The 55,059-nt window shown below is 67.8% G+C and carries 53 protein-coding genes (1 of these 53 cut by a window edge); 28 read left to right on the top strand and 25 right to left on the bottom strand.

Translation table 11 applies throughout. The features are described 5' to 3' along the window. The 3 genes in view from crtY to ACP7AB_RS07560 are tightly spaced (each overlapping or abutting the next) and all read left to right on the top strand, a layout consistent with a single transcriptional unit that may run on beyond the window. On the top strand, window positions 1-700 hold the 3' portion of the coding sequence (gene crtY / locus ACP7AB_RS07570) for a lycopene beta-cyclase CrtY (RefSeq protein ID WP_425989610.1). 467 nt of this gene lie to the left of the window's left edge; 700 of the gene's 1,167 nt are visible here — the last part of the coding sequence; the start codon falls outside the window, past its left edge; it ends in the stop codon at window positions 698-700. Continuing rightward, entirely contained in the window at window positions 697-2,199 is a 1,503-nt protein-coding gene (locus ACP7AB_RS07565) for a phytoene desaturase (RefSeq protein WP_425989612.1), read from the top strand. The genes crtY and ACP7AB_RS07565 overlap by 4 nt, the downstream gene beginning before the upstream one ends. Beyond that, window positions 2,196-3,134 carry a phytoene/squalene synthase family protein gene (locus ACP7AB_RS07560; protein WP_425989614.1) on the top strand — a complete coding sequence of 313 codons (939 nt, stop codon included), beginning with the start codon at window positions 2,196-2,198 and terminating at the stop codon, window positions 3,132-3,134. The genes ACP7AB_RS07565 and ACP7AB_RS07560 overlap by 4 nt, the downstream gene beginning before the upstream one ends. Here the strand turns inward: ACP7AB_RS07560 and ACP7AB_RS07555 are convergent. Together ACP7AB_RS07555 and ACP7AB_RS07550 are read right to left on the bottom strand one after the other, a co-directional pair. After that, complete coding sequence (locus ACP7AB_RS07555; RefSeq protein WP_425989616.1) at window positions 3,106-3,852, bottom strand: fatty acid desaturase; 747 nt, start codon at window positions 3,850-3,852, stop codon at window positions 3,106-3,108. The genes ACP7AB_RS07560 and ACP7AB_RS07555 overlap by 29 nt on opposite strands. Then, window positions 3,849-4,394 carry a sterol desaturase family protein gene (locus ACP7AB_RS07550; protein WP_426046126.1) on the bottom strand — a complete coding sequence of 182 codons (546 nt, stop codon included), beginning with the start codon at window positions 4,392-4,394 and terminating at the stop codon, window positions 3,849-3,851. The genes ACP7AB_RS07555 and ACP7AB_RS07550 overlap by 4 nt, the downstream gene beginning before the upstream one ends. A gap of 18 nt (window positions 4,395-4,412) precedes the next feature. Between ACP7AB_RS07550 and fni the strand changes: the two genes are divergently transcribed. Together fni and ACP7AB_RS07540 are read left to right on the top strand one after the other, a co-directional pair. After that, window positions 4,413-5,432: a type 2 isopentenyl-diphosphate Delta-isomerase gene (fni, locus tag ACP7AB_RS07545; protein ID WP_425989619.1), complete on the top strand. Its 1,020-nt coding sequence runs from the start codon at window positions 4,413-4,415 to the stop codon at window positions 5,430-5,432. A gap of 103 nt (window positions 5,433-5,535) precedes the next feature. Continuing rightward, a complete protein-coding gene (locus tag ACP7AB_RS07540; protein WP_425989621.1) occupies window positions 5,536-5,694 on the top strand; it encodes a hypothetical protein in 159 nt (52 codons plus the stop codon). Here ACP7AB_RS07540 and ACP7AB_RS07535 read toward each other — a convergent pair whose 3' ends face one another. After that, window positions 5,695-6,564 carry an oxygenase MpaB family protein gene (locus tag ACP7AB_RS07535; RefSeq protein ID WP_425989623.1) on the bottom strand — a complete coding sequence of 290 codons (870 nt, stop codon included), beginning with the start codon at window positions 6,562-6,564 and terminating at the stop codon, window positions 5,695-5,697. Between the two features lie 3 nt (window positions 6,565-6,567). Further along, on the bottom strand, window positions 6,568-7,953 hold the full coding sequence (trmFO, locus tag ACP7AB_RS07530; RefSeq protein ID WP_425989625.1) for a methylenetetrahydrofolate--tRNA-(uracil(54)-C(5))-methyltransferase (FADH(2)-oxidizing) TrmFO: 1,386 nt from the start codon (window positions 7,951-7,953) through the stop codon (window positions 6,568-6,570). Window positions 7,954-8,052: 99 nt separating this feature from the next. Here trmFO and ACP7AB_RS07525 point away from each other — a divergent pair, with 99 nt between their 5' ends. From ACP7AB_RS07525 to ACP7AB_RS07505, 5 genes are all read left to right on the top strand, one after another. Further along, the gene (locus ACP7AB_RS07525) at window positions 8,053-8,859 is read left to right on the top strand and encodes a hypothetical protein (RefSeq protein ID WP_425989627.1); all 807 of its coding nucleotides are present in this window, start codon (window positions 8,053-8,055) and stop codon (window positions 8,857-8,859) included. 13 nt (window positions 8,860-8,872) lie between these two features. Then, the gene (locus tag ACP7AB_RS07520) at window positions 8,873-9,823 is read left to right on the top strand and encodes a hypothetical protein (RefSeq protein ID WP_425989628.1); all 951 of its coding nucleotides are present in this window, start codon (window positions 8,873-8,875) and stop codon (window positions 9,821-9,823) included. Between the two features lie 19 nt (window positions 9,824-9,842). After that, window positions 9,843-10,730, top strand: a complete 888-nt coding sequence (locus ACP7AB_RS07515) for a hypothetical protein (protein ID WP_425989630.1) — start codon at window positions 9,843-9,845, stop codon at window positions 10,728-10,730. A gap of 132 nt (window positions 10,731-10,862) precedes the next feature. Next, window positions 10,863-11,798 carry a CPBP family intramembrane glutamic endopeptidase gene (locus ACP7AB_RS07510; RefSeq protein WP_425989632.1) on the top strand — a complete coding sequence of 312 codons (936 nt, stop codon included), beginning with the start codon at window positions 10,863-10,865 and terminating at the stop codon, window positions 11,796-11,798. A gap of 123 nt (window positions 11,799-11,921) precedes the next feature. After that, a complete protein-coding gene (locus ACP7AB_RS07505; protein ID WP_425989634.1) occupies window positions 11,922-13,337 on the top strand; it encodes a nitrilase-related carbon-nitrogen hydrolase in 1,416 nt (471 codons plus the stop codon). Here ACP7AB_RS07505 and uvrA read toward each other — a convergent pair. The 5 genes from uvrA to ACP7AB_RS07480 all read right to left on the bottom strand — a co-directional run bounded on the left by uvrA (window position 13,334) and on the right by ACP7AB_RS07480 (window position 20,014). Beyond that, a complete protein-coding gene (gene uvrA, locus ACP7AB_RS07500; protein WP_425989636.1) occupies window positions 13,334-16,279 on the bottom strand; it encodes an excinuclease ABC subunit UvrA in 2,946 nt (981 codons plus the stop codon). The genes ACP7AB_RS07505 and uvrA overlap by 4 nt on opposite strands. Window positions 16,280-16,522: 243 nt before the next feature. After that, entirely contained in the window at window positions 16,523-18,124 is a 1,602-nt protein-coding gene (locus ACP7AB_RS07495) for an EAL domain-containing protein (RefSeq protein ID WP_425989638.1), read from the bottom strand. Window positions 18,125-18,198: 74 nt separating this feature from the next. After that, entirely contained in the window at window positions 18,199-18,639 is a 441-nt protein-coding gene (locus tag ACP7AB_RS07490; protein ID WP_425989640.1) for a flagellar basal-body protein FlbY, read from the bottom strand. Beyond that, window positions 18,636-18,959 carry a rod-binding protein gene (locus ACP7AB_RS07485; RefSeq protein ID WP_425989642.1) on the bottom strand — a complete coding sequence of 108 codons (324 nt, stop codon included), beginning with the start codon at window positions 18,957-18,959 and terminating at the stop codon, window positions 18,636-18,638. The genes ACP7AB_RS07490 and ACP7AB_RS07485 overlap by 4 nt, the downstream gene beginning before the upstream one ends. Next, entirely contained in the window at window positions 18,959-20,014 is a 1,056-nt protein-coding gene (locus ACP7AB_RS07480) for a flagellar basal body P-ring protein FlgI (protein WP_425989777.1), read from the bottom strand. Before ACP7AB_RS07480 ends, ACP7AB_RS07485 begins: the two co-directional genes overlap by 1 nt. Window positions 20,015-20,247: 233 nt before the next feature. Here ACP7AB_RS07480 and ACP7AB_RS07475 point away from each other — a divergent pair, with 233 nt between their 5' ends. Then, on the top strand, window positions 20,248-20,673 hold the full coding sequence (locus tag ACP7AB_RS07475; RefSeq protein WP_425989644.1) for a flagellar assembly protein FliX: 426 nt from the start codon (window positions 20,248-20,250) through the stop codon (window positions 20,671-20,673). 184 nt (window positions 20,674-20,857) lie between these two features. Then, complete coding sequence (gene dksA, locus ACP7AB_RS07470; protein WP_303696140.1) at window positions 20,858-21,292, top strand: RNA polymerase-binding protein DksA; 435 nt, start codon at window positions 20,858-20,860, stop codon at window positions 21,290-21,292. Window positions 21,293-21,476: 184 nt separating this feature from the next. Here dksA and ACP7AB_RS07465 read toward each other — a convergent pair whose 3' ends face one another. The 7 genes from ACP7AB_RS07465 to ACP7AB_RS07435 all read right to left on the bottom strand — a co-directional run bounded on the left by ACP7AB_RS07465 (window position 21,477) and on the right by ACP7AB_RS07435 (window position 29,896). Then, window positions 21,477-22,973 (bottom strand): replicative DNA helicase, encoded by a 1,497-nt coding sequence (locus ACP7AB_RS07465; RefSeq protein ID WP_303696096.1) that lies wholly within the window; start codon window positions 22,971-22,973, stop codon window positions 21,477-21,479. A gap of 122 nt (window positions 22,974-23,095) precedes the next feature. Beyond that, window positions 23,096-23,476 carry a hypothetical protein gene (locus ACP7AB_RS07460; protein WP_425989646.1) on the bottom strand — a complete coding sequence of 127 codons (381 nt, stop codon included), beginning with the start codon at window positions 23,474-23,476 and terminating at the stop codon, window positions 23,096-23,098. Between the two features lie 125 nt (window positions 23,477-23,601). Continuing rightward, window positions 23,602-26,064, bottom strand: a complete 2,463-nt coding sequence (locus tag ACP7AB_RS07455) for a TonB-dependent receptor plug domain-containing protein (protein ID WP_425989648.1) — start codon at window positions 26,062-26,064, stop codon at window positions 23,602-23,604. A 303-nt stretch (window positions 26,065-26,367) separates the two neighbouring features. Further along, entirely contained in the window at window positions 26,368-26,952 is a 585-nt protein-coding gene (gene rplI, locus ACP7AB_RS07450) for a 50S ribosomal protein L9 (protein ID WP_425989650.1), read from the bottom strand. Between the two features lies 1 nt (window position 26,953). After that, window positions 26,954-27,241 (bottom strand): 30S ribosomal protein S18, encoded by a 288-nt coding sequence (rpsR, locus tag ACP7AB_RS07445; protein WP_425989652.1) that lies wholly within the window; start codon window positions 27,239-27,241, stop codon window positions 26,954-26,956. A gap of 14 nt (window positions 27,242-27,255) precedes the next feature. Beyond that, window positions 27,256-27,639: a 30S ribosomal protein S6 gene (gene rpsF, locus ACP7AB_RS07440; protein WP_303696101.1), complete on the bottom strand. Its 384-nt coding sequence runs from the start codon at window positions 27,637-27,639 to the stop codon at window positions 27,256-27,258. 187 nt (window positions 27,640-27,826) lie between these two features. Continuing rightward, the gene (locus ACP7AB_RS07435; protein ID WP_425989655.1) at window positions 27,827-29,896 is read right to left on the bottom strand and encodes a TonB-dependent receptor plug domain-containing protein; all 2,070 of its coding nucleotides are present in this window, start codon (window positions 29,894-29,896) and stop codon (window positions 27,827-27,829) included. 150 nt (window positions 29,897-30,046) lie between these two features. On the opposite strand from ACP7AB_RS07435, the gene fabD reads away from it, so the two are divergent. From fabD to gmk, 8 genes are all read left to right on the top strand, one after another. Next, window positions 30,047-31,003, top strand: coding sequence for an ACP S-malonyltransferase (gene fabD / locus ACP7AB_RS07430; protein ID WP_425989656.1), 957 nt, complete (start codon window positions 30,047-30,049; stop codon window positions 31,001-31,003). A gap of 77 nt (window positions 31,004-31,080) precedes the next feature. Further along, the gene (fabG, locus tag ACP7AB_RS07425; RefSeq protein ID WP_425989658.1) at window positions 31,081-31,821 is read left to right on the top strand and encodes a 3-oxoacyl-[acyl-carrier-protein] reductase; all 741 of its coding nucleotides are present in this window, start codon (window positions 31,081-31,083) and stop codon (window positions 31,819-31,821) included. After that, window positions 31,821-32,012: a hypothetical protein gene (locus ACP7AB_RS07420; protein WP_425989660.1), complete on the top strand. Its 192-nt coding sequence runs from the start codon at window positions 31,821-31,823 to the stop codon at window positions 32,010-32,012. The genes fabG and ACP7AB_RS07420 overlap by 1 nt, the downstream gene beginning before the upstream one ends. A 202-nt stretch (window positions 32,013-32,214) precedes the next feature. Further along, window positions 32,215-32,454 carry an acyl carrier protein gene (locus ACP7AB_RS07415; RefSeq protein ID WP_013270001.1) on the top strand — a complete coding sequence of 80 codons (240 nt, stop codon included), beginning with the start codon at window positions 32,215-32,217 and terminating at the stop codon, window positions 32,452-32,454. A 110-nt stretch (window positions 32,455-32,564) separates the two neighbouring features. Then, complete coding sequence (gene fabF, locus ACP7AB_RS07410; RefSeq protein WP_425989661.1) at window positions 32,565-33,845, top strand: beta-ketoacyl-ACP synthase II; 1,281 nt, start codon at window positions 32,565-32,567, stop codon at window positions 33,843-33,845. A gap of 2 nt (window positions 33,846-33,847) precedes the next feature. Continuing rightward, the gene (gene mltG / locus ACP7AB_RS07405; RefSeq protein ID WP_425989662.1) at window positions 33,848-35,071 is read left to right on the top strand and encodes an endolytic transglycosylase MltG; all 1,224 of its coding nucleotides are present in this window, start codon (window positions 33,848-33,850) and stop codon (window positions 35,069-35,071) included. A 29-nt stretch (window positions 35,072-35,100) separates the two neighbouring features. Then, window positions 35,101-35,967 (top strand): YicC/YloC family endoribonuclease, encoded by an 867-nt coding sequence (locus ACP7AB_RS07400; protein ID WP_425989778.1) that lies wholly within the window; start codon window positions 35,101-35,103, stop codon window positions 35,965-35,967. Continuing rightward, window positions 35,957-36,598, top strand: coding sequence for a guanylate kinase (gene gmk / locus ACP7AB_RS07395; RefSeq protein ID WP_425989664.1), 642 nt, complete (start codon window positions 35,957-35,959; stop codon window positions 36,596-36,598). The genes ACP7AB_RS07400 and gmk overlap by 11 nt, the downstream gene beginning before the upstream one ends. Before the next feature lie 339 nt (window positions 36,599-36,937). Here gmk and ACP7AB_RS07390 read toward each other — a convergent pair whose 3' ends face one another. The 7 genes from ACP7AB_RS07390 to ACP7AB_RS07360 form a co-directional block, all read right to left on the bottom strand. Further along, on the bottom strand, window positions 36,938-38,068 hold the full coding sequence (locus tag ACP7AB_RS07390) for a pyridoxal phosphate-dependent aminotransferase (RefSeq protein ID WP_425989666.1): 1,131 nt from the start codon (window positions 38,066-38,068) through the stop codon (window positions 36,938-36,940). Further along, entirely contained in the window at window positions 38,065-38,898 is an 834-nt protein-coding gene (gene rsmA, locus ACP7AB_RS07385; protein ID WP_425989668.1) for a 16S rRNA (adenine(1518)-N(6)/adenine(1519)-N(6))-dimethyltransferase RsmA, read from the bottom strand. Before rsmA ends, ACP7AB_RS07390 begins: the two co-directional genes overlap by 4 nt. A gap of 125 nt (window positions 38,899-39,023) precedes the next feature. Further along, a complete protein-coding gene (pdxA, locus tag ACP7AB_RS07380; RefSeq protein WP_425989670.1) occupies window positions 39,024-40,034 on the bottom strand; it encodes a 4-hydroxythreonine-4-phosphate dehydrogenase PdxA in 1,011 nt (336 codons plus the stop codon). A gap of 5 nt (window positions 40,035-40,039) precedes the next feature. Continuing rightward, window positions 40,040-41,365, bottom strand: a complete 1,326-nt coding sequence (locus tag ACP7AB_RS07375) for a peptidylprolyl isomerase (protein WP_426046125.1) — start codon at window positions 41,363-41,365, stop codon at window positions 40,040-40,042. 82 nt (window positions 41,366-41,447) lie between these two features. Beyond that, the gene (locus ACP7AB_RS07370; protein WP_425989674.1) at window positions 41,448-43,886 is read right to left on the bottom strand and encodes an LPS-assembly protein LptD; all 2,439 of its coding nucleotides are present in this window, start codon (window positions 43,884-43,886) and stop codon (window positions 41,448-41,450) included. 38 nt (window positions 43,887-43,924) lie between these two features. After that, a complete protein-coding gene (gene lptG / locus ACP7AB_RS07365; RefSeq protein ID WP_425989676.1) occupies window positions 43,925-45,073 on the bottom strand; it encodes an LPS export ABC transporter permease LptG in 1,149 nt (382 codons plus the stop codon). Then, complete coding sequence (locus tag ACP7AB_RS07360; protein ID WP_425989678.1) at window positions 45,070-46,203, bottom strand: LptF/LptG family permease; 1,134 nt, start codon at window positions 46,201-46,203, stop codon at window positions 45,070-45,072. Before ACP7AB_RS07360 ends, lptG begins: the two co-directional genes overlap by 4 nt. 141 nt (window positions 46,204-46,344) lie before the next feature. Between ACP7AB_RS07360 and ACP7AB_RS07355 the strand changes: the two genes are divergently transcribed. From ACP7AB_RS07355 to ACP7AB_RS07340, 4 genes are all read left to right on the top strand, one after another. Continuing rightward, window positions 46,345-47,817, top strand: a complete 1,473-nt coding sequence (locus ACP7AB_RS07355; protein ID WP_425989680.1) for a leucyl aminopeptidase — start codon at window positions 46,345-46,347, stop codon at window positions 47,815-47,817. Window positions 47,818-47,821: 4 nt separating this feature from the next. After that, window positions 47,822-48,280 carry a DNA polymerase III subunit chi gene (locus tag ACP7AB_RS07350; RefSeq protein WP_425989682.1) on the top strand — a complete coding sequence of 153 codons (459 nt, stop codon included), beginning with the start codon at window positions 47,822-47,824 and terminating at the stop codon, window positions 48,278-48,280. 68 nt (window positions 48,281-48,348) lie between these two features. Next, entirely contained in the window at window positions 48,349-48,600 is a 252-nt protein-coding gene (locus ACP7AB_RS07345; RefSeq protein ID WP_303696119.1) for a hypothetical protein, read from the top strand. A gap of 11 nt (window positions 48,601-48,611) precedes the next feature. After that, a complete protein-coding gene (locus ACP7AB_RS07340) occupies window positions 48,612-48,875 on the top strand; it encodes a hemolysin (RefSeq protein WP_425989684.1) in 264 nt (87 codons plus the stop codon). Between the two features lie 18 nt (window positions 48,876-48,893). On the opposite strand, the gene ACP7AB_RS07335 is transcribed toward ACP7AB_RS07340, so the two are convergent. Continuing rightward, window positions 48,894-50,204: an RcnB family protein gene (locus ACP7AB_RS07335; protein WP_425989686.1), complete on the bottom strand. Its 1,311-nt coding sequence runs from the start codon at window positions 50,202-50,204 to the stop codon at window positions 48,894-48,896. Between the two features lie 174 nt (window positions 50,205-50,378). Between ACP7AB_RS07335 and ACP7AB_RS07330 the strand changes: the two genes are divergently transcribed. Together ACP7AB_RS07330 and ACP7AB_RS07325 are read left to right on the top strand one after the other, a co-directional pair. Further along, on the top strand, window positions 50,379-51,098 hold the full coding sequence (locus ACP7AB_RS07330) for a glutathione S-transferase N-terminal domain-containing protein (RefSeq protein WP_425989687.1): 720 nt from the start codon (window positions 50,379-50,381) through the stop codon (window positions 51,096-51,098). Window positions 51,099-51,297: 199 nt separating this feature from the next. Then, window positions 51,298-51,609, top strand: a complete 312-nt coding sequence (locus ACP7AB_RS07325; RefSeq protein ID WP_298163465.1) for a sel1 repeat family protein — start codon at window positions 51,298-51,300, stop codon at window positions 51,607-51,609. Window positions 51,610-52,002: 393 nt separating this feature from the next. Here ACP7AB_RS07325 and ACP7AB_RS07320 read toward each other — a convergent pair whose 3' ends face one another. After that, complete coding sequence (locus ACP7AB_RS07320; RefSeq protein WP_425989689.1) at window positions 52,003-52,728, bottom strand: polysaccharide biosynthesis/export family protein; 726 nt, start codon at window positions 52,726-52,728, stop codon at window positions 52,003-52,005. A 94-nt stretch (window positions 52,729-52,822) separates the two neighbouring features. Between ACP7AB_RS07320 and ACP7AB_RS07315 the strand changes: the two genes are divergently transcribed. After that, complete coding sequence (locus ACP7AB_RS07315) at window positions 52,823-54,286, top strand: GumC family protein (RefSeq protein WP_425989691.1); 1,464 nt, start codon at window positions 52,823-52,825, stop codon at window positions 54,284-54,286. Window positions 54,287-54,335: 49 nt separating this feature from the next. Next, entirely contained in the window at window positions 54,336-55,037 is a 702-nt protein-coding gene (locus tag ACP7AB_RS07310; RefSeq protein WP_425989693.1) for a hfsB, read from the top strand. The last annotated feature ends 22 nt before the right edge of the window (window positions 55,038-55,059 follow it).

Here is a 55,059-nt window from a genome sequence, read left to right as displayed (position 1 = left end):
CGGCCGGACGGTAAGGCTGACCCAGCCGCACGGCCTGACGCGTCCGACGATCATGGACGCCACGGTGGGGCAGGGCGACGCCTACCGGTTCGTCTATCTACTGCCGTTCGATGAGCGGACGGTGCTGGTAGAGGACACCTATTATGTCGATGGGCCGATGCTGGACCGGGCCCTGCTGAACCGGCGAATCGACGCCTACATCCGCTCGCGTGGCTGGACCGTCGAGGCCGTGGTCGGCGAGGAGGAGGGCGTCCTGCCCATCGCGCTGGACGGCGACATCGACGCCTTCTGGGCCGAGGGGCCGCCGGTGGCGCGCGCGGGCCTGGCCGGAGCGCTGTTCCACCCGACGACGGGATACTCCCTGCCGGATGCGGTCGCCGTGGCGCGACTGGTGGCGGAGGCCGACGACCTGTCATCGGCCGCTCTGCGGGCCCTGATTGAGGGATATTCGAAATCGCTCTGGGCCAGGCGCGCCTATTATCGGCTGCTCGACCGGATGCTGTTCCGGGCGGCGGAGCCGAGGGAACGGTGGAAGGTGCTGCGACGCTTCTACGGTTTGCCGGAACCCCTGGTGAGGCGTTTCTACGCAGGCGCCAGTACGGCGCTGGACAAGGTCCGCATCCTGGCGGGAAAACCCCCCGTGCCCGTCGGTCGGGCGCTGAGGCAACTCCGGGAATCCGGGCGAGGAAAAGCGGAATGAGAGACGTGACGGCCAGGCGCGCGGTAGTGATCGGCGCCGGCTTCGGAGGCATCGCCCTGGCCATCCGCCTCCAGCGCGCGGGCGTGCAGACAACCCTGATCGAGAAGCGCGACAAGCCCGGCGGCCGCGCCTACGTCTGGAAGGAACAGGGCTTCACCTTCGACGCCGGCCCCACGGTCATCACCGACCCCGACTGTCTGACCGACCTGTTCGAAGGCACGGGCCGGTCACTGTCCGACTATGCCGAACTTCTGCCGGTCGATCCCTTCTATCGGCTGTGCTGGGAGGACGGGGCGTCGTTCGATTACAACGACGACCAGGCCGCGATGGAGCGCCAGATCGCGGCCTTCAACCCGGCCGACGTCGAGGGCTACAACAAGTTCCACGCCTATTCCGAGGCGCTGTACCAGGAGGGATACCTCAAACTGGGCGCCGTGCCGTTCCAGTCCTTCTGGTCGATGATCAAGGCGGCGCCGGAGCTGGCCCGGCTGGAAAGCTGGAACAGCGTCCATGCCATGGTCGCCCGCTACATCGAGGACCCGCATCTGCAGCAGGCCTTCAGCTTCCATACGCTGCTGGTCGGCGGCGATCCGTTCAAGACCAGTTCCGTCTATGCTCTGATCCACGCGCTGGAGCGGCGCGGCGGCGTCTGGTTCGCGCGCGGCGGCACCGGGGCCCTGATCGCCGGGCTGGTGAAGGGGTTCGAGGATCTGGGCGGGACCGTCCGCCTGAACACCTCCGTTGAGCGCATCGAGACTGAAGGCGACCGGGCGACCGGCGTGACCCTCGACACCGGCGAGACGATTCCAGCCGACATGGTCGCGTCGAACGCCGATGTGGTCCACACCTACGACAAGCTTCTGGGCCGGACCCCGCGCGGAAAGGCGAAGGCGAAATCGCTGAAATCCAAGCGGTTCTCGATGTCGCTGTTCGTGCTGCACTTCGGCACGTCAAAGCCCCAGCCGCAGCTGGCGCATCACACGATCTGTTTCGGTCCGCGCTATCGCGAACTGATCTCTGAGATCTTCTCGGGTCCGACCCTGCCCGAGGACTTTTCCCTCTATCTGCACGCGCCCTGCGCCACCGACCCGTCGATGGCGCCCGAGGGGATGAGCAGCCACTACGTCCTGTCGCCCGTCCCGCACCTCGGCGCCGCCGACATCGATTGGGAGACCAGGGGGCCTGAGTATCGCGAGAAGATTATCGACTACCTCGAGGAACGGTACATCCCGAACCTGCGGCGTGATCTGGTGACGACGCGCATCTGGACCCCTGCCGATTTCAAGGAAGACCTCAACGCCCACCTGGGCTCGGCCTTCTCGCTGGAGCCCATCTTGACGCAGAGCGCCTGGTTCCGGCCGCACAATCGCGACGATGTCATCCCGAACCTGTATGTTGTCGGGGCCGGCACCCATCCGGGGGCGGGCATCCCCGGCGTGGTCGGTTCGGCCAAGGCGACGGCGGGGCTGATGCTGGAACAGGCCGCGCAGAGCCAATGACCGACGCCGTCCTCGCCGCCTCCAAGGCCTCGATCACCAAGGGGTCAAAGAGCTTCCGCTCCGCCTCGCGGCTGTTCGAACCGGCGGTGCGCGAGGACGCCTGGCTGCTCTACGCCTGGTGCCGGGCCTGCGACGACGAGATCGACGGACAGGACCACGGCTTCGGCCACGAGGAATTGTCGGTCGAGGAGCAGCAGCGACGTCTGGCCCGCCTCTACGACATGACCCGGCGCGCCATGACCGGCGAACCCATGCCTGACCCGACCTTTGCCGCCTTCCAGCGCGTCGCCATCCGCCATCGCCTGCCGGAGCGCTGGGCGATGGATCTGATCGACGGCTTCGCCATGGACGTGGAGCATCGGGAGTATCGGACGCTCGACGACGTCATGGCCTATTGCTGGCATGTCGCCGGGGTCGTCGGGGTCATGATGGCCCGCGTGATGGGGGTGACCGACCCCGAGGTCCTGCGCCGGGCCCAGGATCTGGGTCTGGCCTTCCAGCTGACCAATATCTCGCGCGACGTGATCGAGGACGCCGAGGACGGCCGCGTCTATCTGCCGTCGGACTGGTTGGTCGCGGCGGGGCTGGAACCGACGGCCCAGGCCGTGGCGGATCCGGCGAACCGGGCGGTGGTGCATGCCGTGACCCAACGTCTTCTGGCCGCGGCCGAGCCCTATTACGATAGCGCGCGGGACGGATTGCGGGGCCTGCCGTTCCGATCCTCGATGGCGATCGCGGCGGCGCGCGGCATCTATCGCGAGATCGGCCGCAAGGTCCGCCGGCGCGGGCCGGGCGTGTGGGTCAAGCGGGTGTCGGTCGGCCGGCCGATGAAGCTGTGGCTGTTCGGGCGGGGGGCGATGATCGCGATCTGGACCCAGGTCCTCGATCGCGGGAAGGCGCCGCCGCCTAGACCGGGGTTGTGGACCCGGGTCTGACGATGTCGCGCCGGACGTCCGGCAACCGCCACCACGGCGTCCCCGGCGAAAGATGGTGCTCGTGGTGCATGCCGAAGTGGAAACAGGTCAGCAGTGATGCGATCCACGGCATCGGAATCGTCCGCGCATTGTGACGGTCGGCGAAGGCCTCGGCGCCCTGGTCGTGTCGATGCGGCAGCCAGGTGCCGAAGACGAACAGCTGCAGCGCGCTCAGGATCGCCGGTAGCGCCCAGAACAGGATCACGTTGGCGACATGGGCGCCGATCAGCAGATAGGCGATCAGCACAGCCGTCACGATGGCGAACTCCCGCCCGCCGAAATAGCGCATGAAGAAGCTGTAGAACCAGGGCGCGAAAGCCTCGGGTCGGGCGGCGTGGAAGTCCGGGTCCTCGGCCTGGCCGGGCGTCTGGTGATGCTGATGGTGGCTGCCGCTGAGCTTGCGGTAGGAGAAGGCGGCATAGGCCCCGACGCAGATCTGACCCACCACGGCGTTCACGCGCGGACGGCCGGGCGCCAGCGAGCCGTGCATGGCGTCGTGGGCGACGATGAACATGCCGGCGCCGAGCCAGCTCTGGGTCAGGATGATCAGCGGCACGACCGCAACTGCGGGCCAGGTCAAAGGCTGGAAGAAGACGCCCCAGACATGCAGCGTCGCCCAGCCGCCGACGATCAGGGCGGCGAGGCCCAGCCCGATCGCGCTCTGGCGGCCGGCTGTCACTCCGGGGCCTGGGCGGCGCGTTCGGTGCGGCGGGCCTTCAGGACGGCGCTGAGACGGTGCGGGTCAGGGGCGAAGACGAAGCCGAACGACACGGCGCCTTCCCGCGTCTGGACCGCGTGATGCAGTTTGTGCGCCTGAACCAGACGGCGGGCGTAGCCGTTCTTCGGCATCCAGTGAAACGGCCAGCGCTGATGCACCAGTCCGTCGTGCACGAAGGCGTAGACGGCGCCGTAGAGGGTCACCCCCAAGGCGATGGCTCGCACCCACCAGAGACCCGTCAGCCAGGCGATGACGAACAGGCCGGTCCCCACGATCGCGCCGACGACGCCATAGAGGTCGTTGGTCTCGAACATCTTGTCGTGGGGCTCGTGGTGATCGCGGTGCCACCCCCATCCCAGGGGCCCGTGCATGATATAGCGATGGGTCCACCAGGCGACGCCCTCCATGAGGAAGAAGACGGCCAGGGTCAGCAGGGTGAACCACACGGGAAGCATGGACGGCAGGATACGCCTGCGCGGCCGCTGTTCCAACCGTGGCGTCATGCCGCTAAGCAGTCTTGCATGGCCGACGACGTGATCCGCGACCGCAAGGACCAGCATCTGGACGTCGTTCTGGCGGGCGGCGGACGGCATGCGCACGACGCCGGGTTCGATGCGATCCGCTTCGTGCACGAGGCCCTGCCGGATCTGGATCACGCCAAGATCGACCTCGGTGCTGACTTCCTCGGCCGACGACTGAAGGCGCCGCTGCTGATCAGTTCGATGACCGGCGGACCCGCCCGGGCCGAGACGATCAACGCCCATCTGGCCGAGGCGGCGCAGGCGCTGGGCATCGCCCTGGCGGTGGGATCCCAGCGGGCGGCGCTTGAGGGCGGGGCGAGCGGTCTGGACCAGTCTCTGCGTCGGCGGGCGCCGGACATGCCGATCCTGGCCAATATCGGCGCGGCCCAGCTGACGCGGGGCTTCGGCCTCGAGGAGGCGCGGCGGGTCGTCGACATGATCGGGGCCGACGCCCTGATCGTCCATCTGAACCCTCTGCAGGAAGCCTGTCAGCCCGAGGGCGATCGTGATTGGTGGGGCGTCGGCGCGGCGCTTGAGGCGCTGGTGCGGCGGTTGGACGCGCCAGTGGTGGTCAAGGAGACGGGCGCCGGTCTGTCGGCGGCGACGGCGCGACGTCTGGCGGAGATGGGTGTGGCCGGGCTCGATGTGGCCGGAGCGGGCGGGGCGAACTGGGGGCTGATCGAGGGTGAGCGGGCGGCCCATCCGGCCGACAGGGCGCATGCGCTGGCCTTCGCCGACTGGGGCATTCCAACCGCCGTGGCGATCGCCCAGGCGCGGGCGGCCTGTCCGGACATGGTCCTGATCGGATCGGGCGGGGTCCGCGACGGCGTCGATGCGGCCAGGGCCATCCGGCTGGGCGCCGACATCGTCGGTCAGGCGGCCGGCGTGCTCAAGGCCGCGACCGTCTCGACCGAGGCGGTGGTCGACCATTTCCAGATCGTCATCCGCCAGCTGCGCACCGCGTGTTTTTGCACCGGCTCGGCCAATCTCCAGGACCTGAGACGGGCGCGACTGCAGTAGAAACGGACGCCAGGCACGCAGAGGTAGAGATCGACGTCTGCCCCGGCCCGCTCAAGTGGTGATGCGAATCGTGTACTCTTGGCCGGTCGCCGGAGTCGATTTGTTGAGCGTTCACCCCTTTCCCGCCGTGTCCAAAGCCCTGTCTCCCTCGAAGAGTGCGCCCCCTCGGCGGCCGGATCGGGTCGAGCTGATGCTGGTCTCGGGCGTGGTGCTGGCGACCGCGGCGCAGTTCGCCCTGTGCGCCTGGTTCTGGCTGGCCTAGCTACTCTGGCCAGACGCGGACCTGATCGGGCCAGACCTTGCGGTTGGGCGAGCCCTGATAGACCCAGTCCAGGGTGCGGGCCAGGGAGCGCGCGCCGAACCGCTGGGCGGGCCGCGCCGCCGGGAGTCCGTGCATGGCGCGGGCCCAGTCCGGCAACAGGTCCGCGCCGGCGGCCATGACCAGACCGGCAGCGACGCCCTCGGCCGGGCCGCCGATCCTCTGACCCATGACGAGGGCGGCGACCTCGCGCGTGCGGGCGTCGGCCTTGAGCTGAGGCCGCATCGACTGGATCAGGGCCTCGGCCGAGGCGCGGTCGCGAGGCACGGGGTCGGCGCCGAGGGCCAGACCGATGCGCGCCATCTCGTCGAAATAGGCATCCTGGTCCGCTGCCGACATGTCCGGATCGCCATAGCGGACCCAGGCGTCGAGGAAGCTCGAGATCTCCGTCACATGGACCCAGGCCAGCAGGGCCGGGTCATCGACGCGATAGGGCGTTCCGTCCGGCAGGGTCCCGCCGAGCTTGCGATGGATGCCCTTGACCCGGTCGATGGCCGCCTGTCCGTTCGAGGCATGGTCGAAGGTGGTGACCGCGATGAACTTGGCCGTCCGCCTCAGCCGCCCGTGCATGTCGGCCCGGAAGTCGGAGTGATCCCAGACGCCCGCCAGCACCGCCGGATGCAGCATCTGCAGCAGCAGGCCCGAGACCCCGCCGATCATCATGGTGACGATGTCGCCGTTGACCCGCCAGGCCACGGCGTCGGTCGGGAACAGGGCGTCGGCGCGGCGCAGGGCCGGCCGCTCGCCCCGCTCATAGTCGTTGAACAGCTGGTTGATCCTGCGGCGGATCGCGATCTTGACCGGATCCAGCATCGATCAGGCCGCGTCCCGCCAGGCTTCCAGCGCGCGCAGGGCCCGGATGCTCATCAGCCGCTTCTTGGCCCGGCCGCGTTCCTTCATCGGGATCTTTACCCCGGCCTCGTCGACCTTCGGCGTCTCGAGCGGGGGCAGAAGTCCATAGTTGATATTCATCGGCTGGAACTTCGAGCCCGCCAGATGGCCGCCGGTGATGTGTTCGACCAGGGCGCCGATGGCCGTATCCGCCTCGGGCGCATCCAGCGACTTGCCCAACCGTTCGGCGGCGGCGAGACGACCGGCCAGCAGGCCCGTCGCGGCGCTCTCGACATAGCCTTCCACGCCCGTGACCTGACCGGCGAAGCGCAGGCGCGGCATCGACTTCATCCGCAATTGGCGGTCCAGCAACTGCGGGCTGTTCAGATAGGTGTTGCGGTGCAGGCCGCCGAGCCGCGCGAACTGGGCGTTCTGCAGGCCCGGGATCATGCGGAAGGTCTCGGCCTGGGCGCCGTGCTTCAGCTTGGTCTGGAAGCCGACGATGTTGAACAGGGTGCCCAGCGCATTGTCCTGACGCAGCTGGACGATGGCGTGGGCCTTGACCAGCGGATCGCGCGGGTTGGTCAGGCCGACGGGCTTCATCGGGCCGTGGCGCAGGGTCTCGCGGCCGCGCTCGGCCATGACCTCGATGGGCAGGCAGCCGTCGAAATAGGGGACGTTCTCCCACTCCTTGAACTCGGCCTTGGGGCCGTCGATCAGGGCGTCGACGAAGGCCTCGTACTGCGCCTTGTTCATCGGGCAGTTGACATAGGCGGCGGCGTCTCCGCCCGGGCCTTCCTTGTCATAGCGCGACTGACGCCAGGCGATGTCGAAGTCGATCGACTCGGCGTGGACGATGGGGGCGATGGCGTCGAAGAAGCTCAGGCTCTCCTCGCCGGTCAGTTTCAGAATGGCCTCGGCCAGGGCCGGGGAGGTCAGGGGGCCGGTGGCGACGATGACGCTGTCCCACTCTTCCGGCGGCAGGCCGGCGATCTCCTCGCGCTGGATCGTGACCAGCGGATGGGCCTCCAGTTTGGCGGTCACGGCCTGGGAAAATCCGTCGCGGTCGACGGCCAGGGCGCCGCCGGCGGGCACCTGATGCGCATCGCCGCAGGACATGATGATCGACCCGAGGGCCCGCATCTCGGCGTGCAACAGGCCCACGGCATTGTGCTCCCAGTCGTCGGAGCGGAAGGAGTTGGAGCACACCAGTTCGGCCAGACCGTCGGTATGGTGGGCGTCGGTCATGATGCCCGGCACGCCGCGCATCTCGTGCAGGACGACGGGGACGCCCGCCGAGGCGATCTGCCAGGCGGCTTCGGATCCGGCGAGGCCGCCGCCGATCACGTGGATAGGGGAGAGGTCAGTCATGCGGCTTCTTAGACACGGGAATGGTGTTCGTCAGCAGGCGTCTGGTCGGCTTGTGGTATCGCCCGCTATGATCGGCCGAACGCTCGGCGAGGGGGCTTGATGAGCAACAAGGATGTCGGAGGCCGGCGCCTGAACCTTCAGGCCGCGCTGGGGACGACGGTTCGCGCTCTGCCTCGGCTGTGGTCGGGTGCGGCCGGGGCGCTGATTCTGTGTGCGTTGCTCTGGTTGCTGCCTGTGGTCTGGCCCATCGAGGGGTGGATGCGGTGGGCATGGGCGCTGGCGGCCGCGGCCTCCGCCCTGGTCGCGGTCGGAGCGTTGGCTCGGCTGTCGATCCGTGACGACCTGACCGAGGCCCGCGCTCTGGGTCTGGGGCCGCTGGGTCTGCAGGCGAAGCCGCCCGAGGCGCGTCTGGTCGGCGCCCTGCTGCTGTGTCTGCTGTTCCTGTCCATGATCGTGTCGATCCTGGCCCTGGTCGTGCTGGCGATCTTCGGCATGGCGGAGTTGAACGTTCAGGCCATCCAGGCGCGCGACTGGGCCGCCGTGGGCGCGCCGTGGAAGCTCGGCGTCCTGACGGTGCTCGCCGCCGGGGCGGTGGCCATCCCGTTGCTGCTCCTCGTGCGACTGTCGCTGTTCGTGCCCGCCACCCTGGGACGACGCCAGATGGTGTCGCTGAACTCGATGGGCATCGCCTACGGCAGCTTCTGGCCGCTGCTGGCGGGGCTGATCGCGACGGCCCTGCCCAAGATCGTGCTGCTGACGCTGATCGGGACCGGGATGCTGGCGGGGCGGACCGGAGAGGTCGTCTGGGTTCTGGGACTGGTCGGGCTGCAACTGCCGCTGACGATCGGCTTCCTCGGCGCCGCCTATCGACAGCTGGAATACTGGTCGCCCGACAAACCGAAGTGATGGAGACGACGCGATGAAGCCGGGTTTTTCCTTCAACGACGCCCTCGGGGCGCCGTTCGTGCTGCTGCGCCGGCGGCCGCTGAGCCTGTTCGTCTGGGGCCTGATAATGACGGCGCTGGTCGCGGTCTTGTACAGCCTGATGATCCCCGCCCTGGGCTCGATGATCGGCGCACCGGACAGAGAGGCGGCGTTCGACACCTATCTGACGGAGTCGATCCGGCTGCAGGCGACGGTCAACGGCATGAACATCGTCATGTACCTGGTCATGCTGCTGACCTGGACGGCGGCGGCCCGCGCGACCCTCTCGCCGGGCCGTGGCGATCCGTTCCTGTTCCTGCGTCTGGGCATGGACGAGGTCCGGGTCGCCGTGACGCTGATAGCGGTCTTCTTCATCTGGTATATCGTCCTGATCGTCATGGTTCTGATCGGGGTCGGCATCGGCCTGGCGCTGTGGAGCCAGGGCCATGCCACGGCTATCGGCGTGCTCATCGCCTATGGCCTGCTGGTCTTCGCACTGTCGGTCTGGGGGTGGTTGAGGGTGTCGCTGATCGCGCCGGCCAGCCTGATCCTGAAGCGGTTCGCCTTCACCGAAGGCTGGGCGATCGCGCGGGGCCAGATGTGGAAGCTGCTGGGCCTGAACCTGGTGATCTGGATCATCTACATGATCAGCGCGATCCTGATGTACGCTGCGGTCGGCGCGATCCTGGCGGCCGGCTTCTTCGGTCAGGGCCTGGTCTGGCCGCACGATATCGACAGCGTCGCGGACCTGGAGCCTTTGCTGCGGCCGATGCTGCTACCGGCGCTGGGGGCCGTGATTCCGATGTCGCTTGGGTTCGGCTGGGTGATGGCCCTGTATGCCGCCCCCGGCGTGGTGGCTGCGCGCCAACTTCTGGACGGCGTTCCCGCGCCGGCCCCGATCGTCGAAGACGCGCCGCCCGTCGATACGCTACAACCATCCCAATAGGGATTCACGGAGGGAACCGATGACCTTTTCAGCGACCGAGGCCGCCTTCGAAGGCTTTCGCGTGGTGCGCCGCCATCCGCTGGCGATTGTGTTCTGGAGTCTGGCCTATCTGATCTTCTTCGCCGCCTTCTTCGGGTTGTTCGGCGGCTCGCTGGCGACCCTGATGGCGACGACCGAGAGCCTGGAGGGCGCGCAGCCCAGCTCGCAGGAGCTCGAAGCCTTGGGCCAGACCTATCTGGGCTTCATGGCCCTCGCCCTGCCGCTTGGGCTCGTGATCGGCGCTGTGCTGAACGCCGCCGTCGCGCGCGCGGTCCTGTTTCCCGCCGAGAAGGGCTTCGGCTACATGCGCCTCGGTGGCGATGAATTGCGGGTGCTCGCCGTCTCGGTGATCCTGGGCATCGTCTTCTTCGCCGTTTCCATCGTCCTGTTCGGGGTCGTGGGAGTGCTGGCCGGACTCGCAGCCCAGGCCAATGCGGGTGTCGGCATCCTCGTCGGAGTCCTGGTCGGCCTCGGCGCTTGCGTTGTGCTCTTCTGGCTGGCGATCCGCCTCAGCATGGCCATCCCTCTGACCGTGGCCGAAAAGCGGATCGCGCCGTTCGCATCCTTCGCCATGACCAAGGGCCACGCCTTGCCGCTGCTGGGCATGGCGGTCATCGCCTTCGTCATGTCGATCCTCGTCACCCTGCTGGGCACGATCATCGCCCTGCCCATCACCCTCGCGACCGGCGGCATCCAGCAGTTGGCGACGATGGACGGCCAGTCGCCGGCGCAGATCCTGCAGGCCGCCGGCCCCGGTCTGATCGGCTGGGGTGTGGTCAACGCCATCTTTTCGGCGCTCCAGATCGCAGTGGTCTATGCGCCGTTTTCGGCCGCCTATCGTGACCTGAAGGGCCTGCCGCACGAGTGACCCGGTCGCGACCCAGGCCCTGTCCCCGGGCTGGATCGAACAAAGTCCGGGGTGTGTGCATCCACCGGGCGGGGCCGGGGCCTCATGACAGGACAAACCCTGATCCGCCGACCCGTCCGACTGGAGACCCCCATGACAGGAATTGAGCTGTACGCGCCGAGGCTGGAGCGTCATCGACGCACCTGGAGCGTGGCCGCGGTGGTTCTCGCCGCGGTCTTCCTGATTGGCGGGCCGCTGATCGCGGTCCTGATCGCCAAGCTCACGGGACTGAATTCCCGGATGGGGTGGTCCAGCGAGCTCTATCAGCTGGTCGTTTTTTTCGGCCTGACGGCGGCGCTGCTGATCGCGTGGGTCGTCCTGTTCGAGCGGCGCCCGCTGTCGACCATCGGCTTCAACGGGCAGGGGCTGAAGCGCTTCCTGCGCGGCTATGCCGTCGGCCTCGGCTTCCTGCTCGCCACGATCGGGATCATCGCGGCCGCCGGCGGCTATCGCGTCGAAGCCGGCGGGGTCTTCGCCTCGGCGGCCGTGCCGGCGGCCCTCCTGCCCATCGGCGCCCTGCTGCTGGGCTTTATCGTCCAGGGCTCGGCCGAGGAGATCGTGTTCCGGGGCTGGCTGATGCAGCTGATCGCCTCGCGCCACGGACTGGTCATCGCCCTGATCGTCAACGCCGTCCTGTTCGGCCTGGCCCACGCCGGCAACACGGACCCGACGCCGGAGCTGGCGCTGGGCGTCGTGAACATCATTCTGTTCGGCACCTTCATCGGCCTCTATGCGGCGCGCGAAGGCTCGCTGTGGGGCGTGTGCGGCTGGCATGCGGCCTGGAACTGGCTTCTGGGCCTGGGCTTCGGGCTGGAGGTGTCGGGTCACGTCCTCGACGTCACCCCCCTGTTCGTCGACTTGACGGCGACCGCGGGCGCGCCCTGGTGGCTGACCGGCGCGACCTTCGGCCCGGAGGCCAGCGTGGTGACGACGGCGGTGCTGCTTGCGGGTGTGATCGTGCTGATGGTGCGCGGCCGGACTAGGGATCATGGTGTGGAAGCGGCGGCAGGCGCGGGGCTGCAGGCTTGAAGATCCAGCCGCCGGACCGGACCTTGGCCGGGCTTTGCTGAGGGGCTGTCCATGATATCCGCGAGGGAGGAGCCAGGGTCCCGAGGCCGGAGAGCGGTCCGGATTGCCGGGCGGATCATCGCCGTGGTGGTCACCGGCCTGTTGCTGCGCAGCGCGGCCGGGCCGGAACCCCTGTGGTGGCTGGCCTGGACGGCGCCGGCGCTGTTGTTGTGGCTGGCGCTGAAGTCCAGCGCCGCCGACGCGCGGTGGATGACGTTTGGCGCGGCCCTGATCGGCGCCGGGGCGAACCTGCACTATTTCACCATCGTCACCCGGTCGCCGCTGCTGGCGATCGTGCTGGTGACCGGGATCGCCCTGTTGTGGACGCTCGCGGCCGGGGCGACCCGTCGCGCCGTCCTGTTGCGCCGCAGCGCCTGGGCGCTTTTTACTTATCCTGCCGCCTGGGCGGCCATCCATACCGTCATGGCGGCTCTGGCTCCGGACGGGGACTGGGGCCTGATCGGTTATTCGCAGGGGGACCACCCCTTGGTCCTGCAGATCGCGGCCATCGGAGGCGTCGCGGCCGTCGCCTTCCTCGTCTCCTTGCCCGCCGCCGCCGTGGCGACGGCCCTCACGCTCGCGGGCTCCGGCGACGGCTTGCGGCGCGGCTGGATGGCCTATGCCGCGGCCGCGCTTCTGGGTCTGGCGGCGACGGGCTATGGCGCGGTTCGGCTGGCGCAACCCGTGACAGGACAGGCCGCCGTCTTCGGGCTGATGGCGGTCGACGCCGACATCGGACCACGGGCCACCGCGACCTATGTCGCACCCATCCGGAAACGGTATCTGACCGGTATTGAAACGCTGGCGAAGGCCGGCGCCGAGGTCATCGTCCTGCCCGAGAAGATCTCGGTCGGGGATCCGGGACAGATCGGCCTGTGGCGCACCGCCCTGGCCGGGGCCGCCCGGGATCAGGGCGTCTGGCTGGAGGCCGGCCTGGCGATCACCCATCCCGACGGTATCCGCAATATGGCCTATCTCTACGCCCCCGACGGACGGGAGGTGGCAGCCTATCGCAAGCAGTTCATGGCTCCTCCAGAGCGGGTTGAAGGATACAGCGCCGGTTCCGACTATGCGGTCACTCCGGTCGGCGGCGCGCCCTTTGGCCTGGCCATCTGCAAGGACATGCATTTCGCCCGTCTGGCGCGGGCCTACGGCCAGCGGGATGCGGCCGTCATGCTCGTGCCGGCTTGGGACTTTGGCCACATCGACCAGTGGATGGGCGCGCGCATGACGGCAATGCGGGGTGTCGAACAGGGCTTTGCCGTAGTGCGGACCAGCAAGGAGGGTCTGTTGTCCGTCAGCGATCCCCACGGGCGTATCGTGGCCGAGGCCGAGAGTGCCGCCGGGGCAGGGCAGAGCCTGCTGGCGACGCTGGCCGTCGAGCCGCGTCGTCCCACCCTCTACGGCCGGATCGGTGACCTGTTCGGATGGTTGTGCCTCGCGTTCGTGGCGGGCATGATTTTGCCGTGGCGGCGACGCACCCGATCCCGGACCGTCTAGGCTCGCGTCTTCACTCGTACCGGCTTTGCTGCCGAAGCCGTGGGCTCGCCCGACAGGGCCGCGACCCGCGCCTTGCGGCGCGTCTCGTGCCGGTCCAGCACCTCCTTGAGGTATTTGCCGGTCCAGCTCGCCTCGTTCGCAGCGACCTGTTCGGGGGTGCCGACCGCGACGATCTCGCCGCCGCCGTCGCCGCCCTCGGGGCCGAAGTCCAGCAGATAGTCGGCGATCTTGATGACATCGAGATTGTGTTCGATCACCACGATCGTGTTGCCGGCCTCGACCAGTTCCTGCAACACCTCCAGCAGTTTGCGGATGTCCTCGAAATGCAGGCCTGTGGTGGGCTCATCGAGGATGTAGAGGGTCTTGCCGGTCGCCCGTTTCGACAGTTCCTTGGACAGCTTGACCCGCTGGGCCTCGCCGCCCGACAGGGTCGTGGCCGACTGTCCGACCTGGACGTAGCCGAGGCCGACGCGTGACAGGGTCAGCATCTTGTCGCGGATCGGCGGCACGGCCTTGAAGAACTGGCCCGCCTCCTCGACCGTCATGTCCAGCACGTCGGAAATGCTCTTGCCCTTGAAGACGATCTCCAGCGTCTCGCGATTATAGCGCTTGCCCTTGCAGACGTCGCAGGTGACGTAGACGTCGGGCAGGAAATGCATCTCGATCTTGATCAGGCCGTCGCCCTGACAGGCCTCGCAGCGCCCGCCCTTGACGTTGAAGCTGAACCGGCCGGGGCCGTAGCCGCGCGCCTTGGATTCGGGCAGGCCGGCGTACCAGTCGCGGATCGGCCCGAAGGCGCCGGTATAGGTGGCCGGGTTCGAGCGCGGCGTGCGGCCGATGGGCGACTGGTCGATGTCGATGACCTTGTCGAAATGCTCCAGCCCCTCGATCCGGTCGAAGGGGGCGGGGGCGTCGGAGGCGTTGTGAAGCCGGCGCGCCGCCGCCTTGTAGAGGGTCTCGATCGTAAAGGTCGACTTGCCGCCGCCCGACACCCCGGTGACGCAGGTGAACAGGCCGACGGGGATTTCGCCCGTGACCGCCTTCAGATTGTTGCCGGTCGCGCCCGAGATCCTGAGCATCTTCTTGCGGTCGATCGGACGGCGGCCTTCCGGCGGCAGTTCGATCTCACGCTCGCCGGTCAGGTATTTGCCGGTCAGGGACTTCGGATTGGCCATGACCTCTTCGGGCGTGCCCTCGGCGCAGATCTCGCCGCCGTGGACGCCGGCGGCCGGACCCATGTCGATGACGTAGTCGGCGGTCATGATCGCCTCCTCGTCGTGTTCGACGACGAGGACGGAGTTGCCGAGGTCGCGCAGGCCGCGAAGGCTCTCCAGCAGACGGCTGTTGTCGCGCTGGTGCAGGCCGATCGACGGCTCGTCCAGTACATAGAGCACGCCGGTCAGGCCCGAGCCGATCTGGGAGGCCAGGCGAATGCGCTGGCTCTCGCCCCCGGACAGGGTGCCGGAGGACCGCGACAGGCTGAGGTAGTCGAGGCCGACATTGTTCAGGAAGCGCAGCCGGTCGCTGATCTCCTTCAGGATGCGTCGGCCGATCTCCATCTGCTTGTCGGTCAGCTGGTCGGGCAGGGCGCTGACCCAGTCGTAGGCCTTCCTGATCGACAGCATGGAGATCTCGGCGATGTCGTTGCCGGCGATCTTCACCGCCAGGGCCTCGGGCTTCAGACGCTTGCCGCCGCAGGCGTCGCACGGGGTCTCGGACTGGAACCGGCCCAGCTCCTCGCGCACCCAGGCGCTGTCGGTCTCGCGCCAGCGGCGGTCGAGGTTGGGCACGACCCCCTCGAACGGCTTGGAGACCTCGTATTTCCGGGCGTTGTCGTCATAGACGAACTTGATCTTCTCCGAGCCCGTGCCGTTCAGGATCACGGACTGGGCCTTCTCGGCCAGTTCGCGCCACGGCTTGTCCATCGAGAAGCCGTAGTGGAGCGCCAGCGCCTGCAGGGTCTGGGTGTAGAGCGGCGAGGGGCCGCGCGACCACGGGGCGACCGCGCCCTTGTGCAGGGTCTTGTCGCGGTCCGGGATGACCAGGTCAGCGTCGAAGGCCAGCTTGACCCCCAGGCCGTCGCAGACCGGGCAGGCGCCGAACGGATTGTTGAACGAGAACAGGCGCGGCTCGATCTCGGCGATGGTGAAGCCGGAGACCGGGCAGGCGAACTTCTCGGAGAAGGTGATCCGGCGCGGTTCCTGGCCTTCCTCGGCGTTGGCCCATTCGGCGACGGCGATGCCGTCGGCCAGGCCCAGGGCGGTCTGTAGACTGTCGGCGTAGCGCGCTTCGAGCCCGGCCTTGGTCACGATCCGGTCCACGACGATGTCGATGTCGTGCTTGAACTTCTTGTCGAGCGTCGGCGCGTCCTCGATGGCGTAGAAGGCCCCGTCGATCTTCAGCCGCTGGAAGCCCGAGCGCTGCCACTCGGCCATCTCCTTCTTGTATTCGCCCTTGCGACCCCTGATGACCGGGGCCAGCAGCAGCAGCCGCTCGCCCTCGGGCAGGGTGCCCAGTTTGTCGACCATCATGGAGATAGTCTGGCTCTCGATCGGCAGGCCGGTGGCGGGCGAGTAGGGCACGCCGACGCGCGCCCACAGCAGACGCATATAGTCGTGGATCTCGGTCACCGTGCCGACGGTGGAACGCGGGTTCTTCGACGTCGTCTTCTGTTCGATCGAGATCGCCGGCGACAGGCCCTCGATCAGGTCGACGTCCGGCTTGCCCATCAGCTCCAGGAACTGGCGGGCGTAGGCGCTCAGGCTCTCGACATAGCGGCGCTGGCCCTCGGCATAGATGGTGTCGAAGGCGAGCGAGGATTTGCCCGACCCCGACAGGCCGGTCATGACGACCAGTTTCTCGCGCGGGATGTCGACATCCACGCCCTTGAGATTGTGCTCGCGGGCGCCGCGCACGCGGATGAAGTTATGCTTTTCGGTCATGCTGCCAGGAAACGGGGGCCGGGAACGCGGGAGCGCCGGACGGGGTCCGGTGCGACAACGCTATATGGGAACTGATCCGGGGATATCAGCAAGAACAATATGGGAACATCAAGGCGCTGCCGCCAGATGCTGTCACTCCAGCAGCGCGGCGCCGGTGTTCTGGGTGCCGACGCATGGGACGTCCTCGACACCGCCGGTCGAGCAGTCGTCTACGCCTGAGCTGTCACGCTTCGCGGCGTTCCGTCAGCCCCAGCCGGAAACGGCGCCCACACGTCGGACAGAGGCGGCCGGCTCGCCATAGGCCAGCACCGTGCGCGGCTCGGCCTCCGCCTTGCCGAACAGCCAGCCCTGGCCCTGATCAACGCGGAGATCGCGCAGGATTTCCGCCACGTCCTCGGTCTCGATCATTTCGGCGATGGTCTCGACCTTCATCGAGCGACAGAGGTCGACCAGGTGGCCGATCATCGTCCGGGCGCGAGGGTCGGTCTGGATCCCCTCCACGAACCGTCCATCGATCTTGACCGTGTCGACCGAGAGGCCGCGCAGGTAGTCATAGGAGGCGGAACCGGCTCCGAAATCGTCAATACAGACCCTGATGCCGGCCGCGCGCAGCGCGCCCAGTCGACGGTTGGCGGACTCGATATCCGCCAAGGCGGCGGACTCGGTCACTTCGACGATCAGGCGGCGTCTCTCGTCGGGCTTGGACGCCGTCATCCGCAGGACGGCCTGCACATAGCGGTCGTCGGCCAGGGAGGCCCCTGAGACATTGACCGCGAACTTCAGAAGACCGGCGCCGGGTCGCCGGAGCCGGCTGAGAGCCTTTTCCGCCACCGCGATGTCGAAGGCGTTGATCAGGGCGAGTTCTTCCGCCATCCGGATCGTATCGGCCGGCCCGGCCGAATCCTTGAAGCGCGCCAGCGCCTCGAAATGATGGACCCCGCCGGTCTTCAGGTCGACGATCGGCTGGTAGTGAAGATCGAAACTGCGATCGCGCGCCATGGTCCTGAAGGCGTCGGCATCCTTGAGCGTGCGGGACATGGACGCGGTGAACGACAGCCCGGGCCCGCCCGCGCCGTCGTTCAGGCAGCCTTCGACGGCGAAGCGCAGCGCCCGGAGGGTGTTCAGGGTGTTGCCGCCGGTCTCCGTGCCCACGTCCGTCGCGGCGACATCGAGCGTCAGGCCCTCGCTGAGGCCCAGTTCACGCATCTCCCCGGCGAGGTCATGGGCGATCGTCCGGTCGCGCAACATGGCGAAACGCTCCGGGCCGAGTTTGCCGGCGCTGGCTCCGTCGATCGAAGCCGCCTGGAGCGCGGCCTCGACCCTCGCCGTCAGGCGTTGGCCCGCCTCGCCCAGGCCTTCGGCCGCCGCGAGACCGACGACATCGACGAAGGCGACCGTCATGTCCGCCGAGGCGTCCGGCGCCGTCAGCAGGTCGCGGGCGCGATCCAGGAAGGCGCCCGGCGTCAGCGCCGGACGCGCGAGAGGATCGTGGAGCGCATAGGCCGGGCCCTCCCAGGTCACCGAGACCGAGATGTTCGGTGCGAGGTCCGGCAGCACGAAAAGCCGCATTGTCGCCCGACGCACGCGGTCCTCGCTGGACCGAAAGAGCACTTCGACCGGGGCGGATCGCGAGCCAGCGGCAAGATCGGCCACGACCCGCTCCAGGAGCTTGGCGCTGGCCTTGCCGATGCCGTCGAAAAGAGAGCTGCCGATAAGGGATTCCGCCGACGTCTGAGCCGAGGGGCCGGATCCCAGCCCGAACGCGATCCGGCCGTCTTTCTCGATCTCCAGCAGGAGGTCCGACGAGGCGAAGGCCAGACCCAGAAGGCGTTTGCGGATGGACATCAGGCGATACTGCCGCCGACCCGTTAAGCTTCGCCTCAGACTTGTCGTTAACGTGCCGGCTCAGACCAGGCGGTTCAGGCCGTGCGGTTCAGGGTGACGGCGCGGCTGTCGCCGCCGTTCGCCTTGCCGGAGGCGCCGTAGCCGGTTCCCATGGCTCGCGCGCCGGCGACTTCCTGGGCGATGGTGCGGACCAGACCCTCCGAGATCGTGCGCGCCGCCTCGACCGTGCGGCCGTGGATGGCGAGCACCGCCTCGAAGGCCTCGGTCGCCTTGATCAGGGCCATGCGTTCGCTCGCCGGCGCGGAGGCCAGGATCGCCTTGTTGGCCTTGAGGTGCCCGGATTCCTTGCGATACTGGTTGGCCAGCTCCTGGGTCTCGGCCAGGCCTGCCGTGATATCGGCCGCGCGACGGGTGGCGAAGGCGTCGGTCTCCTGCTCGAGCCGGGCGGTCAGTCGGTCGGTCAGCGCCGTGAGTCTGCGCAGATAGGCCGTGGCGGTGGTCGGATCGTGGCTCATGCGACCGCTCCGGGCTGGGCCTGGGTCTGTTCGGTCTGCATGCGGATCATCTCGGACACGACGGTGTCGGCCAGGCCGATGCCGCCGGCTCGGACGGTCTGTTTGGCCATTTCGTCGATCATGAAGCTGCGCCAGGTGCCCTCGGCCTCGCCGCCGCCGAACGCGCCGTTGGTGTCGATACCCTCGAACATCGGCTTGAGCATCTGCGACAGGAAGGAGGCCTCGAACTTCTCCGCCGTCTCGCGCATGCGCGGCGTTTCCGCAGTCGGTGCGGCCATTGGCGAGGTCAGCAGGGAGGGGGAGACGGCCAGGTCGCTCATCACAGAACCTCGATGTCGGCCTGCAGGGCGCCCGCCGCCTTGATGGCTTGAAGGATGGAAATCATGTCGCGGGGCGAGACGCCGAGCGCGTTCAGCCCGTTGACCAGGGTCGACAGCGAGGTCGCGCCGTTCACCAGCCGGATCTCGCGGCCCAGTTCTTCCTCGACCGTGACATCGGACTGCGGGACTACCGTGGTCTGGCCCTGGCTGAAGGGGGCCGGCTGGCTGACCTGCGGGTTTTCCTGGACCGAGATGGTCAGGTTGCCCTGGGCGATGGCGACGGTGGAGATGCGGACGTTCTCGCCCATGACGATCACGCCGTTGACCTCGTCGATGATCACCCGGGCCGGGGTGTCGACCGCGACCGGCATGTTCTCGACGCGGCTGATGAAGGCGGCCATGCCGAGTTGGGCGGGCGCACGCAGGGCGACGACGGAGCCATTCTCGGCCAGGGCGGTCGAAGGGTAGGTGGCGTTGATGGCGGCGGCCACGCGCTGGGCCGTCGTGAAGTCGGGATTGCGCAGGGTCAGGCGCACTTCGGTGAGACTGTCGAGCTGGAAGCCGGTTTCGCGTTCGACCGTGGCGCCCGAGGCGATGCGGCCGGCGGTCGGCACGCCGCGTGTCACCGACGAGCCCGAACCGCCCGAGCCCGACACCGAACCGGTCTGCACCGAGCCCTGCCCCACGGCATAGACCTGGCTGTCGGCGCCCTGGAGGCTGGTGACCAGCAGCGTGCCGCCGAGCAGGCTCTTGGCGTCGCAAAGGCTGGAGACCGAGATGTCGACCCGCGAGCCGGGCGTGGCGAAGGGCGGCAGTTCGGCCGTCACCATGACGGCGGCCAGGTTCTTGGAGTTGGCGTTCGTTCCGCGAATATTGACGCCAAGGCGCTCGGTCATCCCTTCCAGCGACTGGCGTGTGAAGGGGCAGTTGCGCAGGCTGTCGCCCGTGCCGTTCAGGCCGACGACGAGGCCGTAGCCGACCAACTGGTTGGTCCGGACGCCCTCGATCGAGGCGATGTCCTTGATCCGCGACTGGGCCGACGCCGGGGCGGCCATTACGGCGCTGAGGGCGAGGGGGATCAGGAAGGCGGTGAGAAACTTTTGCACTGGCCGGCTTTCCACGAGGGTTCGGGGACAGGTGTTGCGAAGATCGTGCCGCGAAGAAAACCGTTTTAAATCAATGAATCGGTCTGGCTGACGCCCGCTCGGCCCGGCAAATCCTGCCTTGCCGTTAACCAAACAGTGACGGTCGCCCGACGATGGTGCGGAATGTCCCGGAGTCTCCGCTCATGAAGGTCAACGGCCCGTCCGGCGCCGCCCCAACCGGCGGCCAGCGTCCGGTGCGCTCGGCCGGCGGCTTTTCCGTGCCTCAGGCGTCAGGCGCGGCCCCGGCCAGTGCGTCGCAGGCGGCGGCTCCAGCGTCCGCGGTCGCCGATCTCTCGGCCCTGATGGCGCTTCAGGGCGTCGAAACGGCGACGGAGCGCCGTCGTCGCGCCATCCGTCGCGGCGGGACACTGCTGGACCGTCTGGACGAGTTGAAGATCGCCATGCTGTCGGGTGAGGCCGGGGAAGGCGCGCTCGAACGCCTGGGTCGGACCCTGCGCGAGGAACGTCCGGAGGACGAGGACGCGGGCCTGACAGGTCTGCTCGAACAGATCGACCTGCGCGCCGCCGTTGAACTGGCCAAGGCCGAAGTTCGCCGCAACGCAGCATAAACTGCGGAAAATCGGCCTTATTCCCCCGTTTCGGGGACAAGGTGAGGACGGAATGTCACGGTGCCGGGTCCAACGAAGCATCGCCGCGATCACGGACGCGCGAACACGGTTGCCGCGACTCTCCGGCCTGCCTATACGCCTGCAAGCGCCATGGGGGGCGTTGTCCTAGAGTGTGAGTGCGATGATGACCGCATTGGCCTCGATCGTGTCTGACGAACCGGTCGCCTATCGACCTTCCGACGACGAGCCGTTCATGAATGAACGTCAGCTCGCCTATTTCAAGCACAAGCTCATGGCGTGGCGGGATGACATCCTGCGCGAATCCAAAGGCACCGTGGTCAACCTGAAGGCCGAGACGGAGAACCATCCGGATCTGCTGGATCGGGCGTCTTCGGCGTCGGATCGCGCGCTGGAGCTGCGTACGCGCGACCGACAGCGCAAGCTGATCTCCAAGATCGAGGACGCCCTGCGTCGGATCGAGGACGGCTCCTACGGCTATTGCGAGGACACGGGCGAACCGATCGGCCTCGGGCGGCTGGAAGCCCGTCCGACCGCGACCATGTCCGTCGAAGCCCAGGAACGCCACGAGCGCCGCGAACGGGTTCACAGGGACGACTAGAGCTTTTCTCTCTCTCCCGGCGGGAGAGGGCTTGAGGCTCGCAGAGTGAAGCGATGCGTCTTAGCCGAAAGGGTGAGGGGCAGCCCTCACCGGTTAGCGCCAACCCCTCGCCCTTTCGCGCAAGACCGATCGCCTGACGGCTTCCGGGCGTTCAAGCCCTCTCCCGCCGGGAGAGGGAACATACCTACTCCGGGATATCGCTGAAGTTGCCGTAGCCGCTGCGGGCCAGGTTGCCGAAGCGGGTGGTGTCGGCGTCGAAGCTCAGTTTCACGATGCCGATCGGGCCGTGGCGCTGCTTGCCGATGACGACCTCCGCCTGGTGTTCCAGAAGGTCCATGTCCTCCTGCCATTTCAGGTGCTCTTCCGTGCCTTCGCGCGGCTCGGTGCGGCCCAGGTAGTAGCTTTCGCGATAGACGAACATGACGCAATCGGCGTCCTGCTCGATCGAGCCTGACTCGCGCAGGTCGGACAGCTGCGGCCGCTTGTCTTCGCGGTTCTCGACCTGACGCGACAGCTGCGACAGGGCGATGATCGGCAGGTTCAGCTCCTTGGCGAGGGCCTTCAGGCCGCCGGTGATCTCGGACACCTCCTGCACCCGGTTCTTCTGCGCATTGCCGTCGCCGACGGTGATGAGCTGGAGGTAGTCGACGATGATCAGGTCGAGGCCCTGTTCCATCCGCTTCAGGCGGCGCGCGCGGGCGGCCAGTTTGGAGATGGCCAGACCGCCGGTGGCGTCGATATAGAGGGGGCTCTCGCCGATCTCGATGGCGGCGTCGCGCACCTTGCCGAAGTCGGAGGCGTCGATCTCGCCCTTGCGCAGGCGGTCGGAGGACACGCCGGAGGCGTCGGCCAGAATCCGCATGGCCAGCTGTTCGGCGCTCATTTCCAGCGAGAAGAAGGCGACCACGCCGCCGGAGACGGTCTTGCGGCCGTCAGGCGTCGGCTCCCAGCGGTAGTTGCGGGCCACGTTGAAGGCGATGTTGGTCGCCAGCGCCGTCTTGCCCATCGACGGACGGCCCGCGAGGATCAGCAGGTCGGACGGGTGCATGCCGCCGAGCTTCGAATCCAGATCGTCCAGATGGGTCGCCAGACCGGCCAGCTTGCCGTCGCGCTGATAGGCCTCGCCCGCCATCTGGACGGCGCCGGCGAGGGCGGTCGAGAAGCTGACAAACCCGGACGAGGGCGCGCCGGTCTCGGCCAGCGAATACAGGGTCAGTTCCGCCTGCTCGATCTGGTCGATGGCGGCGGTCTCGGGGTTGGGGGCGTCCCTGACGATGTCGCCACCGACGCGGATCAGGTCGCGGCGCAGGGCCAGATCATAGACCACACGGGCATAGTCCGGCGCGTTGGCGCCCAGGGGCGCGCGATCCATCAGGTCGGCCAGATAGCGCAGGCCTCCGAACTCGGCGAAGGCCGGATCCTGTTTGAACCGTTCCATCAGGATGGTCGGCTCGGCCAGCATGCCCTGGCGGATATGGTCCTCGATCGCGTCGTAGAGCCGCTGGTGGAAGGGCTCGTAGAAGTGCTGGCCGCGCAGGCGATCGCTCAGCCGCTCGAAGATGGCGTTGTCGAACATCAGGGCGCCCAGCAGCGCCTGTTCGGCCTCAAGGTTATGAGGCAGCGATGGAATCGCGACGGCCCCAAATGAATCGGAGGGGGCAAAGGGAGAGAAAGCGTTCATCGGGTTAACGCTTACCCGTCCCACGCCCCTGCGACATGCCCGGACGCACCCGTCAACGGGGATGGTTTGGGACCGACTGTGGACCGCTGGAAAATCCCTAGACGGATCAGTTCAGGCGGCGATCAGACGGCGGGGCAGGGATAGCGCGAGACCATCCAGGCGCGGATGCCGTCGGTCGGTGTCATGCGGACGCGGCGCGTCTGGGGGATGGAGTTGAGATGGGCCAGCAGCTGCCGCGGGTTCACCGAAATGCTTTCGGGGGGACAGAATGACGGCGTGCGTCCTGCCTCGCGAGCGGTGCGCACCTCGGCAGCGACAGTCCTGAAGGCGGTGTTGGCCTCCCCCATCAGCCGGCGTGCGTCGGAGCGCAGGGCCGAGGTCGGGTTCAGCGGCACACGATTGGCTTCGGTGACGAAGACGTCGAGGTTTCTGGCCTGCGCGTTCACCGAACCGGCGCACAGCAGGGTGGACGCCATAAACGCGGCGGCGACGACGGATTTCATGCGGACCCCCTCCAGTTCGAGCTGTGCAGTTCGCCGTGCGGTAGTGGCCAAATCATGACGTCCCAACGACAAACGGCGCGAGGATCGCTCCCCGCGCCGTTCCAGCCCTCGTTGTGGAGAGGCCGCTAGAAGTTGTAGCTCACGCGGGCGAACAGGAAGCGGCCGTTGAAGCCGTAGGGCGAGAAGCCGGGGAAGCCCACCGAACCCGTGCCGCCGTTGTTCGCGGACGGCGTGAAGTTCGGATACTCGTCCGTCAGGTTGTTGACACCTACGGCGGCCGTGACGCCGATCGGGAAGGTGTAGCGGCCTTCCAGATCGATCAGGGTCGCGTCGCCGGCCTGATAGTCCAGGGTTGATGTGTTGTTGGCGATCAGGACGCTGCCGTAATAGGTCGCGCGCGCCGTGGCCGAGAAGTCACCCAGACTCCAGTCGACGCTGCCGACGACCTTGCGCTTCGGCGTGCCGTCCGTGAACGATAGCTGGTTGGCGCGGTCGAACAGATAGCCCGGCGAGGTTGGAATGGCGACGGTCGAGGGAATCGAGGCCAGGTCCGTGATCTCGGTCGCGTTGAAGTTCGCGGCGCCCGTGAAGGTGAACTGACCGAAGTCCTGGTTGGTGCGATAGCGGGCCACGACGTCCACGCCGTTGGTCGAGGTGTTGACGCCGTTCAGGAAGAAGCGTGCGCCGGTCACGCCGAAGGGCGCCAGCAGGGCCAGGGTGGCGCTGGTGGTCGCCGCCGACTGGCTGGGACGGGTCAGGCCGAGCGTCTCGGAGTAGATGATCCGGTCCTCGATATCGATCCGGTAGGCATCGACCGTCAGCTCGAACCCGCCGTTGCGCAGAACGAAGCCGGCCGAGAAATTGGCCGAGTGTTCCGGCTCCAGCGGCGCCGAGCCGAGGGCGATGGCGACCGGGTCGTTGACCCGGAACGAGCCGGCCTGGACCAGGGAAGTGACGGGCACGCCGCCGACCACAGTGGTGACCAGGTTGGTGGCGACGTAGCTGAAGAACTGCTGCTGCAGGGCCGGCGCCTTGAAGCCGGTCGAGATCGCGCCGCGCAGGGCGAAATGCTCGTTGGCGTCCCACCGGGCCGACAGCTTGCCGGTCAGGGTGTCGCCGAAGTCGGAATAATCCTCGTAACGTGCGGCGGCGCCGATGGTGACCGACTCGGACAGACGGCCTTCGACGTCGATGTAGGCGCTGACGTTGCTACGCTCTTCATTGACGACGTTGGACGGCTGGAAGCCCGGGAAGCCCTGGGCGCCTGCGCCGGCGTTGAGCGGGCCCTTGTTGTAGGACTGCGGCTCACCGGCGTGCACGTCAAACGACTCGCGGCGATATTCGACGCCGAACGCGACGTTCAGCGGTTCGAACAGGTTGGCCTCGACCTGCTTCACACCGTCGATCGAGAGGGTCACCTGGTCATAGGCCAGGCCGCCGGCGTCGAACGAGGTCTTGGACGCTGCGCCGTAGGAGGCGTTGACGGTGTTGAGAACGTTGTAGTCCAACTCGTTGCGGCCGTAGCCGACCGAGAAGTCCCAATCGATGCCGGCGGCCTCGCCCTTGAAGCCGCCGAACAGGTTGTAGTCGTCGATCCCGGCGGCGATCACCGGCAGGAAGCCGGTCGGGTAGATGGCCAGGACGTTGTTGGCGTTGTTGAAGGCGCGGGCCGTGGCGGCGGCCTCGGAATCGCGGTGCTGGTAGCCGCCGAAGGCGTAGGCTTCCCAGCCATTGGCCAGGGTGTTGCCGGCGTTGAACCAGATTGACTGGGCGCTCGTCTTCGGATCGCCGAATCGGCCGATGACCGTGGTGGACGAGCCGTTGGAGACGCTCCCCGGAGCAGCGAAGTCGGAGCGGTTGGTGGGATCACGTTCCTGCACTTCACCGGAGATGGTCAGGAAGCCGTCTTCGCCCAGAGGCAGGCCGATCCAGCCTGAGAGGGAGACCTGCTCGCCGTCATGGCGGTCGTGCGAGCCGCGGGCGGTATCGAACTTGGTGTCATAGACGCCGTAGACGGCCGTCAGGCCGCCGCCGGAGTTGGCCTCGCGAAGACGCAGGTTGATGACGCCGGCGATGGCGTCGGCGCCGTACTGGGCCGAGGCGCCGTCACGCAGGACTTCGACGTTGCCGAGGGTGATCGCCGGGATGGTGTTCAGGTCGAAGGCCGTCGAACCCCGACCGAGGTTGCCGTTGACGTTGACCAGGGCGGCGACGTGGCCGCGCTGGCCGTTGATCAGGACCAGGGTCTGGTCGGGGGCGAGGCCCCGCAGCGTCGCCGGGCGGACGTGGTCCGAACCGTCCGAGATGGCGGGACGGGGGAAGTTGATGGCCGGGGCGGTGGCGGCGAGCGCCGCAGCCAGCTCGGTGCCGGCGCCCTGGCGCGTCAGGACCTCGCCGGAGATCACATCGACCGGGGCGACCGAGTCGAGGCGCGTGCGGCCCACGGTGCGCGTGCCGGTGACGATGATCTCGTCGACCGCGGTCGCGTCCTGAGGCGCCGTCTGGGCCATCGCCGCGATCGGGCAGGCGAGCAGGGTCGCCGCGGAGCTGAAGCCGAGAAGGACGGAGCGGGAAATTCTGAGGTGCATGACGAGCCTGACGAGATAGGGCCGACGCGGGACGCGTGGCGCGCGAGATGTGGTCGGATGTCCGGCGTTGACCGCCGCGTGGTTATCGGCCGACCGGCCACGCAAGAATTTTGCGCGGACCAGCGCGGACGCCCCCTATAGTGCAAGCTGGGTGCGTCGAGCGGCGTGGTCAAGCGTGTGTTAATGCAAGCGACTGCCCTCGTTGCAATTTTGACATAGTTCGGTTCGCTTGCAGCAAAAAGGGCGTGCCCGGAGGACACGCCCTTTAGCGTCTCTATCGGCTCGACGAACCGATCTTCAGGATCAGGCCTCGGAGCCGAGACCGTCCTGTTGACCGGCGCCGCCCTCGACCATGTCGCGAGCCTGTTCGGCGGCCGCGTTGCGGTCGTCGTCGTAGGCCGACTTGATCACGTCCTCGCCCTTGGCCTGACGTTCGGCTTCATCAGCCGAGCGCGCGACGTTGATCGTGACCGTGGCGGAGACCTCGGCGTGCAGGCGAACCGGCACGACGTGCATCCCCAGGGTCTTGATCGGGGTGTTGAGCACGATCTGCGAACGTTCGACCTTGCCGCCCTCGGCCTGGATGGCCTCCATGACGTCGCGGCCGCCGACCGAACCGTACAGCTGGCCGGTTTCGCCGGCCTGACGGATCATCACATAGATCTGGCCGTCGATCTTCGAGGCGATCGCGCCGGCGTCGGTCTTGTTGCGTTCGTTGCGCGCCTCGATGGCGACGCGGTCCAGTTCGAACTTCTCCAGGTTCTTCGAGGTGGCGCGGAGCGCCTTCTCGCGGGGCAGGAGGAAGTTACGGGCGAAACCGTCCTTGACAGTGACGACGTCGCCGATGGCGCCGAGGTTCTCGACGCGTTCGAGCAGAACGACCTTCATCTTATTTCACCACGTAAGGCAGGAGGGCCAGATAGCGGGCGCGCTTGATGGCCTTGGCCAGTTCGCGCTGCTTGATCTGGGACACGGCGGTGATGCGCGAGGGCACGATCTTGCCGCGTTCGGAAATGTAGCGCTGCAGCAGCTTGACGTCCTTGTAGTCGATCTTCGGCGCGCCTTCGCCCGAGAACGGGCAGACCTTGCGACGACGATAGAAGGGACGACGGCCGGAGCCGCCCGAGCCGGCAGGGGTGCCGGGAACGTTGGCGGAGGGGGAGTTGGTGTCAGTCATGGGTCCAGATCTCCTTACGCGGCCACTTCGGCGTCTTCACGCGGCGTACGCTCGCGGTCACGCTCGCGCTCACGCTCGCGGCGGGCCAGCAGGGGCGACAGTTCCAGATCGAGTTCCTCGACCTTGACCGTCAGCCAGCGCAGCACGTCCTCATTGATGCCGAGCTGACGCTCGACTTCGGCCATGGCGGGGGGCGGGCAGTCGATGGCCAGCAGGGAATAGTGAGCCTTGCGGTTCTTCTTGACCCGGTAGGTCAGGTTGCGCAGGCCCCAGTACTCGATCTTGGCGACGGAACCGCCGCCGGCCACGATGAGGTCCTTGATGGTGTCGTTGAGGGCTTCGGCCTGTTGCGCGCTGATATCCTGGCGCGACATGACCGTGTGCTCGTAAAGAGCCATAGTGCAGTCTCCCTTGTAGGGCGTCGGCGCGGACGGACCGGGTAAGTCCGAACCACGATGGATCCTGCAGCGGCGGCCGGGATGACTTCCCGAACCCTTTGGTGTTCCGCGACAGGACCGAAGCCCTGGAAAGCGGGCGCGTATAGGGGAAAAGGGGCGATCGGGCAAGGACGAAGGCCTGCGTGGCTCAGAAGCTCCTGCGCGCGCTGACATAGGCGCTGATCGTGCCTTCGGAGCGCGAGGTTTCGGAATAGACGGGCACGCCACGATCGCGGGGCGCGGCAAAGAAGATGAACGCGCCGTCCGAACCGCCGGACACGTTCAGCCCGCCGCTGAGACTGAGACGATCATCGGGTCGCCAACTCAGGCTCGCGCTGAAGCTGGGCTGGCTGCGGGACCGCACCAGGGCGCGCGGACCGTAGTTGCGCGTGGACTGGCCGCTGGACGCGTTGAGGCTCCAGTTGATGCGCTGGCTGACCAGGTTCTGGCTGAGCCCCAGGCTCACGACCACGGGCTGTTCGTTGGATAGGCGGCGATCCACGAACGTGACGGGGTCGACCGTCTCGGACTGGCGAAGCTGAAGCGACGCCGAGGCGACCCCGCCGCCCATGCCGTAGCTGTCCAGCGGCAGGCGACCGGTGAATTTGGCCGTCTCGCGCCTCGCCGTGCCGACGTTTCGGGTGATGTTGTACAGACGCGGCGTGGTCTCGCCGGGCGGGGTTTCCAGAATGACGACTTGACCCAGGAGGTCGTCGAAGGCCTCGTGCGTCAGTTCGGCGACGAAGGACCCCTGGCGACCGAAAACCCGCTCATAGCGCGCCTGGGCCAGCCAGATCTGGGCCGGACGGATGTCCGGGTTTCCGCGCCCGAAGACGCCGGTCGAGAAGGCGGCGGAGGCCTGGAACGCGCCGAAGGAGAGCTGATCGACATTGCGTTCCAGCTTGAAGGCCAACTGGTGCCCGGCGGCGGGCGTCCAGGCGATGTTCAGGCGGGGCTTGAGGAAGTTGAGGTCGGTTTCGGCCGCGCCCGCGCTGCCGGTCGCGGTGATGCGGGACCGTTCGTACCGGAGCGCACCGGTGACGCTGAGGTTATCGCGCGGCGTCCAGACGCCGGAGACAAAGCTCTCGCTGCGCAGTTCCTCGACCCGCGTGTCGTCGCCCGGAAGCAGCAGGGGCAACCCGTCGAACCGATAGGCCGTGCCGCTCTCGACGAAGTTGAAGGCGATCTCGGACCCGGCTTCGAAGTCGATCGAGCCGTAGGGAGTGGCGAGCGAGGCGAATTTCAGAGAGCCTGAACCGATGCTTTCCCCACGCCTGCCATCGCTGACCGTGGCGGAGGTGAATTCGGGGGTCTCGTAGGAACCCGTGCTGTCGTTGTCGATCAGCTGTTGCGAGCCGAGAACCTCCAGCGTCATGCCAAGGGGCAGGCTGCGGGTCCAGCGCAGGCCGATCTCCCCCTTGGTCTGGGCGCTGTCCGACAGGGAGGTTTCACGACCGGATGGGACGATCAGCAGGTCGCTGCCCTCATAGCCGCTGCCATTGACGTCGATGAGGCCGTTCAGGCGGATGCGCCCGCCGGCGAACGGCCCTTCGTAGACGGTCGTGCCCGAGACGCCGTGGAAGTCGAAGACACCCTGACTACGGGCGAGCAGCAACAGTTCGCCGGTCGGCGATCGACGCTCGCGGATGCCCTCGTCGTCGCCCGATCCCTGATAGGCGCTGAGCGAGGCTTCCAGCGATCGGCCGTCCCACTGGCGGCGGGCTTGCAGGTTCAGATTGGGCTGGAGGCGGCCTTGGGTGTTGTCCGTAACGCTGGCGGAAACGGAGCCGGACACCCCGCCGTCAGGGCGGCGGATCACGTTGGCCACGACCGCCTTGCCCTGCATGTCGATACCGCCGGCGCCCGCTCGAACGATGTCGATGCGAACGACCTGGGCGGCCGGTATACGGGACAGGATGGACTGAAGGGAATCGCTGCGGACCGGCGGGCGTTCGCCGTCGATCAGGATGTTGCCGACGGTTCCGGCGAAGCCTCGGCCCGACGTGCCACCGTCAAACTGGAAACCCGGAATGCGCCCGGTCATGTCCAGCGCGGTCACCGGCCGGAACTCGGTGAAGAAGGCTGCTGGATAGGCGGTGACGTTGGGATCGGCGGTGGCTGCGGCTGCCTGAGCCAGGGCGGTGCTCGGGACGCCAGGGGTAAAGGCCAGGACGGCTGCACCCGCCAGCGCGCACGCGCTCTTTCGTCCAACAGTCATGCAACGCCCCCAGGAATCTCAGCCTGAACTCTAGGTTGATGGCGATTGTGTCCGATCAACGGCGACGCTTGCAGGTTGTCGTCGGTCTTGAGCCGGTGGACAGGTTGGCTTACCCCTCCGCGCTTCTGACAACGATCGCGGACCCTATCGATGACCCTCGCCCTCCTGTTCCCCGGACAAGGCAGCCAGGCTGTCGGCATGGGCGCGGCGCTGGCCGACGCCTTCGGATCGGCGCGGGATGTGTTCGCCGAGATCGACCAGGCCCTGGGACAGGATCTGTCCGGCCTGATGCGGAACGGACCCGAGGACCAGCTGACCCTGACCGAGAACGCCCAGCCGGCCCTGATGGCCGTGTCCCTGGCCGTCATGCGGGTGCTGTACAAGGAATTCGGCGTCTCCGTGGACCGCGCGGCCTTCGTCGCCGGCCATTCGCTGGGCGAATATTCGGCCCTGGCGGCGGCGGGCACCCTGTCGCTGACCGACACCGCCCGGCTGTTGAAGCTGCGCGGCCAGGCCATGCAGCGCGCCGTGCCTGTGGGGCAGGGGGCCATGGCCTCCCTCATCGGGCCGAAAACCGACCTCGCATTGGCCGAAGCCGCCGCTGCGGCGGGCGCCGAGGTCGGGGTCTGCGTCGTCGCCAACGACAACAACAACGGCAATGTCGTCATCTCGGGCGAGAAGGCCGCCGTCGATCGCGCCATCGAAAAGGCCAAGGAACTGGGCGCGCGGGCCATCCCGCTGAACGTCTCGGCGCCCTTCCACTGTCCGCTGATGCAGCCCGCCGCCGACGAGATGGCGACCGCCCTGGCGGCGGCCTTGCTGGTCTCTCCCGCCGTGCCGCTCGTGGCCAACATCACCGCCCGGCCTGAAACCGACGCCGCTGCGATCCGTCGCCTGCTGGTCGAACAGGTCACCGGTCGCGTCCGCTGGCGCGAGTCGATGGAGTGGATGGCGACCGAAGGGGGCGTGACCCGTTTCGTCGAGATCGGCTCCGGCAAGGTCCTGACCGGCATGGCCAGACGCATCGCGCCGGATGCCGAGAGCCTGGCGCTGAATACGCCGGAAGACATTGAGGCGTTCGCCCAAGCAGTGACGAGTGGCGGGTGACGAGTGACGAGTGACGAGTTCACTCGCCGCCCTTCTCGCCACTCGCCACTAAACACTCGTCACTACGGAGACAGACCATGTTCGACCTGACAGGCAAGACCGCCCTCGTCACCGGCGCCACGGGCGGTATCGGCGGGGCCATCGCCCGCGCCCTGCACGCGCAAGGCGCCACCGTCGTGCTGTCCGGCACGCGCGAGGCCGCTCTGGCGCAAATGGCGGCGGAGCTTGGCGACCGTGCGACCTTCTCGGCCGCGAACCTGTCGGAGCCGACCTCTGTCGATGGCCTCGTGGCGGCGGCGGAGGCTGTGGCGGGGGCTCCTCTCGATATCCTGGTCGCCAACGCGGGCATCACCAGGGACGGCCTGCTGATGCGGATGAAGGACGAGGACTTCCAGTCCGTCCTCACCGTCAATCTGGAGAGTTATTTCCGCCTGTCGCGCGCCGTCATGAAGGGGATGATGAAGCGCCGTTCGGGCCGGATCATCGGCATCACCTCTGTGGTCGGCGTCACCGGAAACGCCGGCCAGACCAACTATGCGGCGTCGAAGGCCGGGATGATCGGCTTTTCCAAATCCCTGGCCCAGGAGGTCGGCAGCCGGGGCATCACCGTGAACTGCATCGCCCCGGGCTTCATCACCTCGCCGATGACCGACGTGCTGAACGAGCAGCAGCGGGAGGGCATTCTGAGGAACATCCCGGCCGGGCGTCTGGGCACGGGCGACGAGATCGCCGCCGCCGCCGTCTATCTGTCGTCCGACGAAGCCGCCTATGTCACGGGGCAGACCCTGCACGTGAACGGCGGCATGGCGATGATCTGATGATCGCGCTGCGCTACCTCGCCACCATCCTCAGCGGCCCGCTGCTGCTGGTCGGCGTCATCTGGGTGTTGCAGGGGCTGAACATCCTGCCGGGCAGTTTCATGACCGGCCAGATCATCTGGGCGATCTACGGTGCGCCGATGGCCCTGGCGGGCGGCGCCCTGGCGTGGTGGGTCAATCGCCGCCGCTGATCAAGGCCCTCGGGCTCTGGTCGCGCGACCGCGCGATCGCCCATCAATGAGAGTTCACACCTATTTCCCTCGCCGAGGGGTGTGCTAAAGGCCGCGTGACCGGTTGGGCCAGTGAGGCGTTGCCTCTTGCGCAACCGGAGCCGTCGTGAGACGGCAAGACCACCATACGCCGCTCCGGCGGCTCTAGAAGGCAGAGACACACATGTCCGACACCCTGGAACGCGTCCGCAAGATCGTCATCGACCACCTGGACGCCGATCCGGACAAGGTCACCGAGAAGGCCAGCTTCATCGACGACCTGGGCGCTGACTCGCTCGACAACGTCGAACTGGTCATGGCCTTCGAAGAAGAGTTCGACATCGAGATCCCCGACGACGCCGCCGAACACATTCAGACCGTCGGCGACGCGGTTAAGTTCATCGACGAGAAGACCGCGGCCTAAGCCTCGGTTCACTCACCCGGCAGTCAATGGCCGCCCGGCCCTCCTAGCGGAGAGGCCCGGCGGCCATTACTGTTTCTGATTCAGGATTCGTGGAGCTGGAGCCCGACATCATGCGTCGCGTCGTCGTTACCGGTCTCGGCCTTGTCACGCCCCTGGGCAACGGGGTCGATTTGAGCTGGAAAGGCATCCTTGAGGGCCGTTCCGGCATCCGACAGATCACGGCCTTCGATACCGAGGGCTTCGGTTGCACCATCGCGGGCGAGGTTCCGAGCGTGGACGGTCGCGGCGGGGGCGGTCCCGACATCCCCGGCAGCTTCGATCCCGACGCCATCATGACGCCCAAGGAACGCAAGCGGGTCGACGACTTCATCCTGTTCGGCATCGCAGCGGCCGACGAGGCTCTGAATGACGCCAATTGGCATCCCGGGACGGACGAGGACAAGGAACGCACCGGCGTCATCATGGGGGCCGGCATAGGCGGCCTGGGCCCCATCGCCGACAGCGCGGCGATCCTGGCCGAATCCGGTCCGCGCCGCGTCAGCCCCTTCTTCATCCCCTCGGCCCTGATCAACCTGGCCAGCGGCCAGATCTCGATCCGCCACGGCCTGAAGGGGCCGAACCACGCCGTCGTGACGGCCTGCGCCTCCGGCGTGCACGCCATCGGCGACGCGGCGCGGATGATCATGCTGGACGATGCCGATGTGATGGTGGCGGGCGGGGCCGAGAGCTCCATCGTGCCGCTCGGTATTGCCGGCTTCCTCGCCTGCAAGGCCCTGTGCACCGCCTATAACGACACGCCGGAGACCGCCTCGCGCCCCTATGATCGGGGCCATGCCGGCTTCGTCATGGGTGAGGGCGCCGGGGTCGTCATCCTCGAGGAATACGAACACGCCAGGGCGCGCGGCGCGAAGATCTACGCCGAGGTCATCGGCTACGGCATGTCGGGCGACGCCTGGCACATCACCGCCCCGTCCGAGGACGGGGACGGCGCCTATCGCGCCATGAAGGCGGCGGTGAAACGGGCCGGCATCGCGGTCGAGGACATCGACTACGTCAACGCCCACGGCACCTCGACCATGGCCGACTGGATCGAGTTGCGCGCGGTCGAGCGGCTGGTCGGCGATCATGCGAAAGACATGGCCATGTCCTCCACCAAGTCGATGACCGGACATCTGCTCGGCGCCGCCGGGGCCATCGAGGCGGTGTTCAGCATCCTGGCCATCCGCGACCAGATCGCGCCGCCGACGATCAACCTCGATGACCCGGAACACGAAACCGCCATCGATCTCGTGCCACACAGGGGCAAGCCGATGGAGATCGATGTAGCCATGTCCAACAGCTTCGGATTCGGCGGCACCAACGCCTCGATCATCTTCCGCAAGGTGGCCTGACCGTGGCGAACGCCGGGGGGGCTCCGAAACGGCAACGGCCGGGTCTGATGGCGGCGCTGCTGGCGGCGTCCGCGACCTTCAGCCTGTTCCTGATCGCGGCCCTGGCCTGGGGGTGGAGCGTCTACTACGCGCCCGGACCGACGGCGCGCGAAGGCGACACGACGGTGGTCACCCTCCCGTCCGGGTCGGGCGTCTCGGCCATCGCCGCGACGCTGAAGCGCGCCGGTGTGATCCGGTCCGTCGACATGTTCAAGGCAGCCGCCACCCTGACCGGGGCGGATCGTCGACTGCGCGCCGGCGAGTACGAAGTGCCGACCCGCGCTTCGCTGAAGGCCGTCATCGGCCTGCTGACCGACGGGCGAGTGGTGCGCCATTTCGTGACCATCCCCGAGGGCTGGTCCTCGGCCCAGGCAGTGGACATCCTGAATGCCGAGGCGATCCTGACCGGGACCATCGACGAAGTGCCTGAGGAAGGCTCCCTGTGGGCCGAGACCTATGAGGTCTCGCGCGGCGAGACCCGGGCCTCGGTGATCGCGCGAATGCAGCGCGACGCCGCGGACAATCTGGCCGAGCTGTGGGCAGCCCGCAGCCCCAACACCGTCGTCCGGAGCCCCGAGGAGGCCGTGATCCTGGCGTCTGTTGTGGAGAAGGAGACCGGGCTGGCCCGCGAACGGCCCCGCGTGGCGGCCGTGTTTTCGAACCGGCTGCGGATCGGCATGCGGCTGGAGAGCGATCCGACCATCATCTACGGCATCACCAAAGGCCGTCCGCTGGGACGCGGCATCCGTCTGTCGGAACTGCAGCGCGACACGGGCTGGAACACCTATCTGATCGACGGCCTGCCGCCGACGCCGATCGCCAATCCGGGCCGTCAGGCGCTGGAGGCGGTGCTCAATCCGCCGGCGACCCAGGACCTGTTCTTCGTCGCTGACGGGACGGGCGGCCACGCCTTCGCCCGGACCTATGAAGAGCACCTGATGAACGTGTCGCGCTGGCGGGCGATCGAGGCGGGCAAGGCCCCGCCGGCCGAGACCCTGCCGCCCGGCGCGGTTCCCGGCGCACCGCCGCCCGGACAGGGCACGCCGGAGGGGGCAGCGATCGCCCCGCCGACCGTGACCGGCGAGGCCGTGATCACCATGCAGGCGCCGGGAACGGTGACGCCGTCGCGGACCCTGCGTCCCACGCCCCCGGCGACGCCGCCGCCGGTTCCGGCGAACGGACCGTGAGCGTGTCGTCAGGCCCCATCCTGTCCGGAATGACCGGCTTCGGCCGGGCCGACGGCGCCCTCGACGGCTGGACCTGGTCGGTCGAGGCGCGCTCGGTCAACGGTCGCAATCTGGAGGTCCGCTTCCGGGGTCCGAACGGCTTCGACAACCTCGAGCGGCTCGCCAAGGCGGCCGGTCAGGCGCGTCTGAGCCGGGGTCAGGTCACGATCGGCATCCAGGCGCGCCGCGCGCAGGGCGACGCCTCGGCCCTGAAGGTCAACGAGGCCGTTCTGGCCCGATATTTCCAGCTCGCCAACCAGCTGGCGGAGGAGGGGGCGACGCCGCCGTCCGCCGATGGCCTGCTGGCCCTGCGCGGCGTGCTGGATATCGACGAGGAGGCCGAGGATCCCGAGGCGCGCGCCCCGATCGAGGCCGCCATGGCCGCCACGGTCGAACAGGCGCTCGATGCGCTGAAAATCTCCCGCGAACGCGAGGGCGCCCAGTTGCGGCCCGTGATCGAGGACTTCGTCTCCCGCATCGATAGCCTCGTCGCCACGGCCGAGACCGGGGCCGCCGCCCAGACGGAAGCCGTCCGTGAACGCTTCGCCCGCCGCATGGCCGAACTGGCGCCCGACGCGCCGGGGCTTGAAGACCGGATCGTGCTGGAGGCCGCCGCGCTCGCGACGAAAGCCGACGTGCGCGAGGAGCTGGACCGGCTGACCGCACACGTCGCCTCCGCCCGCGCCCTGCTGGATCAACCGCCCTCGGGCCGCAAACTGGACTTCCTGATGCAGGAGTTCATGCGCGAGGCGAACACCCTCTGTTCGAAATCGGCTACGACGGCGCTGACCGCCACGGGCCTGGACCTGAAAGCGGTCATCGAACAGCTTCGAGAGCAAGTACAGAATGTTGAATGAACGCACGCCCCGTCGGGGCGTCCTCCTGATCGTCGCCAGCCCCTCGGGGGCCGGCAAGACGTCGCTGTGCCGGCGGCTGATGGCCGACCACGGCGGGCTGGAGCTGTCGGTCTCGATGACCACGCGCGGCATCCGCCCGGGCGAGGTGGCCGATCGCGATTATCACTTCATCTCGCCGGAAGACTTCCAGAGCCTGATCGACGCCGACGCCTTCCTCGAATGGGCCGACGTCCACGGCGCTCGCTACGGCAGCCCCCGCGCGCCGATCGACAAGGCCCTGGCCGAGGGTCGTGACGTGCTGTTCGACATCGACTGGCAGGGCGCGCGCGATATCGCGGCGAAATGCCCGGAAGACGCGGTGCGGGTCTTCATCCTGCCGCCCAGCCTTGAAGAGTTGAAGCGCCGTCTGGTGACCCGGTCACAGGACGCCGACGACGTCATCGAGCGCCGCATCGCCAACGCCAAGGGCGAGATCGAGCACTGCACGGATTTCGACTACATCTTCGTCAACGACGACTTCGACCGCTCCTATGCGGAGCTGGCCCACATCTATCACGCCGAACGCAGCCGCCGGTTCCGCAACATCTGGATCGCCGACTACCAGTCGGCCCTGCTGGCCGAGGCGGTCTAGGGCTTCTCGCCTCCCCTCCGTGCACCCCGGCGAAGGCCGGGGTCCAGATGGCGAACTCCGACCTATCCGCCATGCTCGGTGCGAAATCCCGGCGACCAGGTCTGTGATCTGGACCCCGGCCTTCGCCGGGGTGCTCGGTGAAAAAGGCTGCGACTGACGCCTTCCCCGTCAGACCGGAACGCAGGTCGACCGCCCAGCGACTGGTTCAATCCCTAGATCAGCTTCGCCATCTCGGGGAGTCTAGAAACGTCACAGGTCGCAAGACGGAAGTTGCCTCCAACCTGCTGTAATCACTCATTTGCACTTTGTGCACCCGGTCCTCTGGAGTGCAATTCCGGGTCAGGCGGACCGGGTCTCGAACCACGGGGTGATGCGGCGCAGGGCCTCCTCGATCTCCGGCGTCGAGACGGCGAAGCTGAACCGCATGAAGCGGAGGCCGTCGACGGGATCGAAGTCCACGCCGGGCGCCGTGGCCACGCCGGTGTCCCGCAGAAGCTGCTCGCAGAAGGCCACGCTGTGGTCGGTCAGGTGGCCGATGTCGGCCCAGATGTAGAAGGCGCCGTCGGGCGGGGCGATGGACTTCAGGCCCAGCGCCGGCAGGGCCTCCAGCATCAGGGTGCGGTTGCGGGCATAGGTCTCGATATGGCCTTCCAGCACCTCGTGCTGGTCCATGGCGACCAGGCCCGCGTGCTGGCTGAGCGATGGCGGGGTCAGGAACAGGTTGCCGATGTAGGCGCGGGCCCGCTCGATATGGTCGTGCGGGACCAGCAGCCAGCCCAGCCGCCACCCGGCCATGCTCCAGTATTTGGAGAAGCTGCTGATCACCATGGCCCCGGGCGCGAACTGCAGCAGCGACGGCTGGGGCCCGACGTAGGAGAGGCCGTGGTAGATCTCGTCGGACAGGATCTGGATCCCCTTGCGCGCACAGACCCCGGCGATGGCGGTCAGTTCCTCGGTCGCGATCACCGACCCCGTCGGGTTGGCCGGGCTGGCGATGATCACCCCGGCGGGCGCAGGCTCCAGCGCATCAAGCGCTGCGGCGGTCAGCTGGTAGTGTTCGTCGGGTCCGCAGGCGATCTCCACCGGGACCATCCGCAGGGCCTTCACCGTGTTGCGGTAGGCGACATAGCCGGGCCGGGCCATGGCGATCCGGTCGCCGGGCGCGAACCGCGACGACAGACCCAGGACCAGGGCCGGCGAGGCCCCGTTGGTCAGCAGCAGCTGGTCGGGCGAGACGCTGACCCCATACCGCTCGTCGTACAGCCGGGCGATGCGGGCCTTCAGCGGCGCGCTCTCCCAGTAGCCCATGCTGTCGGCGTCGAGCACGCGGTGCGCCTCGGCGATGGCGGCGGGCGGGGCGCCGGTCGAGGGCTGGCCGAACTCCATGTGGATCACCGACCGCCCCTCGGCCTTCAGGGCATGGGCCAGACGGCTGATGGCGATGGCGCGGAAGGGTTCGATTTCACTCATGACTGGAGGGCTCCGGCGAGGCGGAGGAAGCCCGCGATGTCGATGACTTCGGCGCGGGCGTCCGGGTCGATCCCGGCGGCTTCGCACAGGGCGCCGCCACCCAGCTGTTTCAGGCTGGAGCGCAGCATCTTCCTGCGCTGGCCGAAGGCGGCGGCCGTGACCCGCTCCAGCCGTTTCAGAGTGGCGGCGTCGGGGCGGTCGGGGCGGGGCACGACATGGACCACGGCCGAGGCGACCTTGGGCGGCGGGGTGAAGGCGGCGGCCGGCAGATGCATCACGATCTTCGCCTCGGCCACGGCCTGGGAGATGACCGCCAGGCGGCCATAGGCGTCGTCGCCCGGCGCGGCCACGATCCGCTCGGCGACCTCCTTCTGGAACATCAGGGTCATGGCGACAGGCGTCCACGCTCCCGTCAACCAGTCGATCAGCAGGGGCGTGCCGACGTTGTAGGGCAGGTTGGAAACGACATGGGCCGGGCCTTCGACCAGCGTCCCCTGATCGACCTTCAGCGCATCGGCCTCGACGATGGTCAGCCGCCCGTCGCCGGTGTCCAGCTCGGCCAGCAGCGGCAGGAAGCGGGGATCCTTCTCGATCAGGACCACCTTGCCGGCGTCGCTCTCGAGGATGGCGCGGGTCAGGCCGCCGGGGCCGGGACCGACCTCGATCACCGCCCGGCCCTCGAACGGCCCCGCGAGGCGGACGATCTTTCGCGTGATGTTGAGGTCCAGCAGGAAATGCTGGCCGAAGCTCTTCCTGGCCAGCAGGCCGTGGGCTTCGAGGGATTCGCGCAAGGGGGGGAGATTGGTGTGGCTCAAAGAGATTCCGCTCATCCCCGCGAAAGCGGGGACCCAGTTCTTTTGTGAGGCTCGGCAGCCGGGATCGAGGGGCAGACCTAGCACCGACCGGCGGCGCGCCCAAAGGTCTGGGTCCCCGCTTTCGCGGGGATGAGCGGAAATCAGGAGGCGCTTCGCCGGGCCGCCATCTCCGAGGCCAGACGGATGGCGGCGATCAGGCTGTCGGGTCGCGCGATCCCCTTGCCGGCGATGTCGAAACCGGTGCCGTGGTCGGGCGAGGTGCGGATGACGGGCAGGCCCAGAGTCGCGTTCACCCCGCCCCAGAAGTCCAGCGTCTTCACCGGGATCAGGGCCTGGTCGTGGTACAGGCAGATGGCGGCGTCGTACCGCGCCCGCGCCTCGTCATGGAACATCGTGTCGGCGGGCAGGGGGTCTGTGATGTCGATCCCCTCGGCGCGCAGGGCCTCGGCCGCGGGTTTCAGGACCGTGATCTCCTGCAGGCCGAGCGCCCCGCCTTCGCCCGCGTGCGGGTTGAGTGCGGCGAGGGCCAGGCGAGGTCGGGCGATGCCGAAGTCGCGGCGCAGGACCTCGTGGACGACGCGGGCGGTGCGGGCGACGCGCTCCCCGGTGACCAGCTCCGGCACCTGGTCCAGGGCGACGTGGATGGTGACGAGGCAGGCGCGCAGGTCCCTCGCCGTCAGCATCATCACCGGGCCGCGCGTTCCGGCGTAGGGAGCGTCGGCGGTCAGTTCGGCGATGAACTCGGTGTGCCCCGGGAAGCGGAAGCCGGCCGCATAGAGGGGAGCCTTGGCGATGGGGGCCGTGACCACGCCCGACGCCTCGCCCGACAGGGCCAGGGCCACGGCGCGCTCGATCCAGTCGGCGACCACGGCGGCATTGCGCGGATCGGGCTTGCCCGGCTCGATCGGCGCTGGAGCCGGGTGACTCAGGACGGGCAGGGCGCGGGCGAAGAAGGCGCCGGCATCGTACAGGTCGCCGATCTCCCGCACGGGCACGCCTTGCGCTTCAAGCAGCCGGAGGTCGCCGATGACGGCGAAAGGAGCCTGCCCGGAGCGCGCGCTCCAGGCCTTGGCGATGATCTCCGCACCGACGCCCGCCGGTTCGCCCAGGGTGAGGACCAGCGGCCCCACGCTGTCGGAAACCGCCGCCACCCCGATTACTTCATTTCGATCAGGGAGTCGGCTCGCAGGTCACGGATATAGCGGCGCGCGAGCATCGCGAGGTTCTGGTTCCGCAGACGGGCCTCGACCTCCTGGTAGCTGGGGACATCCACCCCGCCCACCCGACGGCCGCAGACGGCGAGCAGGTGGATGCCGAGAGGCGTGCGCACCGGGTTCGACACCGTGTTCACCTCGGCCGAACGGGCGACCTGCTGGAACTGGGGCGCCAGGTTGGCCACGTCGCTTTCGCCGAGGTCCGAACCGAGCAGGCCCGCTTCCGACGTCGCGCGCTGCAGAATGTTGTCGCAGGTCAGGCTCGCGCGGATCCCTTCCAGACGCTGGGTGGCGGCGGCGACCTCTTCCGTGGTCGCGGTCTCCGGAAGCTCGATCATCGCCTGCTTCAGCGAGACCAGGCTGGTCGCCGCGCCCGTGCGCTTGTCGCGCATGTAGATGATGTAGACGCCGCCATCGACCGGAATGGGACGCGACAGTTGACCGACCTGCAGCGAGTCCAGAGCAGCCTGCAGAGCCGGCTGCACCGTGCCCTGGACGACCCAGCCGGCGTCGCCGCCGCGGGCCGCCGAAGGCGCGGCCGAGAACTGGCGGGCCACGGCCTGGAAGGCCGCGCCCTGGACCATCTGGGTGACCAGCTGCTCGGCGCCGTTCACGGCCGCCTGCTGGCCGCCGACGCGGTTGGCCTCGAGATAGATCTCGCCGATCAGATACTGGGGCTTGGACGCGGCTTCGGTCAGTTGGCGCAAGGTCTGATCCACCTGGGCGCGGCTGACGCGTGAGCGGCTGTTGAAGCGACCACCGACCAGTTCACGCCAGCCGATCTCGGTGCGCAGCTGTTCGCGCATGGCCTCGGGGCGGATGCCGCCCTGGGCCAGGAAGGCCATGTAGTTCTCGGGCGTCGTGCCGGCCTCCTGCGCCATGCCCGCGATTTCCTGATTCACTTCCTCGTCGCTGATCTGCAGGGTCTCGTAGTTGGCGATCTCCTGGGACTGGAGACGTTCCTCGATCAGCGCCTGGAGCGCCTGCTGCTGGATCGCCGGGATATTCTCCTCGGTCGGCTGCACCTGACTCATGGCGATGACCGAGAGCATGCGCTGACGCAGGTCGAAGCCGGTGATGACCTGGTCGTTGACCGTAGCGACGATGCCGTCCGCCAGGGTGAATTCGGGTTCCGCGGCGGCGGCGGTGGCGGGGGCCTGCTCGGCGGCAGGATCAAGGGTGCCCGCCGCCTGACTCGCAGGGGCGGTCTGGGCAATCGCCGCACCGGCGACCAGCGCGGCCATCGCGACCCCGGCTGTAAAACGCATCAAACGCATGGTCAGTCCTGATTCCTTCGAGCCTGCTGCCCCGATTCCCCACCGGGTTGGCGCACGCCTTTACGCGTCATGCCTAACGCAAGCCGTTTGATCCATAGCCTGACCCTCCAAAAGTGGCGAGGTTTAGACGGAAGTAGACACCCCCGGACGGGCCGGTGGGGCTGACGCGGGTGTTGTCGCGGCGATAGCCGACCTCGATGCGGAAGCAATCGTCATCGAACACGACGCCGACTTCCGAGCGGGTGATCAGGTTGCGTTCAAGGTCAGCGATGCCGGCGACGGCCACGCCCCAGTTTCCCGCGATGAATTGCTGGCCCGCCAACTGCACGAATTCGTAGTTGCGGTTGAGGGGTCCATTCAGGGGATTGGAGCGGTCGACGATATAGCTGGCGGTCGCCAGGTTGCGACGACCCCAACGGCCGTCCACGGCCATCTCGGCGCGGCGGATGTCGCCCGATCCGTCCACCGTCGCATGGCCCCAGCCCCGGATTCGGTCGGACGGCTGGAAGCTGCCCTGAACCACCCAGTCGGAGGTCTGGGCCGCCAGCCCGGTCGGATCGTAGAGGTTGTTCGGCGCGTCAGGGATCGGGATGCGGAAGTCGTCCTGTTCGGCGTCGCGCATGCTGCGACCCACGAACAGGCTGGCGGTCCGGCCCTCGCTCCAGCGCAGCGTGGCGCGCACGCCGGCCGTGATGCGGACCCCGCCCTCCATCAGGTCGTAGCCAGGGAAGCGGTCGACCCGGAACAGGGACGATTCGTCCAGCTCCAGCGTCTGGGCGTCCTCGACCGGGATGCGCGGATCGAGGTCCGGATCTGTCGAGATCGAAATCTGGCCCAGCGGCTCGACGATGAGATCGGCCCCGTCGCTGAGGCGGCGGATCAGGGGGTAACTGACGTCCAGGCCGATCGTGGCGCGCTGGCGCGTGATGGTCTCGTCTTCCAGCCCGAGGATCGGCGGCAGGTCGGTGACCGAATAGACATCGACCCGGCCATCGACGAACGGCTCGTAGCGCAAGCCTGCAGGTGAGGTGAAGGACCGGCGCCAGTCCAGCTGACCGGTCAAACGCCGGCTGTCGACGCCGGGCAGACCGAGGGTCGAGCCCACCGGAATGATCTCGGGCCGCAGGACGGGGCTGCCGAAATAGTCGTCGCGATAGAGCGACACGGCGGACCCGCGCAGGCGCAGGCGGCCGCCGAGGACGGCGCCGGCCGGCTCCCACCGGGCGTCGATCAGGGGCGCGACGAGCGGCAGGGCGCCGTCGGACTCGAACACGTTCAGCGCCGGGGTCACGTCGTTGAAACGGGCGACCCGCAGGCTCTGGATCGAGAAGGCGGCGACCGACAGATAGGACCGCGCGGTCTGACGTTCGGCGTAGAGCTGGCTGATCAGCCGGCGCTGGTCGCCGTAGTAGAGGCCGTTGTCCTGATACGGGTCGATGACGTCGTAGCGGTCGAACAGCGTCTTGTCGGAGGTCCGCTCGGCTGTGAAGCCCCAGCGCCAGGGGCCGGCCGGATCGAACTTGCCGTAGCCGAGGAAATAGCTGCGGCTGGTGCGGTCGCCGAAATCGACGTTGCTCTCGGCCCGACCGTCGCCGTTAAGGTCGAAGTCGCCGAAACTCTGGGCATAGGTATAGCCGCCGCGGGCCACGATGGTCCCCTCGGCGAAGCGGCGGCGCCATTGCAGGTTCAGGAACGGCAGAACCCGGGTGTTGAACTGCGGGCTGATCAGCCAGTCCTCTGACGGCGACATGACTTTCAGATAGGGCGTCTCCACCGACACGCCGCGCCCGTCGTCATAGTTGAAGATCGGGATCAGGAAGCCCGAGGCCCGGTCCACCGTCGGATCGGGATGGGCAAAGAAGGGCGTCCAGAGCACCGGAACCCCGCCGACATTGAACACGGCGTTGCGATAGAGAACCGCGCGCAGTTCCTCGTCCTGGACCACCTTCTCGGCCTGGATCGAGATACTGGGCGTCTTCGGATTACCCTCGGCGTCGCAGATCGGGCAGGGAGTGAAGAGCGCATAGTTGAGCTCGTTCACGTTCTCGGAACGCCGCACAGCGGTCGCCGCCATCAGGCTGGCGCCGGTGGTCGTTCGGGTGGCGAAGTCGACGGCGACGCCGGCTCGCAGGTCGGAATCGAGCTCGAGGTGGCTGGCGAAGACGGTGTTGCGGTCGGGATCGACCAATTCCACGTCGCCGTCCGCCGTGCCGATGCCCTGGGCGATGTCATAGGTGACGGCGCGGCCGCGCAGGGTGTGCCCCTGGAAACGGGCATAGACCCGATCCCGTTCGCCCGTGGCGCTGATGACGTCGCCCTGACGCCCGGCCTGGTCGGCTTCGATATAGATCGCATCCGGCGTCAGGCCGTCCTGAACCACGGCCGGCGGCGGGGTCCGGGCGGGCGCCGTCTGGGCCATCGCGGGCAGGGGCGCACAGGCCAGCAAGGCCGCTCCCGCCAGGACGCGGCCGCGCAGTGCGTTCTTGCGAGAGACGGCGCCTTCAGCCCGCATTGATCAACCGTTCCTTCAGGCCCCCGCCGGAGGCCCGCTTACCCGTCTTCGGTATAGAACAGCAAGGTGAAGGCAGCGAGCGCTGTCAGGATCGCGGGCAGCCAGGCGGCCACGAACGGCGGCACCACCTCGGCCGAACCCATGGCGGCGGAGAACTGGCTGAGGAAGAAGAAGGCGAAACCCAGCACCACGGCGGCCACCGCCATGCGCGCCAGGTCGCCCAGACGCATCAGTCGCAGCGAGAAGGCTGCGGCCAGGATGGTCATGGCGGCGAACGCCAGGGGCGTGGACAGCAACGACTGGAGCCGGAGCCGGTAGGCGGTGGAGGAGAAGCCGGCGTCCTCGATGCGCTGGATCTGGCCGGGCAGGGACCAGAAGGGCGTCGACTGCGGCCGGGCGAAACGCTCGAACGCCTCCTCGTCCGCGAGGGCCGACGGCAGGTCGAGAGTGGCGTAGCGGACCGCACGCTGGCCGGTCTGGGCCCCGACCGCGTCGAACAGCCGCCAGCGGCCGGCGCTGAGGCTGGCTGACGGGGCGTCGATCCTCTCGGTGAACCGGCGTTGTCCCTGCGGATCGGTGGCGTAGATGAAGAAGGTTACGTCCAGCAGCCGGGCGTTGGCGCGGTCCTGACGACCGGCGCGGATGACCATCTGGCGCGGGCCGTCGCCCTCGCGCAGCCAGATCGCCTGTTGTTCCTCCGCACCCAGCACGGACCCCGAGATGCGGGCGCGCTCGCGCTGGAACAGACCGTCGGCCGAGGCGGCCACGGGGCCGATCACGGTCACCGTGAGCACGCCGAGAACGAGCGCTGCGCCGGCCGCAGGCAGGACGAACCGCCAGGCGGAGACGCCCGCCGCGCGCATGGCGACCAGCTCGGAGCGACGGTTCAATCCGACAAAGGCCGCCAGGGTGCCGAACAGGAAGACGAAGGGCAGGAGTTGAACGATCACCGCCGGCGATTTCAACAGCATCAGGCCGAGGATGCGCAGCCCCGACAGGTCGGTGTCGGAGCCCAGGCCCCGTGAAATCTCCACGAAGTCGATCAGCGTCACCAGGGCGGCGATGACGGCGAGGGCCACGCCCAGCGACCGCGCCAGCTGGATCAGCACATAGCGTTCGAGCCGTCCGAGGCGGAGGGCGCTCAGGACGTGCCGGGGCGCGTCGGCGATGGATCCGAAGCCGCTCATGCGAACCGCGCCTTCAGCTGGGCCAGGGGCGAGCGGCCTTTCGACCGGCGAGGCTTCAAGGCCCGGAACAGGAGGCGCAGCGCGATGGCGGCGGCCGCGATGGGCAACAGATACTGGAAGACGTTCAGCCAGCTGTTCCAGGCGCTGGCCGCGACGACCGCGTAGCCGAAGATGCGGACCAGCAGGAAGGCGGCGGATGCCTTGGCTATCCTCATGCCGTAGCCCGTGCGGCTGAAGGCCCCTCCCATGATGGCGGCCAGGGCCATGGCCATGGCGGTCAGGGCGTAGAGCGGCGAGGACAGGCGGCTGTGCGCCTCGGCCAGCAGTTCGCCGCGGGGACCGGTGTCGCGGATCAGATCGGGCGTCGGGGTGAAGAGCTGGGTGATCCAGAGGTCGGCGGGCTTGTAGCGGATGTGCTCGTCGTTGCTGACGTACTGACCCAGCGGGAAGACGTAACCGTCGAACGACAGCTGCTGCAGCACCCCTTTGGAATCGGGCTCCTGCCAAGATCCTTGCGTCATCGTCAGGACCGGTTGGCCATCGACCCGGCCGAAGCGCGCCTCGGACGCGTCCCAGGTCGTCGATTTGTCGCCGTCCTCAATGTAGATGAAGAGGTTCTTCAGCAGGCCGTTCTGTTCGATCTGCTGGACGTAGACGGTCAGGCCGTTGGGGCCCTGAACGAACCGGCCCTCCTCGACCAGCAGGGCGGCGAGGTCGGTACGGATCTCGAACGCCTGTTCGCGCGAGGTGCGCTGGGCCCAGGGCTGGATCACGACATTGGTCGTCAGGGCCACGAGAGCCACGGCCAGGGCCAGCCGAGCCGAGGGCGCGATCATCTGCCAGCGCGACATGCCGCTGGCGTAGGCGGCGGTCAGTTCCTGTTCCCGCTGCAGCCGGGTCAAGGCGATCAGGGCGCCGACGAACAGGCCGATGGGCAGGATGACGCCGACCAGCTGGGGCACCGCCAGCAGCGTCAGTTTCAACATGACCCAGAGGCTCTGGCCGCGCTCGACGATGACCTCGAGCTGGTCGAGGCTCTGGCTCAGGAGGCCGATTCCGACCAGCGAGCCGCAGGCCGCCAGGACGGGCAAACTGATCTGGCGGAAAAGGTAGCGTTGAATCAGGGTCATGCGGGCGATGAAATCACCCGGTTGCGGGCGCGGACGTTGGGGCGCATCTAATACACGTCCGGGCGCGCCGCCGACAATGGCGGGCGTGACCACCCACAGTTCAATGACCGGGAGTCTACCCCGGCCGGAGTATGCGTTTCCATGAAGATCGATTTCGTCGCCGAAGCCGGCGCAGCAGGCGTTCTCGCCATCCTCGTCCATGACGGTCGCAGCCTGGCCGGGGCGGGCGGCGATCACGACGCCGCCGCAGGCGGGGCTCTGACCCGGGCGATGTCCGCCAGCCGCTTCACCGGCGGCGCCAATTCCAGCCTGATCATCGCCGCGCCCTCGGGCGTCAAGGCCGACACGATCGTGCTGGTCGGTGCGGGCGAGGCCGGCAAGTTCGACGACCTGGCGCTCGAGACCGCCGCCGGCGCCGCCTACAACGCCGTGAAGCTGTCGGGCGCAGAGACCCTGACGATCGACCTTGGGCACCTGTCCGCCGCCGAGGCCGCGCGCGCCGCCTTCGCGGTTCGTCTGGCCGCCTACCGGTTCGACAAGTACCGGACCAAGGAAAAGCCGGACAAGATTCCGTCGATCCAGACCGTCAACATCATCACCCGGGACATCGCTGCCGCCAAGGCCGCGCTGGAGCCGCTGAACGCCGTCGCCGACGCCGTCTACTTCTCGCGCGATCTGGTCGCCGAGCCCGCCAACATCCTCTACCCGGCCGAGTTCGCCCGCCGGGTCAAGGAACTGGAGCGTCTGGGCCTGAAGGTCGAGATCCTCGGCGAGAAGGAAATGGAAGCCCTCGGCATGCATGTCCTGCTGGGCGTGGGTCAGGGCTCGGTTCGCGAGAGCCAGCTGGCCGTCATCCAGTGGAACGGCGGCAAGACCGGCGACGCGCCGATCGCCTTCGTCGGCAAGGGAGTCTGCTTCGACACCGGCGGCATCTCGATCAAGCCGGCCGCCGGCATGGAAGACATGATCTGGGACATGGGCGGCGCGGCCGCCGTGGCCGGGCTGATGCACGCGCTGGCGGGCCGCAAGGCCAGGGTCAATGCCGTCGGCGTGCTGGGCCTGGTCGAGAACATGCCCGACGGCAACGCCCAGCGTCCGGGCGACATCGTCAAGTCGATGTCGGGCCAGACGGTCGAGGTCATCAACACCGACGCCGAGGGCCGCCTCGTTCTCGCCGACGCCCTCTGGTACACACAGGACCGCTTCAAGCCGAAGTTCATGGTCGATCTGGCCACGCTGACGGGCGCCATGATCGTCGCCCTGGGCCTCGACTACGCGGGCGTGTTCTCGAACTCAGACGAGCTGGCCGACGCCCTTCTAGCGGCCGGTCCCAAGGTCAACGAGAACGTCTGGCGGATGCCGCTGCCGCCGCAGTACGACAAGATCATGGACAGCGTGAATGCCGACGTGAAGAACTCGGCCGGTCGCGACGGCGGGTCGATAACGGCCGGCCTGTTCCTGCAGCGCTTCACCAACGGCGTGCCGTGGGCCCATATCGACATCGCGCCGGTGGCCTGGGTCACCAAGTCCACGCGGACCACCGTGCCCGACGGCCCCGTGGGCTGGGGCGTGCGTCTGCTGGATCGCATGGTGGCCGACACCTACGAAGGCTGATCGGGTGAGCGGGACCGGGGAAATCTGGTTCTATCATCTGGAGCGGTCCACGCTGGATCAGGTCCTGCCTGAACTGCTGGACCGCACCCTTCAACGCGGCTGGCGGGCGCGGGTCCGGGTCGCGGATGCGGATGCACGCCAGGCCATCGACGAACGGCTGTGGACCTGGCGGGACGAGTCCTTCCTGGCCCACGGCCTGTCGGATCAACCCCATCCCGAGCGCCAGCCCATCCTGCTGACGGCGGGAGACGAGAACCCGAACGGGTCTCAGGCGCTGTTCATTGTCGATGGTTCAGACATGGACCTCACAGAGGAGTTCGAGCGATGCTTCATCATCTTCGACGGTCGCGACGAGACGGCGCTGCACAGGGCGCGGGAACGCTGGAGGGCGCTGAAGGAGCAGGGGGCGAACCTCGCCTACTGGAAGCAGTCGGACGAGGGGCGCTGGGAAAAAGCGGCCTGATCGCGGCTCTCTTCCTGGCCGCTTGCACATCGACTCCGTCCGCGATCAGCGAAGCCTCCGGGCCTTCGGTGATCGAGCAGGCCGAGGCGAACCAGCCGGTCGGATCGCACATGCCGGACGACGACGCCGACCTCTGCAAGGCCGCCGACTTCCAGTATCTGGTTGGAAAGCACAGGAACGAGATCCCGGTGCCGGTGGAGGTGGTCAACCGCCGCGTGGTCTGTACGACCTGCCCGGTGACGATGGACTTCTCGCCCCATCGGCTGAACATCTTTTACAACACCCGCACCGAGCTCGTGGAGCAGGTCCGCTGCGGGTAGTCGCCGCACTGATGCTGGGCGCCGCGCTGCTGACGGCGTGCGCCCCAACGCCGACGCAGACGCCGGCGCCCGAACCGACCAGGCCGCAGCGTTGCGATGCGGCGTCTGCCCGGTCCCTGATCGGGAGCCATCGCGGCGCGGTCGATTTCGCGGCCGGGGCCGATGTGCGGTTCGTCTGCACGACCTGTTCGGCGACCGAGGACTATCGCCCCAACCGTCTCAACATCCGTTTCGACGAGGCCACCGGGATCATCCGCAGCGTCGACTGCGGCTGATCCCGGTCCCGCCTGGCGCTACCAGCGCCAGGCGTCTTGGATGACCTCGATGATGTAGCCGTCGTAGCTGTCGATCAGATAGATCGTGGTGTCGACGGCGACCCACTGGGTTCCCGGAGGCGGGTAGCCCAGGCCGTAGGTGCGGTAGTCGCTCAGGCTGTAGCGCCAGAAGATCGAGGGCAGGTAGTCGCCCTGATAGTAGCGCTGGCCAAAGTATTGCCTCGGCACCGAGTAGTAGCCGTAGTTCGGCGCGAAATAGAAACCTGAGCGGAAGCCGGTGTAGCCCCGGAAACCGCGATCGTTGCGCCACCAGTCATTGCTGCGGCCCCGGTTCCAGTCGCGACGCCAGTCGTTCTGGTTCCAGCGATTGCTCCAGCCACCGTAATCGCGACGACCGTTGCGGTCCCCCTGCCAGTTGCGGCCGCCGTTGTTGCGGTCTCGGTCCCAGCGGCCGTTGTTCCCGCCGTAGCCCCATCCGCCGCCGTTGTTTCCGCCGTAGCCCCATCCGCCGCCGTTGTTGCCGCGACGATCCTCGTAGGCCCCGCGAACATTGTAGCAGACCAGCAGGCCGTCGTTGTTGCCGATGTCGCTGGACGAGCAGCGCGCCAGTTCGATCGAGGTGCCACGGACGTTGCCGCGCATGTCGCGGCAGTCAGCATAGAGCCGACCCTGGTTGACATAGGACCCGCTGCAGCTGTCAGCGAAGCTGCCGCGCGGGGCGACTCTTTGGGGGCCGTTGCCGTCGTCCATCGCCGGCGCGCTTTCCTGGTCGCGGCCGTTCCGGCCACCTTCGCGATCGCGTCCATCGTTGCCGCGATTCCAGTCCTGTCCGTCGTTTCCGCCACGGTTCCTATCCAGGCCACCGTTCCCGTTGTCGTCACCGTCCGGGTTCCAGCCGCCGCCGCCATAGTCCTGGGTCGGGGGCGCAGGAGGCGGTGGTGTCTCCTCGGTAGGCCAGGTCGGCTGATCCGGGCGGGTCGAGCCGCCGCCGTTGCTGCCATCGTCGCCGCGGTTCCAGCCGCCGCCGCCGCCGCCGCCATCTCCACCGCCCCGGTCCTGATCGCCGCCGTCGTTACCGCGGTCGTCGCGGCCACCGCGTTCACGATCCTGGGCCGGCGGTTGAACTGCGGGCCTCTCGGACACCGAGTTGCGGACAGGCGGAGCCGGTTCGTCGGACTGGTACCGTGCGCCCGAGTCGTTCGACGGCGGGGACGGGTCGGACTGTTGCTGCTGTTGCTGCTCCTGATCCTGGGCAAGGGCCAAGGTGGGCAGGCCCGCCGGGATGGCCAGGGCGGCTGCAGCGGCGAAGGCCGTCAGCATCGATTTCATATCGCTTCTTCCCCGCACGCCGGTTCTCCGGCGGCTCGTGATGACGGTCGTCTTTCGTCCATGAACGGTGGCTGAACGACGGTTCAGGCGCTTCTGACGGTTCATGACGGGCTTGCGGCCGAGGTGCGGGCGGCCCAGATCAGATCCCTGATCCACCGCGAAGAGCTTGCCGTCATGACCGCCCCGATCGAGCTCTGGTACTGGCCCACGCCCAACGGCTGGAAGGTCTCCATCGCCCTGGAGGAGATGGGACTGGCTTACGAGATGAAGCCGGTGAACATCGGCGTGGGCGAGCAGTTCACGCCGGAGTTCCAGGCGATCAGCCCCAACGGCCGGATGCCCGCCATCGTCGATCCCGACGGGCCGGGCGGCGCGCCGCTGTCGATCTTCGAGAGCGGGGCGATCCTGCAGTACCTCGGCAACAAGTCCGGGAAATTCTATCCGGCCGACGTCCGTGCGCGGGTGGAGATCGACCAGTGGCTGTTCTGGCAGGTCGGCGGCCTGGGGCCGATGGCGGGGCAGACCCACCACTTCCGTCAGTACGCTCCGGCGATCATCAAGGACCAGAGGCAGATCGCCTATGGCGTCCGCCGCTACACCGACGAGACGCACCGGCTTTACGGCGTCATGGACCGGCGGCTGGCGGATCGCGACTATCTGGCGGGCGACTATTCCATCGCCGACATGGCGGCCTGGCCCTGGATCCTCCCGGAGCACCAGGGCCAGGACCTGGCGCATTTCCCGCATCTGGCGGCCTGGATGGAGCGGGTCGGAGAGCGGCCGGCGGTGAAGGCCGGACGGGCGCTGGGCGACGAGATGCGGCGCAACCTGGCGGCCTCCGGCAAGGCGGCGGAAGAGGCGCGGAAGGTGCTGTTCGGTCAACGGGCGCGTTAAGGTCCGCAGCACTAAGGTAAACGCCGTCTTGACGGTATATTTCGGAGGCGTGAATCGATTGTCGAGTATTCATTCCTCCTTTACTGAAAAGAGTTTGCAGCTCCGGGCGCTGTTAACTTTAACTTCAAACCGGGGGTATTTGATCACGGTCGAAGGGCGGGTCCAGAACGGACGTCCGCCATCGCAAAGGACGACCGTGATGAACGCGCAAGAAACCGCGCCGGAACTGCACAACGAGGTCGAAGCGGCCCCGTTGCCCCTGCCCACCGCCGACATGGACGGCGACGCCCTGTTCCGGCTGGGCATGATGTATTCGTCGGGATCGGGCGGCTGCCCGATGGACCGGGTCTCGGCCCACATGATCTTCAACCTGGCGGCCATGAAGGGCTCGATCGAAGCCCGGGTCTATCGCCGCGAGATGTCCGAAGAGATGGAACGCGACGAGATCGCTGAGGCCCAGCGCGCAGCCCGTCGCTACATCGACGCCGGCGTGGTCAAGCTGGCCGCCTGAGGCTTTCGAGACGTTTGCACTCTGGAAAAAACAGGGTGCAAGAGTCCAGATCGTGGAGCTTTCGGCGCGATGACGTTGAAAAGTATCCAGATTGCGTGTGAGGACGGATTGCACTGTGGTGCAATTGTCGGACGCTCCTGACCCAGGATTTCGGCGCCCGTGATCGACTTGTCAAAGACCCGGTCGATAGATGTGGAGCCCGTGCTGGCCGCCGCAAGAGGCAGATAAGAATAAATTCTGCTCTCCGCCCCCGTCGTCCGTCATTCTCGGGGCGCGGAGCGAACCCGAGAACCCAGCCTCACGGGCGTTGTGACGGCATGGTGCAGGCGTTGAGAGCGGTGAGGCTGGGCCCCCGGGTCGAGCCCGAGGATGACGTAGATCAGGGGCGGCCGCCTAGAACTGCTGGTACTGGCCGTTGATCGTGTAGTTGAAGCCGACGGGCAGGGCCGCCTTCACCTGGGTGAAGAAGTTGGCCAGTTCGCCGAGCGTCGAGCGTGGCACATACAGGACGTCGCCGCGACGCAGGGCGATGACCTCGCCGCGACGCTGGCGCAGATCCACCACCCGCATCATCCGCACGCTTCCCGGTCCTCGACGGATCAGGGCCACCTGCTGCGGCCGGGCGCTGGGCAGGAAGCCGCCGGCCTGGATGATGGCCTGATAGGCGTCGATGTCGCCGTTCATGTCGTAGACGCCGGGGGTGCGCACCTCGCCGTCGACCCAGACCTTTATCGGCCCCGCGGTCTTCAGCGTCACCTCGACCACCGGCCGCACCAGTTGCGACGCGTAGGCCGAGCTGAGTTCGTATTCGAGTTCCGACAGAGTCCGGTCCGCCGCCATGGCCTGGCCGATCAGGGGCAGGGCGATGCGACCATCCGGACCGACCCGCAACGTCCGCGTCAGCTCGGTCGCCGTCGGCGTCGCTACCTCGATCTCGTCGCCGGGGTAGAGCAGGTATTCGGGTTCGTCGTCGGTCCAGTCGGCGAAAGCGATGTCGTTGAAATCGCCCTGCTGGACACGCACGCTGCGCGACGTTGACGGGCCCGAGGCGCAGCCGGCCACGGACGACGCGACCATGGCCGCAGCCATCGTCCAAAGAATCTGACGCCGATCGAACATAGGGAGACCCTCGCCAGTTATGGGTAACGCATGGTTAACGCGGACAGGCGAAGGATCGGAGACGGTTCACTCTCCCACGGATTCGCCAGTTCCCATGCGTTCGGCCCCCACGACAGCCTATGTCTCGGCGCGACCGCGCTACGGGCTGTTCGACGTGATCGGCCTGCTGTTCCGCGAACTGCTGGTCATGATCCTGGTGTTCGTGCTCGTGGTCGCCATCGGCGCCGCGGCGGTCATGACGCTGAAGAAGACCTACACGGCCGGGGCCAGCCTGCTGGTCAACGCCGGTCAGGAATATGTCTACCAGCCGCGCGTCGGCGGGCTGGCGGATCGCCAGTCCCAGCCGCCCGCCGTCGGCGAGGTCGCCCAGGCCGAGGCCGGCATCATCGGCACGCGGGAAGTGAAGCTGAGAGCCGTGCGCGCGCTGGGGCTGCCGTTCTTCCAGAAGCCGGGAAAGGTCTCGACCGACCCCGTCGCCAGGCAGGAAGGCGACGCGATCAAATTCATCAACGACGGCCTGAGCATCGGCACCACGCCCCAGGGCGCGACGATCGGCCTGGGCTTCGAGAGCGACAGCGCCGAGAAGTCGGCGCGGGTCCTGAACGCCATCATCGACCAGTATCTGATCTATCGTCGCGAAGTGTTCCAGGATCGGTCCACCCCGGCCATCCAGACACAGCGTCGGGTGTTCGAGGACGAACTGGCCGACGTTGACGCGGCCTATGAGACCTTCCTCGCCACGAACGACATCGGCGATTTCGCTGCGACCAAGACGGCGCTGGCTGCGGTGTATCAAACGATCCTGGCGGACAAGTTCTCGGTCGAGAGCCAGTTGAACCAGGCGGCACGGCGACTTGAGACACTGGAAGCGCAGCAGGAGCGTACGCCCGCCGAGGTGACCCTGCAGCAGGACCTGAACGTCTCGGCCCAGGACCAGATCCTGCAACTGCGCACCGAGCGCGAGCAGCTGCTGGCCCGCTATCAGCCCGACAGCCAGCCGATCCTGGACATTGAGGCCCGGATCGCCGGCCTGCAGGCGTACGTCGCCAGCGGTACGACGGTGGGGGCCAAGGAGGTTCGTCTGGGGCCGAACCCGGTCTGGACCGAGCTGGAGACGACCCGGATCACGACCCTGGCGGAGCGGGATTCCCTGTCGGCGAGGCTGTCGTCGGTGAACCGGCAACTGGCCGATGTTCAGGAGCGCCAGGCACGACTGACCCGTGAAGAGTCGCAGAACTCCACCCTGACCTCGAACCGCGACGTCCTGACGGCGTCGATCCGCGAGTTCCAGCAGCGTGAGACCCAGAGCCGGGCCGACAACGGACTGGTCGCCGCCGGGGCCGACAATGTGCGGGTCATCGAGCGGGCGGCGGCGCCGACACGGGGGACCAGCATGAAGCTGCCTCTGCTGGCCCTGGTCATCCTGTTCGCCGGCTTTACGGCCCTGTGCGTCGGTCTGCTGCGGGTGTTCACGCGGCGCGGCTATGCGACGCCGGCCATCGCGGGACGGACGCTGGAGATGCCCGTTCTCGCTGTCGCCCCGATGAAGGCCCATTGAGATCATCGTGTTAGCCTTCGGGCCCAGAGTCATCGCGTAACCGATTCGAATGGTCGATCTCACATCAGAAATGGCGGGCCTCTGGGCCGCGCTGGGATCGGCCCCCGCGCACCGTGGACGGGTCATCCAGTTCGCTTGCGCCAACTCCGGGGAAGGCGCCTCGACCGTCGCACGCGAGTTCGCGCGGCTGGCGGCGGTGCGGGCGCGCAAGCCCGTCTGGCTGATCGACGCCGACCTGGCCCAGCCGACGCAGCAGGAGGCGGTGGCCGGAGAGCCCGAGCGGTTCGGACGGCTGGGGGCGGCGGCGTCGTCGTCTCCGAATGGGTCCAGCTTCTTCGCCGTGACGCCGCCGGTGATGGGGCGGGACAACAAGCCGATCGCGCCGGCGCGGCTGATGACGGCGCGGCCCTGTTTGGGCGGGCGGCTGTGGATCACGCGGTTCCGGGCCGAGGTGCTGAGGTCGGGCCAGAGGGCGGAACCCCTGCCGGATCCGCGCTACTGGGATGCGATGCGGAAACATGCCGATACGGTGGTGATCGACGCCCCGGCGGCGGATCGCAGCGACCTGTGCATCACCCTGGCGCCCTATGTCGATGCGACGGTGCTGATCGTGGCGGCGGAGAGCACGGCGGCGAACGAGCCGGTCATTCTGCGTGACGAGATCGAGTCCGTCGGCGGGCGGATCGCGGGCGTGGTGGTCAATCGCTCGACCTACAGCCCTCCGGCCTTCCTCAGGCGGCTGACGGGCTAAACTCCACCCCTTCGTCATCCTT

This window comes from Brevundimonas sp. TWP3-1-2b1 (assembly GCF_049896165.1).
In the GTDB taxonomy this organism is placed as follows: Bacteria; Pseudomonadota; Alphaproteobacteria; order Caulobacterales; family Caulobacteraceae; genus Brevundimonas; species Brevundimonas subvibrioides_B.
This window is presented reverse-complemented; position numbering and strand designations above follow the sequence as displayed.

What these genes read in the sequence shown, in the direction of transcription:
- ACP7AB_RS07565 (WP_425989612.1), top strand. Translation starts at nt 697, where the DNA reads ATGAGAGACGTGACGGCCAGGCGCGCGGTAGTGATCGGCGCCGGCTTC.
- ACP7AB_RS07560 (WP_425989614.1), top strand. Translation starts at nt 2,196, where the DNA reads ATGACCGACGCCGTCCTCGCCGCCTCCAAGGCCTCGATCACCAAGGGG.
- ACP7AB_RS07550 (WP_426046126.1), bottom strand. Translation starts at nt 4,394, where the DNA reads ATGACGCCACGGTTGGAACAGCGGCCGCGCAGGCGTATCCTGCCGTCC.
- fni (WP_425989619.1), top strand. Translation starts at nt 4,413, where the DNA reads ATGGCCGACGACGTGATCCGCGACCGCAAGGACCAGCATCTGGACGTC.
- ACP7AB_RS07535 (WP_425989623.1), bottom strand. Translation starts at nt 6,564, where the DNA reads ATGCTGGATCCGGTCAAGATCGCGATCCGCCGCAGGATCAACCAGCTG.
- trmFO (WP_425989625.1), bottom strand. Translation starts at nt 7,953, where the DNA reads ATGACTGACCTCTCCCCTATCCACGTGATCGGCGGCGGCCTCGCCGGA.
- ACP7AB_RS07525 (WP_425989627.1), top strand. Translation starts at nt 8,053, where the DNA reads ATGAGCAACAAGGATGTCGGAGGCCGGCGCCTGAACCTTCAGGCCGCG.
- ACP7AB_RS07520 (WP_425989628.1), top strand. Translation starts at nt 8,873, where the DNA reads ATGAAGCCGGGTTTTTCCTTCAACGACGCCCTCGGGGCGCCGTTCGTG.
- ACP7AB_RS07515 (WP_425989630.1), top strand. Translation starts at nt 9,843, where the DNA reads ATGACCTTTTCAGCGACCGAGGCCGCCTTCGAAGGCTTTCGCGTGGTG.
- ACP7AB_RS07510 (WP_425989632.1), top strand. Translation starts at nt 10,863, where the DNA reads ATGACAGGAATTGAGCTGTACGCGCCGAGGCTGGAGCGTCATCGACGC.
- uvrA (WP_425989636.1), bottom strand. Translation starts at nt 16,279, where the DNA reads ATGACCGAAAAGCATAACTTCATCCGCGTGCGCGGCGCCCGCGAGCAC.
- ACP7AB_RS07495 (WP_425989638.1), bottom strand. Translation starts at nt 18,124, where the DNA reads ATGTCCATCCGCAAACGCCTTCTGGGTCTGGCCTTCGCCTCGTCGGAC.
- ACP7AB_RS07490 (WP_425989640.1), bottom strand. Translation starts at nt 18,639, where the DNA reads ATGAGCCACGATCCGACCACCGCCACGGCCTATCTGCGCAGACTCACG.
- ACP7AB_RS07485 (WP_425989642.1), bottom strand. Translation starts at nt 18,959, where the DNA reads ATGAGCGACCTGGCCGTCTCCCCCTCCCTGCTGACCTCGCCAATGGCC.
- ACP7AB_RS07480 (WP_425989777.1), bottom strand. Translation starts at nt 20,014, where the DNA reads ATGGCCGCCCCGGCGTCGGCCCAGTCGCGGATCAAGGACATCGCCTCG.
- ACP7AB_RS07475 (WP_425989644.1), top strand. Translation starts at nt 20,248, where the DNA reads ATGAAGGTCAACGGCCCGTCCGGCGCCGCCCCAACCGGCGGCCAGCGT.
- dksA (WP_303696140.1), top strand. Translation starts at nt 20,858, where the DNA reads ATGACCGCATTGGCCTCGATCGTGTCTGACGAACCGGTCGCCTATCGA.
- ACP7AB_RS07465 (WP_303696096.1), bottom strand. Translation starts at nt 22,973, where the DNA reads ATGAACGCTTTCTCTCCCTTTGCCCCCTCCGATTCATTTGGGGCCGTC.
- ACP7AB_RS07460 (WP_425989646.1), bottom strand. Translation starts at nt 23,476, where the DNA reads ATGAAATCCGTCGTCGCCGCCGCGTTTATGGCGTCCACCCTGCTGTGC.
- ACP7AB_RS07455 (WP_425989648.1), bottom strand. Translation starts at nt 26,064, where the DNA reads ATGCACCTCAGAATTTCCCGCTCCGTCCTTCTCGGCTTCAGCTCCGCG.
- rplI (WP_425989650.1), bottom strand. Translation starts at nt 26,952, where the DNA reads ATGAAGGTCGTTCTGCTCGAACGCGTCGAGAACCTCGGCGCCATCGGC.
- rpsR (WP_425989652.1), bottom strand. Translation starts at nt 27,241, where the DNA reads ATGACTGACACCAACTCCCCCTCCGCCAACGTTCCCGGCACCCCTGCC.
- rpsF (WP_303696101.1), bottom strand. Translation starts at nt 27,639, where the DNA reads ATGGCTCTTTACGAGCACACGGTCATGTCGCGCCAGGATATCAGCGCG.
- ACP7AB_RS07435 (WP_425989655.1), bottom strand. Translation starts at nt 29,896, where the DNA reads ATGACTGTTGGACGAAAGAGCGCGTGCGCGCTGGCGGGTGCAGCCGTC.
- fabD (WP_425989656.1), top strand. Translation starts at nt 30,047, where the DNA reads ATGACCCTCGCCCTCCTGTTCCCCGGACAAGGCAGCCAGGCTGTCGGC.
- fabG (WP_425989658.1), top strand. Translation starts at nt 31,081, where the DNA reads ATGTTCGACCTGACAGGCAAGACCGCCCTCGTCACCGGCGCCACGGGC.
- ACP7AB_RS07420 (WP_425989660.1), top strand. Translation starts at nt 31,821, where the DNA reads ATGATCGCGCTGCGCTACCTCGCCACCATCCTCAGCGGCCCGCTGCTG.
- ACP7AB_RS07415 (WP_013270001.1), top strand. Translation starts at nt 32,215, where the DNA reads ATGTCCGACACCCTGGAACGCGTCCGCAAGATCGTCATCGACCACCTG.
- fabF (WP_425989661.1), top strand. Translation starts at nt 32,565, where the DNA reads ATGCGTCGCGTCGTCGTTACCGGTCTCGGCCTTGTCACGCCCCTGGGC.
- ACP7AB_RS07400 (WP_425989778.1), top strand. Translation starts at nt 35,101, where the DNA reads ATGACCGGCTTCGGCCGGGCCGACGGCGCCCTCGACGGCTGGACCTGG.
- gmk (WP_425989664.1), top strand. Translation starts at nt 35,957, where the DNA reads ATGTTGAATGAACGCACGCCCCGTCGGGGCGTCCTCCTGATCGTCGCC.
- ACP7AB_RS07390 (WP_425989666.1), bottom strand. Translation starts at nt 38,068, where the DNA reads ATGAGTGAAATCGAACCCTTCCGCGCCATCGCCATCAGCCGTCTGGCC.
- rsmA (WP_425989668.1), bottom strand. Translation starts at nt 38,898, where the DNA reads ATGAGCGGAATCTCTTTGAGCCACACCAATCTCCCCCCCTTGCGCGAA.
- ACP7AB_RS07375 (WP_426046125.1), bottom strand. Translation starts at nt 41,365, where the DNA reads ATGCGTTTTACAGCCGGGGTCGCGATGGCCGCGCTGGTCGCCGGTGCG.
- ACP7AB_RS07370 (WP_425989674.1), bottom strand. Translation starts at nt 43,886, where the DNA reads ATGCGGGCTGAAGGCGCCGTCTCTCGCAAGAACGCACTGCGCGGCCGC.
- lptG (WP_425989676.1), bottom strand. Translation starts at nt 45,073, where the DNA reads ATGAGCGGCTTCGGATCCATCGCCGACGCGCCCCGGCACGTCCTGAGC.
- ACP7AB_RS07360 (WP_425989678.1), bottom strand. Translation starts at nt 46,203, where the DNA reads ATGACCCTGATTCAACGCTACCTTTTCCGCCAGATCAGTTTGCCCGTC.
- ACP7AB_RS07355 (WP_425989680.1), top strand. Translation starts at nt 46,345, where the DNA reads ATGAAGATCGATTTCGTCGCCGAAGCCGGCGCAGCAGGCGTTCTCGCC.
- ACP7AB_RS07340 (WP_425989684.1), top strand. Translation starts at nt 48,612, where the DNA reads ATGCTGGGCGCCGCGCTGCTGACGGCGTGCGCCCCAACGCCGACGCAG.
- ACP7AB_RS07335 (WP_425989686.1), bottom strand. Translation starts at nt 50,204, where the DNA reads ATGAAATCGATGCTGACGGCCTTCGCCGCTGCAGCCGCCCTGGCCATC.
- ACP7AB_RS07330 (WP_425989687.1), top strand. Translation starts at nt 50,379, where the DNA reads ATGACCGCCCCGATCGAGCTCTGGTACTGGCCCACGCCCAACGGCTGG.
- ACP7AB_RS07325 (WP_298163465.1), top strand. Translation starts at nt 51,298, where the DNA reads ATGAACGCGCAAGAAACCGCGCCGGAACTGCACAACGAGGTCGAAGCG.
- ACP7AB_RS07320 (WP_425989689.1), bottom strand. Translation starts at nt 52,728, where the DNA reads ATGTTCGATCGGCGTCAGATTCTTTGGACGATGGCTGCGGCCATGGTC.
- ACP7AB_RS07315 (WP_425989691.1), top strand. Translation starts at nt 52,823, where the DNA reads ATGCGTTCGGCCCCCACGACAGCCTATGTCTCGGCGCGACCGCGCTAC.
- ACP7AB_RS07310 (WP_425989693.1), top strand. Translation starts at nt 54,336, where the DNA reads ATGGTCGATCTCACATCAGAAATGGCGGGCCTCTGGGCCGCGCTGGGA.